This window comes from Ruegeria sp. HKCCD8929, from assembly GCF_013031405.1.
Lineage (GTDB): Bacteria > Pseudomonadota > Alphaproteobacteria > Rhodobacterales > Rhodobacteraceae > Ruegeria.
In genome coordinates, this window is the sequence record NZ_WPZY01000003.1 from 1 (window position 1) to 54,398 (window position 54,398).

58 protein-coding genes (1 of these 58 running past the window's edge) are annotated in these 54,398 nt (G+C 63.7%); 30 read left to right on the top strand and 28 right to left on the bottom strand.

The genetic code is table 11. The features are described from left to right. Window positions 1-435, top strand: a 435-nt coding sequence (locus tag GOX53_RS04960) for a hypothetical protein (protein ID WP_217351674.1), incomplete at its 5' end; no start/stop codon positions are given. A 44-nt stretch (window positions 436-479) separates the two neighbouring features. Here the strand turns inward: GOX53_RS04960 and GOX53_RS04965 are convergent. From GOX53_RS04965 to GOX53_RS04975, 3 genes are all read right to left on the bottom strand, one after another. Then, window positions 480-1,466, bottom strand: coding sequence for an MBL fold metallo-hydrolase (locus GOX53_RS04965; protein WP_171174044.1), 987 nt, complete (start codon window positions 1,464-1,466; stop codon window positions 480-482). 132 nt (window positions 1,467-1,598) lie between these two features. After that, the gene (locus GOX53_RS04970) at window positions 1,599-2,561 is read right to left on the bottom strand and encodes a LuxR C-terminal-related transcriptional regulator (protein ID WP_171174046.1); all 963 of its coding nucleotides are present in this window, start codon (window positions 2,559-2,561) and stop codon (window positions 1,599-1,601) included. 95 nt (window positions 2,562-2,656) lie between these two features. Next, window positions 2,657-3,235, bottom strand: coding sequence for a lytic transglycosylase domain-containing protein (locus GOX53_RS04975; RefSeq protein ID WP_171174048.1), 579 nt, complete (start codon window positions 3,233-3,235; stop codon window positions 2,657-2,659). Between the two features lie 210 nt (window positions 3,236-3,445). Here GOX53_RS04975 and ssb point away from each other — a divergent pair, with 210 nt between their 5' ends. After that, a complete protein-coding gene (gene ssb / locus GOX53_RS04980) occupies window positions 3,446-3,949 on the top strand; it encodes a single-stranded DNA-binding protein (protein WP_171174049.1) in 504 nt (167 codons plus the stop codon). Window positions 3,950-3,967: 18 nt separating this feature from the next. Beyond that, entirely contained in the window at window positions 3,968-5,038 is a 1,071-nt protein-coding gene (locus tag GOX53_RS04985) for a site-2 protease family protein (RefSeq protein ID WP_171174051.1), read from the top strand. Between the two features lie 31 nt (window positions 5,039-5,069). Here the strand turns inward: GOX53_RS04985 and aroB are convergent, their stop codons facing one another. Together aroB and GOX53_RS04995 are read right to left on the bottom strand one after the other, a co-directional pair. Beyond that, a complete protein-coding gene (gene aroB, locus GOX53_RS04990) occupies window positions 5,070-6,182 on the bottom strand; it encodes a 3-dehydroquinate synthase (protein WP_171174054.1) in 1,113 nt (370 codons plus the stop codon). Beyond that, a complete protein-coding gene (locus tag GOX53_RS04995) occupies window positions 6,183-6,770 on the bottom strand; it encodes a shikimate kinase (RefSeq protein ID WP_171174056.1) in 588 nt (195 codons plus the stop codon). It lies immediately after the preceding gene. Window positions 6,771-6,831: 61 nt separating this feature from the next. On the opposite strand from GOX53_RS04995, the gene GOX53_RS05000 reads away from it, so the two are divergent. The 7 genes from GOX53_RS05000 to GOX53_RS05030 all read left to right on the top strand — a co-directional run bounded on the left by GOX53_RS05000 (window position 6,832) and on the right by GOX53_RS05030 (window position 15,300). Continuing rightward, complete coding sequence (locus GOX53_RS05000) at window positions 6,832-6,999, top strand: hypothetical protein (protein ID WP_171174040.1); 168 nt, start codon at window positions 6,832-6,834, stop codon at window positions 6,997-6,999. Further along, on the top strand, window positions 6,989-8,509 hold the full coding sequence (locus tag GOX53_RS05005; RefSeq protein WP_171174058.1) for a hypothetical protein: 1,521 nt from the start codon (window positions 6,989-6,991) through the stop codon (window positions 8,507-8,509). Before GOX53_RS05000 ends, GOX53_RS05005 begins: the two co-directional genes overlap by 11 nt. Before the next feature lie 3 nt (window positions 8,510-8,512). Beyond that, window positions 8,513-9,457, top strand: coding sequence for a tyrosine recombinase (locus tag GOX53_RS05010; RefSeq protein ID WP_171174060.1), 945 nt, complete (start codon window positions 8,513-8,515; stop codon window positions 9,455-9,457). Window positions 9,458-9,532: 75 nt separating this feature from the next. Beyond that, entirely contained in the window at window positions 9,533-10,840 is a 1,308-nt protein-coding gene (locus GOX53_RS05015) for an HlyC/CorC family transporter (protein ID WP_171174063.1), read from the top strand. Window positions 10,841-11,194: 354 nt separating this feature from the next. Then, a complete protein-coding gene (locus GOX53_RS05020; RefSeq protein ID WP_171174065.1) occupies window positions 11,195-12,091 on the top strand; it encodes a LysR substrate-binding domain-containing protein in 897 nt (298 codons plus the stop codon). A gap of 154 nt (window positions 12,092-12,245) precedes the next feature. Beyond that, on the top strand, window positions 12,246-14,663 hold the full coding sequence (locus tag GOX53_RS05025; protein WP_171174067.1) for an FAD-dependent oxidoreductase: 2,418 nt from the start codon (window positions 12,246-12,248) through the stop codon (window positions 14,661-14,663). Window positions 14,664-14,694: 31 nt separating this feature from the next. Next, complete coding sequence (locus tag GOX53_RS05030) at window positions 14,695-15,300, top strand: NTP transferase domain-containing protein (RefSeq protein ID WP_171174069.1); 606 nt, start codon at window positions 14,695-14,697, stop codon at window positions 15,298-15,300. A gap of 45 nt (window positions 15,301-15,345) precedes the next feature. Here the strand turns inward: GOX53_RS05030 and GOX53_RS05035 are convergent, their stop codons facing one another. After that, window positions 15,346-16,044, bottom strand: coding sequence for a Hint domain-containing protein (locus GOX53_RS05035; RefSeq protein WP_371810253.1), 699 nt, complete (start codon window positions 16,042-16,044; stop codon window positions 15,346-15,348). A 990-nt stretch (window positions 16,045-17,034) separates the two neighbouring features. On the opposite strand from GOX53_RS05035, the gene GOX53_RS05040 reads away from it, so the two are divergent. The 3 genes from GOX53_RS05040 to GOX53_RS05050 all read left to right on the top strand — a co-directional run bounded on the left by GOX53_RS05040 (window position 17,035) and on the right by GOX53_RS05050 (window position 20,671). Continuing rightward, entirely contained in the window at window positions 17,035-18,462 is a 1,428-nt protein-coding gene (locus tag GOX53_RS05040; RefSeq protein WP_171174073.1) for a DegQ family serine endoprotease, read from the top strand. 162 nt (window positions 18,463-18,624) lie between these two features. After that, window positions 18,625-19,305: a response regulator transcription factor gene (locus tag GOX53_RS05045; protein WP_171174075.1), complete on the top strand. Its 681-nt coding sequence runs from the start codon at window positions 18,625-18,627 to the stop codon at window positions 19,303-19,305. Continuing rightward, window positions 19,298-20,671, top strand: a complete 1,374-nt coding sequence (locus GOX53_RS05050; protein WP_171174077.1) for an ATP-binding protein — start codon at window positions 19,298-19,300, stop codon at window positions 20,669-20,671. Before GOX53_RS05045 ends, GOX53_RS05050 begins: the two co-directional genes overlap by 8 nt. Here GOX53_RS05050 and GOX53_RS05055 read toward each other — a convergent pair. Then, window positions 20,668-21,402 (bottom strand): creatininase family protein, encoded by a 735-nt coding sequence (locus GOX53_RS05055; RefSeq protein WP_171174079.1) that lies wholly within the window; start codon window positions 21,400-21,402, stop codon window positions 20,668-20,670. The two genes, GOX53_RS05050 and GOX53_RS05055, sit on opposite strands and share 4 nt — an antisense overlap. A gap of 53 nt (window positions 21,403-21,455) precedes the next feature. Between GOX53_RS05055 and GOX53_RS05060 the strand changes: the two genes are divergently transcribed. Beyond that, complete coding sequence (locus GOX53_RS05060; RefSeq protein WP_171174081.1) at window positions 21,456-22,070, top strand: XRE family transcriptional regulator; 615 nt, start codon at window positions 21,456-21,458, stop codon at window positions 22,068-22,070. Window positions 22,071-22,120: 50 nt separating this feature from the next. On the opposite strand, the gene GOX53_RS05065 is transcribed toward GOX53_RS05060, so the two are convergent. Further along, complete coding sequence (locus tag GOX53_RS05065; RefSeq protein WP_171174083.1) at window positions 22,121-22,891, bottom strand: transporter substrate-binding domain-containing protein; 771 nt, start codon at window positions 22,889-22,891, stop codon at window positions 22,121-22,123. A 130-nt stretch (window positions 22,892-23,021) separates the two neighbouring features. Here GOX53_RS05065 and GOX53_RS05070 point away from each other — a divergent pair, with 130 nt between their 5' ends. From GOX53_RS05070 to GOX53_RS05085, 4 genes are read left to right on the top strand one after another with little or no spacing between them, the layout of a single operon-like run. After that, on the top strand, window positions 23,022-23,762 hold the full coding sequence (locus tag GOX53_RS05070; protein WP_171174085.1) for an amino acid ABC transporter ATP-binding protein: 741 nt from the start codon (window positions 23,022-23,024) through the stop codon (window positions 23,760-23,762). 14 nt (window positions 23,763-23,776) lie between these two features. Continuing rightward, window positions 23,777-24,538: an amino acid ABC transporter permease gene (locus GOX53_RS05075; protein ID WP_171174087.1), complete on the top strand. Its 762-nt coding sequence runs from the start codon at window positions 23,777-23,779 to the stop codon at window positions 24,536-24,538. A gap of 11 nt (window positions 24,539-24,549) precedes the next feature. Continuing rightward, window positions 24,550-24,891, top strand: coding sequence for a carboxymuconolactone decarboxylase family protein (locus GOX53_RS05080; protein WP_171174089.1), 342 nt, complete (start codon window positions 24,550-24,552; stop codon window positions 24,889-24,891). Next, entirely contained in the window at window positions 24,888-25,937 is a 1,050-nt protein-coding gene (locus GOX53_RS05085) for an aromatic ring-hydroxylating dioxygenase subunit alpha (RefSeq protein WP_254446477.1), read from the top strand. Before GOX53_RS05080 ends, GOX53_RS05085 begins: the two co-directional genes overlap by 4 nt. Window positions 25,938-25,941: 4 nt before the next feature. On the opposite strand, the gene GOX53_RS05090 is transcribed toward GOX53_RS05085, so the two are convergent. From GOX53_RS05090 to GOX53_RS05100, 3 genes are all read right to left on the bottom strand, one after another. Further along, complete coding sequence (locus GOX53_RS05090) at window positions 25,942-26,409, bottom strand: CYTH domain-containing protein (protein WP_171174091.1); 468 nt, start codon at window positions 26,407-26,409, stop codon at window positions 25,942-25,944. Between the two features lie 58 nt (window positions 26,410-26,467). Continuing rightward, window positions 26,468-27,973: a CHAD domain-containing protein gene (locus GOX53_RS05095; RefSeq protein ID WP_171174093.1), complete on the bottom strand. Its 1,506-nt coding sequence runs from the start codon at window positions 27,971-27,973 to the stop codon at window positions 26,468-26,470. A gap of 72 nt (window positions 27,974-28,045) precedes the next feature. Then, entirely contained in the window at window positions 28,046-29,272 is a 1,227-nt protein-coding gene (locus GOX53_RS05100; RefSeq protein ID WP_171174095.1) for a cytochrome P450, read from the bottom strand. A gap of 111 nt (window positions 29,273-29,383) precedes the next feature. On the opposite strand from GOX53_RS05100, the gene GOX53_RS05105 reads away from it, so the two are divergent. After that, window positions 29,384-29,734, top strand: coding sequence for a TfoX/Sxy family DNA transformation protein (locus GOX53_RS05105; RefSeq protein ID WP_171174096.1), 351 nt, complete (start codon window positions 29,384-29,386; stop codon window positions 29,732-29,734). A gap of 173 nt (window positions 29,735-29,907) precedes the next feature. On the opposite strand, the gene ndk is transcribed toward GOX53_RS05105, so the two are convergent. Next, the gene (ndk, locus tag GOX53_RS05110) at window positions 29,908-30,330 is read right to left on the bottom strand and encodes a nucleoside-diphosphate kinase (protein WP_171174098.1); all 423 of its coding nucleotides are present in this window, start codon (window positions 30,328-30,330) and stop codon (window positions 29,908-29,910) included. Between the two features lie 184 nt (window positions 30,331-30,514). Between ndk and GOX53_RS05115 the strand changes: the two genes are divergently transcribed. From GOX53_RS05115 to GOX53_RS05130, 4 genes are read left to right on the top strand one after another with little or no spacing between them, the layout of a single operon-like run. Then, entirely contained in the window at window positions 30,515-31,600 is a 1,086-nt protein-coding gene (locus GOX53_RS05115) for a glycoside hydrolase domain-containing protein (RefSeq protein WP_171174100.1), read from the top strand. A gap of 40 nt (window positions 31,601-31,640) precedes the next feature. Further along, a complete protein-coding gene (locus tag GOX53_RS05120) occupies window positions 31,641-33,500 on the top strand; it encodes an ABC-F family ATP-binding cassette domain-containing protein (RefSeq protein ID WP_171174102.1) in 1,860 nt (619 codons plus the stop codon). Next, window positions 33,497-34,117 carry a MarC family protein gene (locus GOX53_RS05125; RefSeq protein WP_171174104.1) on the top strand — a complete coding sequence of 207 codons (621 nt, stop codon included), beginning with the start codon at window positions 33,497-33,499 and terminating at the stop codon, window positions 34,115-34,117. The genes GOX53_RS05120 and GOX53_RS05125 overlap by 4 nt, the downstream gene beginning before the upstream one ends. Before the next feature lie 40 nt (window positions 34,118-34,157). Beyond that, entirely contained in the window at window positions 34,158-34,739 is a 582-nt protein-coding gene (locus GOX53_RS05130) for a TIGR02281 family clan AA aspartic protease (protein ID WP_171174819.1), read from the top strand. Window positions 34,740-34,921: 182 nt separating this feature from the next. On the opposite strand, the gene GOX53_RS05135 is transcribed toward GOX53_RS05130, so the two are convergent. The 3 genes from GOX53_RS05135 to prfA form a co-directional block, all read right to left on the bottom strand. After that, window positions 34,922-35,530 (bottom strand): DUF4167 domain-containing protein, encoded by a 609-nt coding sequence (locus GOX53_RS05135; protein WP_171174106.1) that lies wholly within the window; start codon window positions 35,528-35,530, stop codon window positions 34,922-34,924. 240 nt (window positions 35,531-35,770) lie between these two features. Beyond that, window positions 35,771-36,616 carry a peptide chain release factor N(5)-glutamine methyltransferase gene (gene prmC, locus GOX53_RS05140; RefSeq protein ID WP_171174108.1) on the bottom strand — a complete coding sequence of 282 codons (846 nt, stop codon included), beginning with the start codon at window positions 36,614-36,616 and terminating at the stop codon, window positions 35,771-35,773. Further along, window positions 36,613-37,668, bottom strand: coding sequence for a peptide chain release factor 1 (prfA, locus tag GOX53_RS05145; protein WP_171174821.1), 1,056 nt, complete (start codon window positions 37,666-37,668; stop codon window positions 36,613-36,615). The genes prmC and prfA overlap by 4 nt, the downstream gene beginning before the upstream one ends. 62 nt (window positions 37,669-37,730) lie before the next feature. Here prfA and GOX53_RS05150 point away from each other — a divergent pair, with 62 nt between their 5' ends. Then, window positions 37,731-38,021 (top strand): hypothetical protein, encoded by a 291-nt coding sequence (locus tag GOX53_RS05150; protein ID WP_171174110.1) that lies wholly within the window; start codon window positions 37,731-37,733, stop codon window positions 38,019-38,021. A 400-nt stretch (window positions 38,022-38,421) separates the two neighbouring features. Here GOX53_RS05150 and GOX53_RS05155 read toward each other — a convergent pair whose 3' ends face one another. From GOX53_RS05155 to GOX53_RS05170, 4 genes are all read right to left on the bottom strand, one after another. Next, window positions 38,422-38,817: a DUF1499 domain-containing protein gene (locus GOX53_RS05155; RefSeq protein ID WP_371810254.1), complete on the bottom strand. Its 396-nt coding sequence runs from the start codon at window positions 38,815-38,817 to the stop codon at window positions 38,422-38,424. Window positions 38,818-38,879: 62 nt separating this feature from the next. Beyond that, a complete protein-coding gene (gene speB / locus GOX53_RS05160; RefSeq protein ID WP_171174114.1) occupies window positions 38,880-39,827 on the bottom strand; it encodes an agmatinase in 948 nt (315 codons plus the stop codon). Beyond that, window positions 39,824-40,786, bottom strand: coding sequence for an agmatinase (gene speB, locus GOX53_RS05165; RefSeq protein ID WP_171174116.1), 963 nt, complete (start codon window positions 40,784-40,786; stop codon window positions 39,824-39,826). Before speB (GOX53_RS05165) ends, speB (GOX53_RS05160) begins: the two co-directional genes overlap by 4 nt. Before the next feature lie 52 nt (window positions 40,787-40,838). After that, window positions 40,839-42,002, bottom strand: a complete 1,164-nt coding sequence (locus GOX53_RS05170) for a M20 aminoacylase family protein (RefSeq protein WP_171174117.1) — start codon at window positions 42,000-42,002, stop codon at window positions 40,839-40,841. Window positions 42,003-42,068: 66 nt separating this feature from the next. Between GOX53_RS05170 and mazG the strand changes: the two genes are divergently transcribed. From mazG to GOX53_RS05185, 3 genes are all read left to right on the top strand, one after another. Further along, the gene (gene mazG, locus GOX53_RS05175) at window positions 42,069-42,902 is read left to right on the top strand and encodes a nucleoside triphosphate pyrophosphohydrolase (protein ID WP_171174824.1); all 834 of its coding nucleotides are present in this window, start codon (window positions 42,069-42,071) and stop codon (window positions 42,900-42,902) included. 109 nt (window positions 42,903-43,011) lie between these two features. Further along, window positions 43,012-43,953 carry a nucleoside hydrolase gene (locus tag GOX53_RS05180; RefSeq protein ID WP_171174119.1) on the top strand — a complete coding sequence of 314 codons (942 nt, stop codon included), beginning with the start codon at window positions 43,012-43,014 and terminating at the stop codon, window positions 43,951-43,953. Continuing rightward, complete coding sequence (locus GOX53_RS05185; RefSeq protein WP_171174121.1) at window positions 43,950-44,399, top strand: GNAT family N-acetyltransferase; 450 nt, start codon at window positions 43,950-43,952, stop codon at window positions 44,397-44,399. The genes GOX53_RS05180 and GOX53_RS05185 overlap by 4 nt, the downstream gene beginning before the upstream one ends. Before the next feature lie 3 nt (window positions 44,400-44,402). Here GOX53_RS05185 and GOX53_RS05190 read toward each other — a convergent pair whose 3' ends face one another. Beyond that, window positions 44,403-44,915 (bottom strand): GNAT family N-acetyltransferase, encoded by a 513-nt coding sequence (locus GOX53_RS05190; protein WP_171174123.1) that lies wholly within the window; start codon window positions 44,913-44,915, stop codon window positions 44,403-44,405. A gap of 208 nt (window positions 44,916-45,123) precedes the next feature. Between GOX53_RS05190 and GOX53_RS05195 the strand changes: the two genes are divergently transcribed. Further along, window positions 45,124-45,384 carry a glucose-6-phosphate isomerase gene (locus GOX53_RS05195; RefSeq protein WP_254446478.1) on the top strand — a complete coding sequence of 87 codons (261 nt, stop codon included), beginning with the start codon at window positions 45,124-45,126 and terminating at the stop codon, window positions 45,382-45,384. A 73-nt stretch (window positions 45,385-45,457) separates the two neighbouring features. Here GOX53_RS05195 and GOX53_RS05200 read toward each other — a convergent pair whose 3' ends face one another. From GOX53_RS05200 to GOX53_RS05225, 6 genes are all read right to left on the bottom strand, one after another. Next, a complete protein-coding gene (locus tag GOX53_RS05200) occupies window positions 45,458-45,625 on the bottom strand; it encodes a hypothetical protein (protein ID WP_171174127.1) in 168 nt (55 codons plus the stop codon). A 153-nt stretch (window positions 45,626-45,778) separates the two neighbouring features. Beyond that, window positions 45,779-47,053, bottom strand: coding sequence for a phosphopyruvate hydratase (gene eno, locus GOX53_RS05205; RefSeq protein ID WP_171174129.1), 1,275 nt, complete (start codon window positions 47,051-47,053; stop codon window positions 45,779-45,781). Window positions 47,054-47,226: 173 nt separating this feature from the next. Next, entirely contained in the window at window positions 47,227-48,111 is an 885-nt protein-coding gene (locus tag GOX53_RS05210; protein ID WP_171174131.1) for a DMT family transporter, read from the bottom strand. Between the two features lie 136 nt (window positions 48,112-48,247). Next, window positions 48,248-48,661: a Fur family transcriptional regulator gene (locus GOX53_RS05215; protein WP_171174133.1), complete on the bottom strand. Its 414-nt coding sequence runs from the start codon at window positions 48,659-48,661 to the stop codon at window positions 48,248-48,250. 113 nt (window positions 48,662-48,774) lie between these two features. Continuing rightward, window positions 48,775-49,494 (bottom strand): endonuclease/exonuclease/phosphatase family protein, encoded by a 720-nt coding sequence (locus GOX53_RS05220; protein ID WP_171174135.1) that lies wholly within the window; start codon window positions 49,492-49,494, stop codon window positions 48,775-48,777. A 166-nt stretch (window positions 49,495-49,660) separates the two neighbouring features. Further along, window positions 49,661-51,079, bottom strand: coding sequence for a YdiU family protein (locus GOX53_RS05225; RefSeq protein WP_171174137.1), 1,419 nt, complete (start codon window positions 51,077-51,079; stop codon window positions 49,661-49,663). 88 nt (window positions 51,080-51,167) lie between these two features. On the opposite strand from GOX53_RS05225, the gene GOX53_RS05230 reads away from it, so the two are divergent. After that, on the top strand, window positions 51,168-51,587 hold the full coding sequence (locus GOX53_RS05230) for a cupin domain-containing protein (protein ID WP_171174140.1): 420 nt from the start codon (window positions 51,168-51,170) through the stop codon (window positions 51,585-51,587). A gap of 10 nt (window positions 51,588-51,597) precedes the next feature. Here the strand turns inward: GOX53_RS05230 and GOX53_RS05235 are convergent, their stop codons facing one another. Next, a complete protein-coding gene (locus GOX53_RS05235) occupies window positions 51,598-52,491 on the bottom strand; it encodes a hypothetical protein (protein ID WP_171174142.1) in 894 nt (297 codons plus the stop codon). Between the two features lie 118 nt (window positions 52,492-52,609). Here GOX53_RS05235 and GOX53_RS05240 point away from each other — a divergent pair, with 118 nt between their 5' ends. Further along, on the top strand, window positions 52,610-53,500 hold the full coding sequence (locus GOX53_RS05240) for a fatty acid desaturase (RefSeq protein WP_171174144.1): 891 nt from the start codon (window positions 52,610-52,612) through the stop codon (window positions 53,498-53,500). On the opposite strand, the gene GOX53_RS05245 is transcribed toward GOX53_RS05240, so the two are convergent. Next, a protein-coding gene (locus GOX53_RS05245; RefSeq protein ID WP_171174146.1) for an anhydro-N-acetylmuramic acid kinase crosses the window boundary here: on the bottom strand, window positions 53,466-54,398 show its 3' portion. 192 nt of this gene lie beyond the right edge of the window; 933 of the gene's 1,125 nt are visible here — the last part of the coding sequence; the start codon falls outside the window, past its right edge — the gene reads right to left on this strand; its stop codon occupies window positions 53,466-53,468. The genes GOX53_RS05240 and GOX53_RS05245 overlap by 35 nt on opposite strands.

The following is a 54,398-nucleotide window of genomic DNA, read 5'->3' on the forward strand; positions in this document are numbered from 1 at the left end:
GTTTTCCGAGCCGTGAATCACGCAGAGCAGCGAAAATCAATGCATCCTGACCCTAGAATCGTGGCGCTGACCGTCGCGCTTGGAATGGCACCCGCTCTCCATGCGGAAGAAACCCCGCTGACCACTCAGCAGATCCAAGAGCTGTTGGTCGGACAGACGGTCGAAGGCATTCATTTCGGCACCCATACGCGCCAGTATTTCGCCGAGTCTGGTTTGACCTTGTGGATCAAGAAAGGCGACGCCGTCCCGTCCGAAGCGCGCTACAAGATTGAGGATGACCAATATTGCTCCAGCTGGGTCGGGCTGTGGGCAACGCCGGAATGGGGATGTTTTTCGATCGCTCACGACGTCGAACAGGGGCTCTACTACTACATCGCCGACGGCTTTCGCGCGCCGTTTGTGATCGCGGACGGGTTCTCGCTTTCGTTCGACTGAAAGAGGCCAGCCCGGGATACAGGCTGGCTGTTTGCAATGGCGCTTCAGCCCTGCAGTGCATGATTGCCGAAATACAAGAACTCGCCGTTCATCCCCTGTACTTCGCCCGCCTCCAGGCTCAGCGAAGCGCTATCCAGCATCTGATAGCTTTGCTGGCTTTTCACCCATTCATCCGCCGCCTGCAGCGTGGTCAGCGTATAGGATGTGGTCTCGTTCAGGTAATGGGTCGGGATGATCACCTTGGGCTGCAGCTTTGCCACGATGTCGTTGCCCATCTCATAGCTCAGAATGTGCTGCGAGCCGTCGACCGGCAGGGTCAGCACGTCTACCTGACCGATGGCATCCCAGAACTCCTGCGGCGGATTGTGCCGGTTGTCGCCCCAGATCAAGGTGCGGATGCCGCCCGTCTCGACCAGATAGACCACCATGTCCATGTGGCCCACATTGTCCGGCGGACAGGCATTGACGCCGAACTCGGCCAGCGCGTCGGTCCAACTGTACCAACCCGGTGCCACGCAGGCGTGCTTGTCGGCGAACCCGGTGATCTTGAGATCGGCGAACTCGAAATTCCCAACCATCCGGTCCAGCACCATGGTCGAGCTTGGCCGCTCGATGGCGTCATGATCGAAATGGGCATGGGTCGACATGGTGATATCCACCGGGATCTGCGGGAACTCGTTCTTGAACCACAGCCCCCACGCGCCCGAAGGATCGTCGCGCCACGGGTCGAACAGCACGGTGGCACCACCGGGCGAGGTGATCTTGATTGCGCAATGGCCGTAAAAGTCGATGCCGACGACCCCGGTGCTGGCCTGCCCGGTCGAGCCCTGCAGATCGATCACATGGTTGTTGTTGCCCGGCTGTTTCCAGGCCTGCGACTGCGCCTGCGCCGGTTGGGCCCCAACCAGCGCCGACCCTGCCCCGACCCCGGCGGCGCCCGCCGCCATGAAGAAGGACCGGCGCGACAGCCCCGGTGCCAGATCATCCTGTCCGCCCTTGAGCAGCGTGGGTTTGAGATCCTTTCGATCCATTGTTCTTGCCTCCCTGTTCGTGTGAGTGAGCAGCCCCAAAGGGCCGTCGCAAACAGGCTAGCAAGGGCGAAACCCCTTGCTCAGACCGAAAAAATCGGGGGGAAATAGGGGGGTGATCCCCATATTCAACGTTCACGAAATCGCGAGCAGATGGCTGCGCAGGTTCTGCCCGCGCCCGCCCAGACCCAGCTTGCGCCGGATATTGTTGCGATGGAAGTCAATGGTCGAGGTCTCGCGCGACAGTGCCCGCGCAATGTCCTTGGTGGTCTTGCCGGACATCACCATCTGGGCAATCTCGATCTCGGTCGGCGTCATCACCGAGAACGCATCCGACAGCTTGTCGGACATGGTGGACGTGATCTCGCGCAGGTTCCGCTGCGCCAGATCCAGATAGGTGCGCTGCGGCTCGGCCTGCCCCAGGTGATCGCCCAGCTTGTCGAGATAGGGCAGCACCATGCCCCGCACCTGCGCCAGAACCTCGGCATCGCGATGCTTGCGGTCATCCTCGACACTGCTCAACAGCACCCGCAGGGCGGTGTTGGCCTCGCGCAATTCCCGCGTGCGCCCGTCCACGCGGGCCTCCAGATGCGCCAGCGTCTCGTTCAGCTTCCGCTCTAACTCACGACGCAGGTAAACCTCTTGCAGCAAAGCCAAATCCGCCTCGACCAGCCGCGCGAACTGGGCCAGCCCCTCGCGGAACAAAAGCGCCCGCCGGTTGCGCTGGCGGTCCAGCACGCAGATGGTGCCAAAGATCGAACCATCGGGCCATTTGAGCGGCAGACCGATGTAAAAGGACATGCCGTGCTCCATGTCCTCATTGTCGCGCCAGTCCGGATCGCAGGAGGCATCCTCGACCACCAGTTCCCCATCGCGCTGAAACACTCCCTGACAATAGAGCTTGGGGTGCAGGCGGAACGCCATCCCCTGCGGATAGGGATTGTCGGGGTGGTCCGAGGTCACGAGCACCGCATGATCCGGTGCCTCGGTCTTCATGATCAGGCTGGCCGGGACATCCGCAAGCTGGGCAACCAGATCCACCAGCCGCTGCCAGTTGGCGAGCGTTTCGCTTGGAATGTCGGGCCTGTCGGAAGTCATCACGGGCACTCACCTGCGGCTTTGGGGCAGGTAAAAGTGTAGGAGGCCACCGAACCACCGATCAAGCACGGCCCACGCTGCCGCGCAGCGTCGTATCAGCTGCCCCAGATCTTCTTGACGTAATTCTTGGTCTCGGCATAGGGCGGCACGCCGCCGTATTTCTGCACCGCCTCGGGGCCCGCATTATAGGCCGCCAGCGCCAGACGCCAGGATTTGAACTTGCGGTACTGGCGCGCCAGATAGCGCGCGCCGCCATCGAGGTTCTGATACGGGTCCTTCGGGTTCACCCCCAATGCTCGCGCCGTTCCCGGCATCAGCTGCGCCAGCCCCAGTGCCCCCTTGTGCGACTTGGCGTGCGGGTTCCAGCCCGATTCCTGCTGCACCAGGCGCAGAAACAGCTCTTCGGGCACATTGTGGCGCCGTGCGGCATCCCGCGCCATCTGCAGGTACTGGCCGCGATACTTGCCCGCATAGCGCTTGTCGAACGTGCCATTGGCCGAGGGCGGCCTGAGCCGTTTGGAATCCCGATACTGGCTGGCGCCACGGGTATCGAGGAACTTGGCCTGATTGCGGAAGATGTCGCGACGGTTCTTGGTTCCGAACATGTCGGCATATGCCGGCGCTGCCGTCAGGATCAAAGAAACAACTGTAAACCCGCTAAAAAACCTGCGCATTCTTATAACCTGGTCGTTGAACCTCCGGCGGGAGTATAGGGTTTTTCGCCCAGATGGGAAGCATCGCGGGTCCGGGCAGGTCAAATCTGTGACAGTCTGTGTCGTCGTGAACGATGTTTTAACCATGGCGCAGCCTAAATCAGGCCGGTACTGTCACGTGGACGGATCGTTCAGATTCGGGACATCGAGACAATAATTACGGGGAACTTCATGGCTGGCTCAGTCAACAAAGTCATTCTGGTCGGAAATCTGGGCCGCGATCCCGAGGTGCGGTCGTTCCAGAACGGCGGCAAGGTGTGCAACCTGCGCATCGCCACATCCGAGACCTGGAAAGACCGCAATACCGGCGAACGCCGCGAACGGACCGAGTGGCACTCGGTCGCGATCTTCTCGGAACCGCTGGCGCGGATCGCCGAGCAATACCTGCGCAAGGGGTCGAAGGTCTATCTCGAAGGCCAGCTGGAAACCCGCAAATGGCAGGATCAGTCCGGCCAGGACCGCTATTCGACCGAGGTGGTGCTGCGCCCCTATCGCGGAGAGCTGACGCTGCTCGACAGCCGTGGCGAAGGCGGCGGCGGCGGATATGGCGGTGGCCAGGGTGGCAGCTACGGTGGCGGCTATGACAGCGGCCCGCAGGGCGATCCCTATGGCGCGCCGTCCGGTTCTCCGGCTCCGGCCTCGGGCGGGATCGACGACGACGAGATCCCGTTCTGATCTGACCGGAGGGATATCATGACATGGTCCTTCTCACTCGGCCGCCTGTTAGGGTCGGAACTGAGGGTCCATGTCACCTTTTTCCTGCTGCTCGCCTGGGTCGGTTTTGCGGCCTATTCCGACGGCGGAATGCCTGCGGCCATCGAGAACGTCGTCTTTGTTCTGGCGCTCTTTGCCTGCGTGGTCGCGCATGAGTTCGGCCATGCCCTGATGGCGCGGCGCTATGGCATCCTGACCCCCGACATCACCCTATTGCCCATCGGCGGGCTGGCCCGGCTGGAGCGGATGCCGGAAAAACCGCTGCAAGAGGTGATGGTGGCGTTGGCGGGTCCGGCGGTGAACGTGGTGATCTGGGCCGCATTGATGATCATCGGCGCCGGAATGCCGCTCGAGGCGCTGGCGCGGATCGACTCCACCGATCTCGACTTTCTCAGCCGTCTGGCGCTGGTCAATCTGTTCCTGGCGGTGTTCAACATGATCCCGGCCTTTCCGATGGATGGCGGGCGCGTGTTCCGCGCCCTGCTCTGCCTGACCATGGATCGGGTGACCGCCACCCGCACCGCCGCCTTTGCCGGGCAGTTCGTGGCGTTTCTGCTAGGCTTTGCAGGCCTGAGCTCGGGCAATCCGGTGCTGGTGCTGATCGCGCTCTTCGTGTTCATCGCCGCCAATGCGGAAAGTCAGGATGTCGCCATGCGCGCCGTCGCCCGCCGCCTGCTGGCCCGCGACGCGATGATCACCAGTTTCGAGGCGCTGTCGCCGCAGGACAGCCTGAACACGGCAGCGCAGGCGGTCATCCACACCACACAGCACGAATTTCCGGTCCTTGACGGCACAGGCGCGCTGCTGGGTTTTGTCACCCGCGCGCGGCTGTTTGCAGCGCTGGCGGGGGATCATCCGCTCTCGGACCCGGCCACCTCGGTCATGGATAAGGACATCCCGCAGGTGCGGCTGACCACCGGTCTGGAAACCGTGTTGGACGCGCTGCACAAAGGCGCCCCCGCGGTGGCCGTCTGTGCCGAAAGCGGGCAGATGCTGGGCTATATCACCCGCGAAAATGTCGGCGAGCTGATGGTGATCCGGGGCCGCTGAGTTCGACGTGCCGAAGCAGGCATCAACAAAGTCAACAAGTTGCCAGCGCATCCTCAAGCACGGACAGCACCGCCTCGCGCGGCACGTCCGAGGTCACGAAAGCCTGCCCGATCCCGCGCGCGAGGATGAACCGGAGCTGGCCATCAACCACCTTCTTGTCCTGCGCCATCAGATCGACCAGCGCTTCGGCGCCCGGCAGATCGCCCGGAATATCGGCCAGATCGGTCTTCATCCCCATCGCCTGCAGGTGCGCGCGCACGCGGCTCGGGTCCTCCTGCGAACACAGGCCCAGACGCGCCGACAGCTCAAAGGCCAGCGCGCAGCCTATGGCCACGCCCTCGCCATGCAGCAGCCGGTCGGAATAGCCCGTTGCGGCCTCCAGCGCATGGCAGAACGTGTGCCCCAGGTTCAAAAGCGCCCGGTCCCCCTGCTCGGTCTCGTCCCGTGCCACGATATCGGCCTTCATCTGCACCGAGCGCGTCACCGCTTGCACCCGGGCCTCCATGTCTCCGGCAGCCAGCACCGGACCTTGTCTTTCGAGCCAGTCAAAGAGCCGGGCATCGCCCAGCAGCCCGTATTTCACCACCTCACCGTAACCGGCCAAGAAGTCGCGCGCGGTCAGTGTGCCCAGAACAGCAGTATCGGCCAGCACCAGCGAGGGTTGATGAAACGCACCGATCAGGTTCTTGCCCTGCGGCGCATTGATGCCGGTCTTGCCGCCCACGGAACTGTCCACCTGCGCCAGCAGCGAGGTCGGGATCTGCACAAACCGCACTCCGCGCCGCAACACAGCGGCCGCAAAACCGGCCAGATCGCCAATCACGCCGCCGCCAAAGGCCACCACCACATCGCGCCGCTCGACCTTTTCGGCGAGCAGCCACTCGACCGCACGCTCGAGTTGCGGCCAGCCCTTGGTGGCCTCACCCGCAGGCAGTGCCAGCGACACCATCTCGATGCCCGCGCGGCCCAGCCCGTCGCGCAAACCATCCAGATGCAAGCCCGCCACCGTCTCGTCTGTCAGCACCGCTACCCGGGGCCGCTTGAGCAACGGCGCAATCCGTGTGCCCGCCTCGGCCAGCAAATCCGGGCCGATCTCGACATCGTAAGAGCGCGCGCCCAGTTCGACATGTACGGTCTGATGCATCTATTTCCGTTCCAACACGTCCGGACGGGTCAGCAGCGCGGCCACCACCCGGTCCACCATCGTTTCGATCGAGGTTTCGCCATCGGACTCGGCGATCAGATCGGCCTCGGCATAGACCGGCACCCGCGCCTCATACAGCGCGCGCAACGTCGCATGCGGGTTCGCGGTGCGCAGCAGCGGCCGCGTGTCCTTGTGCCGGACCCGGTTCCACAGCACCTCGAGATCGGCGCGCAGCCACAGCGAGGCGCCCTGTTTCGAGATCATCCGACGGTTCTCGGGCGACAGGAACGCGCCACCACCGGTCGACAGAATGCCGCGCTTCTCGCTCAGCAGCCGCCCGATCACCTGGCTTTCCTTCTGTCGAAAAAACGGCTCGCCATCGCGCTCAAAGATCTCGGGGATGGTCATGTTGGCCGCCGATTCGATCTCGGCATCGCTATCGAGAAACGGCACCCCCAGCCGCGCGGCCAGCGCCCGACCCACGGCGGTCTTGCCCGCGCCCATCATGCCCACCATGACCACCGTTTTATGCAGCACATAGTCCTGCGCTGTGGCGGCGACGGGTGCGTTATGCTTAATTTCGCTCATTTCACCGTGAATGACGTGATCTTGGGAAAATTGCCAGTTATAACTTGGCCAAAAGAGTAAAATGGGGCAGCGTAAAATGATGGGCCGTCTGATCAAATTCCTGATTTACGTCTTATGTCTGTGTTTCATAGGGCTGGTTGGCTACGCCTATGTCGGGCCGTTTTTCGGGGCGGATTTTTCGGCGCCCAAGAATGAAGTCCGTCAACCGGTGACGTTGGATGTGGACTAGAACGGCGCTGATCGCGCTGTGTTTGACCACTCCGGCCTTGGCGCAAGACCCCCTCTCTGCCATCGACTGGCTGACCGAGCCTCCCGAGAACCTGCCGGGCACGGTACTGCTCGAGCCGCCGGTGACCGAGACCGGTCTGCGCCCCGAGATTGAGGTGACACCGCTTGAGGAACTCAAGCCTCCCCTGGGGCTCGTTTCCACCAGCGTGACCGGCCTGCCGGTGGATCTGTGGCGCGGCAGCGATCCGGCGCGGATTTCCGAGTTGATCGCGGATGTGCCGGTGCGCGAAAACCCGGCGATGCAGCGGCTGCTCTTCACCCTGCTTCTCTCCGAATCCCGCCCCCCAACCGGCCCCCGCGCGGATGAGGCACTGCTGCTGGCCCGGCTCGACCGGTTGATGCAGTTGGGCGCCACCGACCCGGCGCAGGCGCTGGTGCAACTGGCGGGGCCGACCGACAGCACAGACCGCTTCCGCCGCTGGTTCGACGCCACCCTGTTGACCGGGGACGAGGACCGGAGCTGCTCGGCGCTCACCGCCCAGCCATACCTGTCGCGCAACTATTCAGCGCAGATCTTCTGCAAGGCCCGGCGCGGCGACTGGGAATCGGCGGCCCTGACGCTCGAGGCCGCGCATGCGCTGGAACTGCTGCCGCGCGACCAACTGGCGCTGCTCGATCGCTTCCTCAGCCCCGGTCTGTTCGAGGACGCACCGCCGCTACCGCTGCCGGCCCATCCCGACCCGCTGACCTTCCGCCTGTTCGAGACGATTGGCGAGCGCCTGCCCACCGCCTCACTGCCGCGCGCCTTTGCCACTGCCGATCTGCGCGATGTGGCCGGGTGGAAGGCGCAGCTCGAGGCCGCCGAGCGTCTGACCCGCATCGGGGCACTGACGCCGAACCATTTGCTGGGGCTTTACACCGAACGGCAACCTGCCGCATCGGGAGGCATCTGGGACCGTGTCGCCGCCATGCAGCGCTTCGAAACGGCACTGTCCACCGGCAATCCGGCGGCCATTTCGAAGGCACTGCCCGCGGTCTGGGCCGCGATGCAAAATGCAGGCCTCGAAGTCCCATTTGCCGAATTGTTCGCCGACAAGCTCGCCGGACAGGACCTGCCCGACCCGGCGGCAGCGGACCTGCTGTGGCGCATCCGCCTGCTCTCAAGCTACTACGAGGATGCCGCGCAGACACCGCCGAACGGCTCCGGCGAGGCCGGATATCTGGCGGCACTGGCGCAGGGCGAGCCCGCCCGCACCCCTGCCCCGTCGCATATGGCCGAGGCGATCTCGGACGGCTTCGCCGAGACCCCGCCGATGCCCGAGGACGTGCGGACCTTGCTGGCCGACGGGCGTCTGGGTGAGGCTATTCTGGAATCCATGCAACTTTTCGCCAGCGGCGCGCGCGGCAATCACGGAGATCTGACCGGCGCGTTGGCAGTGTTCCGACAGATCGGACTTGAAGACACCGCCCGACGCGCCGCGCTGCAGTTGATGATCCTGGACAAGGCCTGAACGATGGGTGGCCCCGGCACACAGGAACAATGGATTTCGACCTTTCTCGAGGCGCAGGCGGCTGAGCTGGGCGCAGCCAACAACACGCTGCTGGCCTATGGCCGCGACCTCAAGGATTTCGCGAACTGGCTGACGCGCAAAGGCTCGGGCTTTGGCGAGGCCGACCGCGATCTGGTCGAGGCCTATCTGATCGACTGCGATGCGCAGGGGCTGGCCCGCTCGACACGCGCCCGCAGGCTATCGGCGATCAAGCAGATCTACCGTTTCGCCTTCGAGGAAGGCTGGCGCGAGTCCAATCCGGCGATCCAGATCAAGGGGCCGGGGCGCGACAAGCGCCTGCCCAAGACGCTGGATGTCATCGAAGTGGACCGCCTGCTGGAGGCAGCCCGCGTCACCGGGCGGTCGCAGGCAGATCGGCTGCGCAACACCTGCCTGATGGAACTGCTTTATGCCACCGGCATGCGGGTGAGCGAACTGGTCTCGCTGCCGGTGTCTGCCGCACGAGGCGATCCGCGGATGCTGCTGATCCTCGGCAAAGGCGACAAGGAGCGCATGGTGCCGCTGTCGCCGCCTGCCCGTGAAGCTCTGGCGGTCTGGCTGACCACCCGCGACGAGGCCGAAGACCAGGCCACGGCCAAAGGCGCGCAACCCTCGAAATTCCTGTTCCCCTCGCGCGGCAAATCCGGGCACCTGACCCGTCACCGGTTTTATCTGCTGATCAAGGAACTGGCGGTTCAGGGTGGCGTATCGCCCAACAAGGTGACGCCTCACACGCTGCGCCACGCTTTTGCCACCCACTTGCTGGCCAATGGTGCCGATCTGCGCTCGATCCAGACGCTCTTGGGCCATGCGGATGTGGCCACGACCGAGATCTACACCCATGTGCTGGACGAACGGCTGGCCGAACTGGTGCTGGCACACCATCCGCTGGCCAAGGACAAGGACTGAATCCGGGGCTAACCCCTTGATCGGGCACAGCCGCGCCCCCATAACGGAGGCAACACCAAGGATAACCAAGGACCGATGGACCCGACCTCTACCGCAATCGACAGCGCCTTCTGGATCACAGCGGGCGCAATTCTGTTTCTGCTTGTTCTTTCGGGATTTTTCTCGGGCTCGGAAACCGCGCTGACCGCCTCGTCCCGGGGAAAGCTCAGGGCGCAGGCCGACAAGGGGTCGCGCGGGGCGCAAAAGGCGCTGGACATCACCGACGACAATGAACGGCTGATCGGCTCGGTCCTGCTGGGCAACAACCTGGTCAACATCCTCGCCGCGTCGCTGGCCACGGCGCTGTTCACCCGGCTTTTCGGCGAAAGCGGCGTGGCGCTGGCGACGCTGGTGATGACCCTGCTGGTGCTGATCTTTGCCGAGGTCCTGCCCAAGACCTACGCCATCACCAATGCCGAAAAGGCCGCCGCCGCCGTGGCCCCGGTCATCGGCCTGATCGTCACCCTGTTCTCTCCGATCGTCGCCGCCGTCCGCCTGCTGGTACGCGGCGTGCTGAGCCTATTCGGCGTGCGCATCGACCCGGACAGCCACATTCTGGCCGTGCGCGAAGAGATTGCGGGCGCCATCCAGCTTGGCCATTCCGAAGGCGTGGTCGAGAAAGAAGACCGTGACCGCATCCTCGGCGCACTTGATCTGGGCGACCGGACGGTGGATGAGATCATGCTGCACCGCTCGAAGATCGAGATGATCGACGCCAATGAGGACCCCGAGGCGATCCTGCAGCAATGCCTGCAAAGCTCGCACACCCGCCTGCCGGTCTTTCGCGACGAACAGGAAAACATCATCGGTGTGGTCCACGCCAAGGATCTGTTCCGCTCCATGTATGCCGAGGTCGGCGGCGCCGAGGGCGATGCCGACCGGCTGAAACAGTTCGACGTGGCCAAGGTCGCGAACCCTCCATACTTCGTGCCCGACACCACCACGCTGGACGACCAGATGCGGGAGTTCCTGCGCATGCGCGGCCATTTCGCGCTGGTGGTGGACGAATACGGCTCGCTGCAGGGGCTAATCACGCTCGAGGACATTCTGGAAGAGATCGTGGGCGAGATCGCCGACGAGTTCGACCTGCCCGATGAGGTGCCGGTGACCCGCACCGAGGACGGCCAGTTCCTGGTCGAGGGCGCAATGACGATCCGCGACCTCAACCGCACCATGGATTGGACCCTGCCGGATGAAGAGGCCAACACGGTGGCCGGATTGGTGATCCACGAGGCGCAGATGATCCCGACCGTCGGTCAGGTCTTTGCCTTCCACGGTTTCCGGTTTGAGGTCACCGCGCGCGAAGGCAACCGGGTCACTGCACTGAAGATCCGACCGCTGTAACTCCGGGATCTGCCGGGCCTGACAGGGCATAGCCTGCAAAGACCCGGGTTCCCGCAGCCATCGTCAAAACCTCGTCATGACAGAAAACCGCACGCGTTCTGGCGGATCCGGCTCATCAATGATTCCTATGTCTTTTTTCATATGAGTAGACCAATGCTGTAACCGGAGACGCCCGTGGGCTCGCTTGTCGACCTTGCCACATCTTCGGCGGATTCGATTGAAGATCAACGCAATTTTCTGTAAAACCTTGACCATCCTGACGATGCTCCTTGACTGGATCTGCAATCAAGTCTGGCGTTCCGGGGTCATGAATTCCAATTGAACTCCAGGCACAGGCATAAAGAGAGCTTATCAATGTCGCGATCCCCTCTTCCTCCTCTGGCCTCTGTGAGAGTCTTCGAAGAGGCGGCGCGCTGCAAAAACTTCACCCTGGCCGCGTCGAAACTGGGGATGACACAGGCCGCCGTCAGCTATCAGATCAAAGTGCTGGAAGAACGGGTCGGCGCACCGCTCTTCCTGAGGCAGGCACGCGGGGTCGAACTGTCGCCCGTCGGATCGAAATTCGCGGCCCGCGTGTCAGAGGCGCTTGATGTCTTGAGCGATGCGTTTTCAGAAGCAAAGGGGCTTTCGCAGGAGACACTCGCGGTCAGCGTGATCCCGACCTTCGGCACCAATTTCCTGGCCCAGCGGCTTGGTACGTTTCAGTTGCAGAACCCCAAGATCGCCGTTCGTGTCGAACTCAGCGAACACTTGTCCGACCTCGCCTCGGACGGGTTTGACGTCGCCGTTCGCGGCGGCCACGGACCTTGGCCGGGACTGATCAGCCACCTTTTGATGCCGGTTCGGTTCACGCCCATGCTCAGCCCCGAACTTTTGGACAGTATCGGCAGTATCCGGGAGCCTGCGGACCTTCTGAAACTACCTATCCTGTCGGATGCGGACCCTTGGTGGAAACTCTGGTTTACAGCGGCCGGGCTGGATGACGGCGACTTTCCCGACCGGCCCCGGCAACAGGTCGGCCCACAGGTTCTTGAAGCCAACGCCGCAATCGCCGGACAGGGCGTTGCGATGCTGACGCCCGCTTTCTTCCAAAACGAACTCAGCCGTGGCCAGCTCGTTCAGCCCTTCGACCTCGTCTGCGATGATGGCAGCGGTTACTGGCTTGTCTTTCCTGAAACCCACCGAAACTCATTGAAAACAAAACGGTTCAGGACTTGGATCGAAGGCGAAGTGGCCGCGCTCGATACATGAGTGAACCATCTGTCTTGGACCGACGGCAGAGGACGCAACCAATGCGGCAACTCACTCCCCAAGCGGCACAAAACGACACATTCTGTCGTAAACCATCTTGCAGACACCCATGCGCCGCGCAAACTTCCCCGCATGGCATACAAGGAGTGATCTGTTGAAAACCACCACGCGTGTGGCCGTCATTGGCGGCGGTGTTGTCGGCTGTTCCGTGCTTTACCATCTGACCAAGCTCGGTTGGTCCGATGTGATGCTGCTGGAACGCTCCGAACTGACGTCCGGATCCACCTGGCACGCCGCCGGCGGGTTTCACACGCTCAACGGCGACACCAACATGGCGGCGCTTCAGGGGTATACGATCCGGCTCTACAAGGAATTGGAAGAGCTGACCGGCATGTCCTGTGGTCTGCACCATGTGGGCGGGGTGACGCTGGCCGACAATCAGGACCGGTTCGACATGCTGCTGGCCGAACGCGCCAAGCACCGGTTCATGGGGCTGGAAACCGAAATCGTCGGCCCCGATGAGATCAGGAAGATCGCCCCGATCACCAACACCGACGGCATCCTCGGCGCGCTCTACGATCCGCTCGACGGTCATCTCGACCCATCCGGCACCACCCACGCCTATGCCAAGGCCGCGCGCATGGGCGGCGCCAGCATCGAGACCCACTGCATGGTGCGTGAGACCAACCAGCGTGCGGACGGCACCTGGGACGTGGTCACAGACAAGGGCACCATCCATGCCGAGCATGTGGTCAACGCGGGCGGTCTCTGGGCGCGCGAGGTTGGCGCGATGGCAGGCATCTACTTCCCCCTGCACCCGATGGAGCATCAGTATCTGGTCACCGACAACATCCCCCAGATCGAGGCGATCATCGACGCGGGCGGCGAACATCCGCATGTGATGGACCCGGCGGGCGAAAGCTATCTGCGGCAAGAGGGGCGCGGGCTGTGCATCGGCTTTTACGAACAGCCCTGCAAGCCCTGGGCGGTGGATGGCACGCCCTGGGGGTTCGGGCACGAACTGCTGCCCGATGACTATGACAAGATCACCGACTCGATCGAGTTCGCCTATCGCCGCTTTCCGGTGCTGGCCGAAGCGGGTGTGAAATCGGTGATCCACGGCCCCTTCACCTTTGCGCCGGACGGCAACCCTCTGGTCGGCCCGGTCCCCGGCGTGCGCAACTACTGGTCGGCCTGCGGCGTCATGGCCGGGTTCTCACAGGGCGGAGGTGTCGGCCTGACACTGGCGCAGTGGATGATCGAGGGCGAGCCCGAGCGCGACGTGATGGCCATGGATGTTGCCCGCTTCGGCGACTGGATCAGCCCCGGCTACACGCGGCCCAAGGTGATCGAGAACTACCAGAAACGCTTCTCGGTCGCTTACCCGAACGAGGAACTGCCCGCCGCGCGACCCAACCGCACCACGCCCATGTATGACGTCTTCTCCGACATGGGCGCAGTCTGGGGCCAGCAATACGGGCTGGAGGTGGTGAATTACTTCGCACAAGAGGGCGAGCCGGGATTTGAGACCCCGTCCTTCCGCCGCTCGGACGCGTTCGAGGCCACGGGCCGCGAAGTGCACCGAGTGCGCGAGGGCGTGGGCATCAACGAGGTCCACAATTTCGGCAAATACCTGATCAAAGGTGCAGGCGCGCGGGCGTGGCTGGACCGGATCATGGCGGGCCGCATTCCACAGCCGGGGCGCCTTAGCCTCACTCCGATGCTGTCGCCCAAGGGCAAGCTGATCGGCGATTTCACCGTCTCCTGCCTGAGCGAGGACGAGTTCCAGCTCACCGCCTCCTACGGCAGTCAGGCCTTCCACATGCGTTGGTTCCTGCAACATGCAGAGAGCGGCGTAAGTATCGAAAATATCAGCGACAAGCGGAACGGGTTCCAGATCGCGGGCCCCAAGGCGCGCGAAGTGCTTGCCGCCTGTACCCGAACTGACATCAGCGACATACGTTTCATGGATGTACGCGGGATGACCATCGGCATGACCGACTGCATCGTGCAGCGCGTCAGCTACACCGGCGATCTGGGGTACGAGATCTATTGTGATCCAATGGCCCAGCGACAGCTCTGGTGGACGCTGTGGCAGGCGGGCCAGCCCCACGGCATGGTCCCCTTCGGCATGCGCGCGATGATGAGCCTGCGACTGGACAAGTTCTTTGGCTCGTGGATGGCCGAGTTCTCGCCGGATTACACCGCCGCCGAGACCGGGCTGGACCGGTTCATTTCCTTCAAGAAGAACGCCGATTTCATCGGCCGCGCCGCAGCGGAAGCCGAGCGCGAAGCAGGCACCGCCCGCAAGTTGGTGGCTTTCGAGGTCGATGCCGACGACGCGGATGTGAACGCCTATGAACCGATCTGGCTGGACGGCGAAGTGGTCGGTTTCTGCACTTCGGGCGGCTATTCGCATCACGCGCAAAAGTCGATTGCGCAGGGGTTCCTTCCGACGGACCGCGTGGCGGATGGGCTGGAGGTGGAAATCGAAATCCTCGGCCGGATGCGCAAGGCCCGGGTGATCTCGACCCCGCTTTTCGACGCGGATGGGGCGCGGATGCGCGGGTGACAAGCTCGGCCTGCCGGGCCAAGGTGGCGGGATGAGCGAGATACCCATCATCCTGCTGGCCGCCGGCCAGTCCAGCCGTATGGGCGGCACCGACAAGCTGATGCAGGAGGTGGACGGCATGCCCCTCCTGTGCCGCGCCGCCGGGATTGCACGTCAGGTCGGGCCGGTCTTCGTCGCACTGCCCCCACAGCCGCATCCCCGCTACGGTGCGTTGTCCGGTTTGGATGTGGAGATCATAGAAGTCCCGGATGCCGCCGAAGGCATGAATGCCAGCCTGCGCCGCGCCATTGCGGCGCTTCCTGAACAGACGCCCGCCGCGATGATCCTGCTGGCCGACCTGCCCGATCTAACGGAAGAGGACCTGCGGACCACGCTTCAGGCGGTCAGCAAGTTCCCGGCTTGCAAAATCTGGCGCGGCGCCACCGAGGATGGCAAGCCGGGCCACCCGGTGATCTTCCATCGCTCTCTGTTTCCCGAACTGAAAACGTTGACCGGCGACACCGGCGCGCATTCTGTCACCAGACGACATCCTGAAAACGTGCATCTGGTGCCGCTACCGGGCCAGCGCGCCCGGCTGGATTTGGACACACCGGCAGACTGGCAAGACTGGCGCAACAGGAAAAAGGCCCACGAATAGAACCGGCTGCACCGGATGACGATACCGGAATGGCGCTGACTCTGCCTACGAAACCAGCCGCGCTAGCCGCTTGCCAGCAGTCGGGCGTGCCAGCGGATGGGGCTTTTGTCTGGCACCGGTTTTCAGATCTGGAAACAGTTCAAAGATCTCGCCTCGCTGCGCATTGTCCATCCCGGCGAGCGCTTCGACACTGGGGTGAAAACTCTCAGCCCAGATGCCGTTCGACAGCACGACCTCGTGCCGGTCACACATGAAATGGATGTAACGCAGGTTCGAAGCCTCGACCACGTCCACCCCCCTCACCCCGATCAGATGCTTTGCCGCAGCCAAAACCTCGGGCTCATCTGTATCGAACATGGTCTGGTCGCCGGACACGAGCACGCGGTGATTGGGGCTGACCAGCGTATCACGTTCGGGCAGCCCATTCCCCAGCGCCCCTTGCCGGATCAGCACCGGCCGCAGATAACTGGCATAGCGCAACCGGGTCTGGCCGATGACGGTGTTGCCGATCCATCTGATGGTCTGGATTCCGTTGTCGCGGGTAATCACGCGGTCGCCGGGCTTCAGATCCTCGACCCGGCGCTCCCCTTTGGGTGTCGCGATCATGGTGCCGGGTGTAAAGCAGGGCGAAATGCGCTCAGCTCCGGACCCCGTGTCGACCTGACCTTTTTCGGGTTCGTCGGCAGCAGACGCTTCCGAACGCCCATCCCCCAGAGAACCGTCCGGCTGTCTCAATTTTTCCAACAATGATCTTTCAAATTGCCCCACGAGGCCAACTCCCACCAAAGCGGCGCCCATGAATTGCGCCTGACCGGTCAGCCCGGGCGAACAAATGGTTTTCGCCGCTCACTGACCTTTTCACCAAAAACCGGGGACGGGTCGGTCCGGCCTCAACGTCAAGGCCAGACCGATCACCCAACACACCAATTGCCACGGATGCTTTGAACCCCAGGCATGTTCCGAAATCCGAACTGCCCGGTTACGCCGCCGCCAAACCTACAAATGACCCCCTCATTACCCTGGCGGCGGGCGTTCCCAGCATCTGATAAAAAACTTCCGATCGCCCCCGTACCGGCAGTTCCCCCTCAGTTGGGCAAGTCAATGCTTGACCAAGAATTCGATACAAACAACGAAAAATTTTGAGAAGTTTCTGTGTCAGGGAAAGGGCGAGAATGTGGCGCCCCACCCCCACTCAACCCTAGATCAACCTATGGGATATCGATCCGAAAAGATGACTTCGAACAACACCTCTGGAAAGCCGCTATTTCCTTAACCTCACTGCAGCCGTGTCAGGATTTTCAAAGCTGCAAGCCTGTGATGGCCAGATAAACATAAGCGCACCTCGCACAACCCATAAGCGATCAATCGCGTGATATCAGGGGCTTATGATCGGCATTTTTGCTACAGGAACCAATGTACTTTCCCTGCCGCTATTCTCTCCATTTCAAGAACAATAGGGGCGATCAGGTGATTCGATACCCCGCGACGCCGGATCGATTCGAACGACGGCCATGCAGGAAGCGGGCAAAATTCCGCTTAGGCTTTTCTGCCGCAGGCGCTTCTAACCTGCGTATCGACACCGAACAATCCCATCGCCGCCCGACCACCTGTGTCGTGCCCGCATGAAGGCAGATGAAGAATTCTTAATCTTCCATCCAGACAGCCCTCAGATTCAATCGCCATGTCTCCGATCAAGCCCCGGGCGTGAACCGGTGCGAGATACAGGAGATTCATATGAGCTTTCGCAAATCCAACCGCCTGATGCCGCCACTGACCAGATGGACCGGCGCTCCGGCTCTGGGCGCGGCGCTGCTTACGGCGACGGCCCTGCCCGGCCACGCGGACGAAGCGCTGGCCGATCTGGTCGAGGAGGTCGCCCCCTCGGTCGTGACCATCATCGCCAAACAGGACAAGGCACCGGCCACGCCCCGGGGTTTCGACCCCGAGCGTCATCCCTTTGGCGAGTTCTTCCGGCGGTTCGGCGCACCGGAGGGGTTCGACCTGCCCCAGCAGGGCCCGCGGCAAGGGCTGGGCTCCGGCTTCATCCTGGACGAGGCCGGCTATATCGTGACCAACCATCATGTGGTTGACGGTGCGAATACAGTCACGGTTCGGCTGAACGACGACCGGTCGTTCGAGGCCGAGGTGATCGGCACCGACCCGCTGACCGATATCGCCCTGCTCAGGATCGACGCCGGAAACACCCTGCCCGCAGTCGAGTTCGGCGACAGCGACGCGATCCGCGTGGGTGAGGATGTGGTGGCCGTGGGCAACCCGTTCGGGCTCAGCTCGACCGTCACCACCGGCATCGTCTCGGCCAAGGGCCGGAATATCTCCGAAGGGCCCTATGCCGAATTCCTGCAGACCGACGCCGCGATCAACAAGGGCAATTCCGGCGGGCCGCTCTTCAACATGGAGGGCGAAGTGGTCGGCGTGAACTCCGCCATCTACTCGCCCACCGGCGGCTCGGTGGGCCTGGGTTTTGCCGTGACCTCGAACATTGTGGAAACCATCGTGGCCGATCTGCGCGATGACGGTCAGGTGGATCGCGGCTGGCTGGGCGTGTCGATCCAGAACCTCAACCCCGACATCGCCGCGGCAATGGGCCTGGACATGGCCAACGGCGCACTGGTTTCGGACGTGGTCGCGGACAGCCCTGCCGATGGCGCGCTGAAATCCGGTGACGTGATCGTTGCCTTCGACGGCAAGGAAGTGACCTCCAGCGCCGACCTGCCCCGACTGGTCGGCACCACGAAGATCGGAACCGAGAGCACGCTCAAGGTCCTGCGCAACGGTCAGGAGCAGGAGGTGACCGTGACCATCGGCGCGCATCAGTTGGCCTCGGCTGACCTTGACCAACCCGCAGACGCAGCGCCTGCCACCGCTCTGGGTGTCACCGTGGCCCCGCTGACCGAGACCGCGCGGGCGGAAATCGGGGTCGGCGATGAGGTCACCGGCGTGGTGGTCATGTCGCTTGAGCCCGACAGCCCGGCAGCGAAGGCGGGGCTGAAGCGCGGCGACGTGATCGTCAAGCTGGGCGCCCAGGAAACCGACAGCCCCAAGGCACTCAAGGCCGCGCTGGAAAGCGAAAAGACCGATCCGGCCCTCATGCTGATCAATCGGGGCGGCAGCCAGATCTTCGTCGCGGTCGAGATCGCCTGACGTGAACCCGCGCGCGCCATAGATGGGGAGTCCAGCGCGCGCATGTTCGGCGGCTCCGGCCTACCCTCCACCCGCCGAACCGGCCGGGCGCGGCCCCCCGCGCCCGGCACGTGCATTCCCGAAAGGCAATGTATATACCTCGAGAAAAAGGGATCTTTGAGCATGAGCCGACGCCTTCTGATCGTCGAGGATGACAGCGAAACCCGCGAGTTCATCGCCAAGGGGTTTGCCGAAGAAGGCTTTGCCGTCGAGACCGCCCCGGACGGGCGCGAAGGCCTCTACCACGCGACTGACGGCAGTTTTGACGTGATCATTCTGGACCGGATGCTGCCGGGGCTCGACGGGCTTGCGCTGATCAAATCGATCCGCGCGGCGGGGCTGAAGACGCCGGTGTTGATGCTGACCGCAATGAGCGCGGTTGACGAGCGGGTCAAGGGCCTGCGCGCGGGCGCCGACGACTATCTGGTCAAGCCGTTCTCGTTTCAGGAACTGCACGCCCGGATCGAGGCACTGCTGCGCCGCCCGCAGGATACCGAAGAGGCAGCGATCCTCACCTGCCGCGATCTGCAGATGGACCTGCTGGCCCGCCGGGTGACGCGCGGCGGACAGGACATCGCACTGACCCCGCGCGAGTTCCAGATTCTCGAGTTCTTCCTGCGCCGCAAGAACCGGGTGATTTCGCGCACCATGCTGCTCGAAGGGGTCTGGGATTATCATTTCGACCCCAACACCAATGTCGTGGACGTGCATATCTCGAAACTCCGCCGCCAGATCGACGAACATGGAAACGGCGCGCTGATCGAGACCGTGCGCGGCGCGGGTTACATGATGTCCGATGGCTAAACCGCTGGTCTTCATCAGAAACTCGCGCACTCGTCTGGTTCTGGCCAGCATGGTGCTCAGCGCGCTTCTGACGGCGGCTGTCCTGGGGCTGGTCTATGTCACCGCCAACCGCACCATCGCGGGCGAAACCCGCTCGGTGGTGACCGCCGAACTGACCGGGCTGGCCGACGAATACGAGCGGCTGGGCATGATCGGCCTGATCACTGCCATCGAACGCCGGACCGAGAATGCCGCCGAACGCGACGCGCTCTATCTGCTGACCGATCCGCTGGGCACGGTGCTGGCGGGCAATCTGACCAGCTGGCCGCCCGAGGTCGAACCCGGCAGCGGCTGGGTCGAGCTGGATCTGATCCGCACCGCGTCGAACGAGCCGGTGCCGATCTCGGCCGCTTCGATCCGCCTGCGCGGGGGTGAGCGGCTGCTGGTCGGGCGCGACGCCTCGGCCCGGCGGCAGTTCGACCGGGTGCTGTTCCGCTCGGTGGCGCTGGCGCTGATGGCGGCGCTGGCACTCAGCCTGCTGACCGGCTGGCTGCTGACCCGGCTGGTATTCTCGCGGCTCAAGGATATCGCCCAGACCGCCGACGACATCGTTTCGGGCGATCTGACCCGCCGCATTCCACTGCGCGGTTCGGGCGATGAGTTCGACCAGATGGGCGCGACGCTGAACGAGATGCTGGACCGGATCGAGGAACTGGTAAGCAACCTGCGCACCGCCTCGAACTCCGTCGCGCACGACCTGCGCTCGCCCCTGTCGCGCCTGCGCCAGCGGGTCGAGGCGTTGTCCGATCCAGCGCGCACCGGCCCCGAGCGCGAGGCCGACGCCGCCCGCGCCTTGTCCGAGGTGGATCACCTGCTCCGGGTCTTTGCCCAACTCACCGAAATCTCGCGCGCCGAGGCGGGCCTTGGGCGCGAAGAGTTCGAGCCGGTGGATCTCGGCCAACTGGTGCAGGATGTGGTCGAGCTTTATGACCCGGTGGCCGCCGATCAGGGCGTGCGCCTGCAGGTCGAGGGCGAAGCCGAGCCGGTCCGGGGCCACCGCCCGCTGCTCTCGCAGGCCCTGTCGAACCTGCTGGAAAACGCCCTGCGCTATGCGCCGCCGGGCAGTGAGATCACTGTCGGCCTCTCGGATGTGCGCGGATATCCCAGGCTCAGCGTTCGCGACGAAGGCCCCGGCGTGCCCGAGACCGAACTGCCCCGGCTGGCACAGCCCTTCGTCACTCTCGATCCGGCGCGCAGCGGCCGGAATTCCGGGCTGGGGCTGGCGCTGGTTGCTGCCATCGCCCGGATGCATGGCGGCGCGTTCGCGGCGGAAAACCGTGATCCGGGGCTTGAGGTCACGCTGTCGCTGGCCAAACAGGCCGCCTAACGGGCACTAAACGCCTGAAACGCCTGCGCCACGCCCTTGGCGGCCAGCTCCAGCAGCCGCTCGCCATGCTCGGGCCGCGCCAGCGCCGAGTGCGCCCCGACACGGCCATCGGGAAACATCGCCCGGTGCTCCTCGGGCGGGCCATGCCGGTCGCCTGCATGGGCGGCGATGAACTCCGGGCTCAACCGTTCGGGCGGCGCGGCGGCATCCCCTTCCGGCAGCACCCCCAGCAATGCCTGCGTGATCGCCACCTCGGAGGGCGTGGCATGCATCCCCTCCCAATCTCCATAGAGCGACTTGCGCAGCGCATCGGCCTCGGGCGCCTCCCACCAGCTCATGATCTCCAACGCACCCTCTGCCAGCCGTTCACCGATCCTTCGCAGCGGCGCCAGATTGGCGCCGTGGCCGTTGACCACGAACACGCCTCTGAACCCCTGTGCCAACAGGCCATCGATGACCTCGGCTGCCATCGCTTCGAATAAGGGCTCGGACAGCGACACCGTGCCGGGAAAAGCGGTGTTGAACGGCGCGGGCGTATAGGCCAGCGCGGGCGCCACGATGGCATCGTTCAGGTCTGCTGCGCGCAATGCCACCGCCTCGGCACAAATCGTGTCGGTGCCGATCCGCCCCATCGGTCCGTGCTGCTCGGTCGAGCCCACCGGCAGCATCGCGCAGGCCCCCTGCCCGATCCGCGCCTCGACCGCCTGCCATGTCATATGCGCCAACTGCATTCCACACCCTCTCGGCTCTTTCGGTTTCACGCCGCCCACACTAGTCTTGGCCCATGGAAGATTCAGCCCCTCACGAGGCGCCCGGCCCGACCCTGGACCAGAAAGTCGGCGCCGCTGTGAAACACCACCGCGCGCTGGCCGGTCTGACGCTGGCTGAGCTGTCGGCGCGCGCGCAGGTCTCGACCGCGATGATTTCCAAGATCGAGCGCGGCCAGGTCTCGGCCTCGCTCACCACGCTACAGGCGCTGTCAGGCGGCATCGGGGTTCCGCTGATCAATTTCTTCGCGGGCACCGTCGAGCGCTCGGACGTCTCCTTCGTCCGTGCTGGCGAAGGCATCACCGTGCAGCGGCTCGGCAGCGATTTCGGCCATAGCTACAAGATGATCGGCCGGGCCGAGGCCAGTCACGTGGGGTTCGAATGTTTCGACGTCACGCTGGAACAACCCTTGGCGGCACGTCCCGTCTATCTGCATCGCGGTATCGAGTTCATCCACCTGACCGAGGGCGAGATGGTCTATCATTGCGGCGACGCCTCGTACCACATGCGCCCCGGTGACAGCCTGTCCTTTGACAGCAACAGCGCCCATGGCCCGCAAGAGCTGCTGACCGACCGGGTGCGATTCATCACCGTGGTGGCCAAAGCCGAACCCAAGGACCCCGGACTGTAAACGGGGCCGCGCATTCGCACAGCCCCGCCCATTCGCGCCTTGCGACCCTATCAGAGGCCCCACTTGGCCTTGGTCGTTTCAAAGAACCCCTGCGCCTGTTTCACCTTCACCCAGTTGTTCACGTAGTTGATCCAGACCTGATCGTTCTGCGGCAACAGCATCGCAATCGGCGAGGGCGAGCGCGGCTCGGCCCCCGTCACGCGCACAACCGGGAACTTGGCCTCAAGTGTCGAGCCTTCGATGTTCGAGGTGATGAACACGTCCGCACGGCCCGCCAGCACTTCCTGAAACCCGCGCGCCGGGGCCTCGACCACCTTGATATCCGCATCCGGGAACCACTCGCGCACCCGCTTCTCGAAGGTGGTGCCCAGCGTGGTGGCCACCTTCACGTCCGGCTTGTTGATCGAGTCGTAGCCGTCGAATCGGTCCGCCTTGTCCTTGAGAGTATAGGGATAAAGCTCCACTGAGATATAGCTCTCCGAAAACCCCGCGACTTTCATCCGCGGCGGCGAGATCGAGGCCGAGCCGGTCATGTGGTATTTGCCCGCCACCACACCGTTGACCAGCGTCTTCCAGTCGGTCGGCACGAACTCCAGCTCAACCCCCAGATCGGTGGCCAGCTCGGTCATCACGTCGATGTCGAACCCCTTGTAGCTGTTGGTCGCCGGATCGCGCTGGGTCATCGGATTCCAGTCACCAGTTGTACCGACCTTCAGCACCCCGCCATCGAGGATTTCGTTCAGCGCCGACTGCGCCTGCGCCGCGCCGGACAGCGCGATCCCGATGGCGGCAACGGCGGCTGCCTTGAGAAGGTGTTTCATGAGTTTCTCCCGTTGGTGGCTTTTTGTTCTGGGCATCATAGCCGGATTGCTGCTTGATTTAAGGCAAAGATAACTCTTAGTCTCAAGAAAAAATTTTCCCCCCAGGAAAACAAGCCCCAGGGAGTGTGCCATGCCGGAAACCGCAATCGAGCTTGTTGGCGTCAACAAGTGGTATGGCACGTTCCACGTGCTCAAAGACATCGACCTGATCGTGGGGGCGGGTCAAAAGGTCGTGATCTGCGGCCCGTCGGGGTCGGGCAAAAGCACGGTGGTGCGCTGCATCAACCGGCTGGAAGAGCATCAGAAAGGTACCATCCGCGTCGACGGGATCGAGCTGACCAACGACCCGAAATCCGTGGCCGCGATCCGGTCCGAGGTCGGCATGGTGTTTCAGCAGTTCAACCTGTTTCCACATCTGACGGTGCTGGAAAACCTGACCCTCGGACCGATGAAGGCGCGCGGCTATTCCAAGACCGAGGCCGAGGATCGCGCCCGCCACTATCTGGAACGGGTGCATATCCCCGATCAGGCGCTGAAACGTCCCGGCCAGTTGTCGGGCGGACAGCAGCAGCGGGTGGCGATTGCCCGGTCGCTCTGCATGGAGCCCAAGGTGCTGCTGTTCGACGAACCCACCTCGGCGCTCGACCCCGAGATGATTTCCGAGGTGCTCGACGTGATGGTTGAACTGGCCGATGAGGGCATGACCATGGTGGTGGTCACCCACGAGATGGGGTTTGCCCGCAAGGTGGCCGACAACATGGTGTTCATGGATGCGGGCGAGATCGTGGAACACGGCCCGCCTGAGGAATTCTTCGGCGCCCCGCGATCCGAGCGCTGCCAGAAATTCCTCAGCCAGATCCTCCAACATTAAGAACGGGGCACAAGATGAAGAAACTTATCGTATTCTCCCTGCCCTTCCTGTTGCTCTCAGGCTGCTCCAGTTCCTCCACCTGGGGCTGGTACGTGATCGACCCGCGCACCGCCTCGGGCTGGACCAACGTGAAATTCCTGATCTCGGGCATGGGCGACACGATCCTGATTTCGGTGATTGCCGCCGTGATCTCGATCATTCTTGGGCTGCTTGTCGCCCTGCCCGGCCTGTCGAACCGCTGGCCCATCCGCCTGATCAACCGGGTCTATGTGGAGTTCATCCGCTCGATCCCGTTGCTTCCGATGCTGTTCTGGGTGTTCTACGGCCTGCCAATCGTGTTCCAGTCCATGGGGATGAATATTCCCATCGACCCGTTCTGGGGCGCGATCATCACGCTTGCAATCTCGGACAGCGCCTTTACGGCGGAAATCTATCGCGCGGGCATTCAGTCCATCCCCAAGGGCCAAAGCGAGGCGGCTCAGACCATCGGCCTGAATTACGCCCAGACCATGCGATACGTGATCCTGCCGCAGGCCATTCGCCGCATCCTGCCCCCCTTGGCCAACCAGTTCATCTACATCGTGAAGATGAGCGCCTTTGCCTCGGTCATCGGCATGCAGGAACTGACCCGCCGCGCGAACGAACTGGTGGTGACCGAATACCGCCCGCTGGAAATCTACACTCTGCTCATCCTCGAATATCTGGTGCTGGTCCTGATCATCAGCGCCGGTGTGCGCTGGCTGGAACGGCGCATGGGATCGGATGAGCGCAGTTAACGGAGAGAGACATGGACTGGACCGCATTCATGGCCGAGATCGAAGGCGATATCGGCACCTATGCCAAGGAAGTGCCCGAGACGATGAAGGGTTTCGGCACCATGGGCGCCGCCGCCAAGAAAAGCGGCGCTCTGGACGAAAAGACCAAGGAAATCATGGCGCTCGGCATCGCCATTGCCACCCGCTGCGACAGTTGCATCGGCTTTCACACCCGCTCGCTCGTCCGTCTTGGCCTGACCCGGAACGAGATGTGCGAGGCGCTGGCGATGGCGACCTATATGGGCGGCGGCCCGTCGCTGGCCTATTCCGCGAAAGCGCTCAAGGCCTTTGACACGTTTTCGGAGCAGGGATGATGCAGGCGGACCTGATCGGCGCAGACGGCTATGTCCGCAATTGCTGGTACGTCGCCGCGCGCAGCGAGGACATCACCAACACCCCGACCGCCTCCACGCTGCTGGAGGATGAAATCGTCCTGTTCCGCGGCGCCAAGGACGAGCCCATCGCGCTCGAGGATGCCTGCCCCCATCGCAAACTGCCGCTGTCGCGTGGCACGGTCGAGGGCTCGGTCATTGTCTGCGGCTATCACGGGCTGACCTTCGACTGCACCGGCTCCTGCGTGCACGCGCCCACGCAAGAAGACGCCCGCCCCCGCCGCGCGCTGATCCGCTCCTACCCGGTGGTGGACCGCTACGGATTCCTGTGGATCTGGATGGGCGATGCGCAGTCCGCCAACCCGGACGACATCATCGACATCCCCAATTTCGACAACCCGGACTGGGGCAAGACCCCCAAGGGCGCACTGTCGATGGCCTGCAACTACCTCTACATCACCGACAACCTGCTCGACCCCAGCCATGTGGCGTGGGTGCATCTGACCTCCTTCGCGGGCGCCGGAACCGACAACCGACCGCTGGACATCGAAGAGACCAAGGATGGCGTGATCGTCTATCGCTGGATTCACGCGGAACCGGCGCCGCCCTATTACGCGCAGATGCTGCCTTTTGCCGACAGTTGCGACCGCAAGCAGCACTACGAATGCCGCCTGCCCGCAACCGCGATCAACATGTCGATCTACACGCCCGCCGGTCAGGGTGGCGCGGACAAGCCGCTATCGGGCGAGGCGTTCGTCAACATCTCGTACAACTTCATCACGCCGGTGGACGCGGAAACCTCGCTCTATTTCTGGTTCCAGCACCGCAACATGCACGCGGACAACGCCGAGATGTCGCAGCGCATGTTCGAAGGCGCCACCATGGCCTTTCACGAGGACAAGGAGGTGCTGGAATATGTCCAGACCGGCATGGCCAAGCGCAAGACGCCCTATCTGAACCTCGGGCTGGATGCCGGAGCGATGCGGTTCCGCAAGATGGTGCAGCGCGCCTTGGAGGCCGAAGCCTGACGTTTCAGACGGGGAGGCCTTCGACGGCCAGTATCCGGTTTCTATACCGCCGGTCGTTAGTCACCTCGGCGCCAAACCAATCAGGAGGCGTGAAGGACAATGCCTCCTCCTCCGAGGGAAACTCCACCTCGACCATCCGCAACGGCGCCAAAGCCCCCGAAAACACGTCCAGCTCAAAGATCAGGCCGCCCGCCAGTGCACCGGTAAACCGTGCCTTCACGATCCGCCGCCCGTCGGTCTCGGGCCAGAACGTGTCGAACTGCAGGCGCGTGATCTCAACTTCGCGTTCGCCCCTGACCAGACCTTCGCCATCTTTCAGCGTCAGGAGATAGCGTTCGTCCATCTGGCGCAGGCGCAGTTCGGTGGAATCGTCGGGCCGCGTCAGATAGCCTTGCCGCACCTGCGCCCGCCTGGCCGCGCTCAGATCCGGCAAGACGGCAACCAGAAACCTGCGTTCGATTTCCTGGTTCATGGCCCTCGCTTCCTCTGGTTTCTGAGCGGTCAAGCCGCCCGCCGCTGATGTCACCCCATCACTCGCGCTCAAGCGGCCGATGAAACAGGGTCCGAAACACCCGCCGTGTCCTGTCACTGTCGAACTTTGCGATGCTCCTTTCAACCCGCCCCCGTTCGACGCGCTGGCGCCGGGACAGGACTGTGATCAAACCACCAACGGCAAGCGCGATCTCGGCATCCGGTTCACCCCGCCGCTTGCCCGCGCCCAGAAACGCCAGCAACGCCTCTTGCTGCACCGAATAGTCATTGAATAGGCCCAGGTTTTGCTGCAGCTTCTGCAACGGCTTGAGCCCCTTACGAAACGCGCGGGTGTCAAAGAGCGGGTCAAAGAACTCCATGAGATAGCGCAGCTTCTTGCACTGAAGGCGCAGCGCATGCACCTCCTCATCCGGAGTGCGCGCGTCGATCGCCCGCGCGATCCCACAGACCTTGCGGTAGCGCTTCCAGATCAGGCGGCAGGCATAGTCACTGGCCGCGAGTTGCGCCCTCGGCCCGGGGTTCAGCCTATCGGGGCTATCAATAAGTGCTTCCAGGTCCGAGACCGAGGCCGCATACCCCGCGCTGCGCAACCGTTTAGCCAGCTTGCGGTGCTCTGCCGCGCGGTCGCGTTCGAACTGCGCAAACATCGCCTCCAGCCCGCCATGCAGGCTGCCCGGCAGCAGGTCGAAATACCGGGGCCGCTCCAACAGATAGACATCCAGATCGCGCAGCCGCCCGGTCGCGGTCATCAGATCGGCAAACTCCTGTTTCAACGCAACAGTTTGCTCGCCCGAGTACACACCCTTGAACAGGCTCAGCATCGAACGCACCTTGCGCAATGCCACGCGGTAGTCGTGCAGAAACTCGGTATCGTGATCGGCGATGATCCCCGCTTCGTTCTGACGCGCGACGCGCAGATGGGCGCGGATGAGATCATTGGCGACCTCGATAGCGGGCTCGGCGGGGCGTATCCTGATCTTCGGTTTGGCGCGATAAATGGTCAGATCCGGTGCGAGGACCGCGAACAAGACCGAGACATCCGTTTCGGCACCGGCCATCAGCGCTTTCAACAAGTCATGAGCCTTGTCCCGTCCGGGATCGGGAATGACCAGCGTAACCTCGCCCGCACCGGTCTTCAGTGTCAGGAACCGGGCCCGGCCCACCTCGCGCTGCTTCTCTGTCACCACGGCGCGGCGCATCTCTGCGCGGCCCCGGCACATCTCAAGCAACGCCCGCAAGGGCGGGAACCTGGCCAAAGCCACCCGCACCGGACCGGCGGGCAGATCGGTCACGAACCTGCCCGACCGCAACCCGGACTGATCGCTGACAGTGCCGTCAGCGCCCAGCAGATACAGCCTGTCCCCGGTACTAAGCAGCGCCCGCCCGGACCGGCGCAGCGACTGATCAAAACAGTCGTGCAGTGCGAAATCATGGATCTCACTCGATGAGGTAAACTTCAGGCGGATCTTGCCGGTCTTCCGCGCCAGCCGGGTAACATCCACGGCACCGGGAACGACAAAGAACCTGCCCGATGATGTGTCCATATCCGCCCTTGCCGCCAGTCGCTATCCGTGTTCACAACCCCCGGATCATGAAACCACCGGCACCTGCGGGCCTCAAGCCAATTCGGCAGGCAGCGCAGCGTATCCGTGGAACCGGATGCGGCCGCCGGGAACCCGTCCGGGCAACAACCGGTAGTTTGGGAACCGGTCCAGCAGGCGCCCGATTGCAATGCGGCCCTCCATCCGAGCCAGCGTCAGCCCGACGCAGACATGCGGCCCACCCGCAAAGGCCAGGTGCCGGTTCGGCTTGCGCGTAATGTCGAACCGATGCGGATCAGTGAACACTGACGGGTCGCGGTTGGCTGCACCGATGCACAGATGCAGGTTGGTGCCCACCGGCAGAGTCAGCCCGTCCAGCTCAACCGCGGCAGTGGTCTCACGATTGCCGAACTGGTTGGGCGAGCGGAAGCGCAGGACCTCCTCGATGGCCGGGGCGATCAGGTCCGGGTCGTCCAGCAGCTTCCGCCGCTGGTCGGGGTGATCGTTGAGCAGCGCCAGACCGTTGCCGATCAGGTTGGTCGTGGTCTCGTGCCCGGCATTCAAGATGAAGATGCAGTTCTGCAAAAGCTCGATCTCGCTGAGTTGCGCATCGGCGCCTTCGCCGCGAATCAACCGGGTCAGCACGTCCGTCTCGGGATCGCCCGGTTGCGCCCGGCGGCGGGCCACCAGATCCTGCAGATATGTCTTGAACTCATCAACGGCGTCGTGTCCGCGCGCCAGTTGTTCCTCGGTCAATGCAGGCTCCAGCGCCCCCAGAATGGCCAGCGACCAGTCGCGCAGCGGGCCGCGTTCGTCCATCGGCACGTCCAGCAGGTTGCCGATGATCTGGATCGGGATGGTCGAGGCGAAATCCTCGATCAGGTCCACCTGCCCCCTGCCCTCCATCGCGTCCAGCAGATGGTCCACGGTGTCGATCAGCCCCGGCTCCATCCGCGCAATCGCGCGCGGGGTCAGCGCCGAGGTCATGATTTTGCGCACCCGCGTATGCAGCGGCGGGTCGGAAAACACCAGCGAGGTGGTATGGTGTTCGAAGAGCGGAGAGCCCACGCCGAATTTGGGACCAAAGGCGGCTTTCTTGTCCGAGGAATAGAGCCCCGTGTCGCGATAGATCCGGTCCAGATCGGAATGGCGACTGAGCAGCACCGATCCATCCGGCTGCGGCAGCACAGGTGCATGGGCCAGAAGCGCGTCGTAGAAGGGAAACGGGTCCTCGACGAACCCCGGTGGCGGGTCGGTCAGGTCCAGTGCCTTCGCCGCCGCTGCAATGTCCTGCACATCCATCCCGCTCTCCCCTAACGGCCTGTCCTCTCTCCAGGATTTGGGTAACGCAGCGCGGTGTGCGGAACAAGGCGGCAGGATGACATCCCCGCACGGGCGGGCTAGAACGGGGCCATGTCCGATCCCGTTTCCTCGATCCGCAATCTCGGCCCCGCGTTCGAGCAAAGCTGCACCCGCGCCGGTATCCATTCGGCGCAGGAGCTGCGCGCGCTGGGGGCGGATGAGGCCTACGCCCGCATTCTGCAAACCAGCGTGCGCCCGCATTTCATCGGCTACTATGTCCTCGTCATGGGGCTGCAGGGGCGGCCCTGGAACGACTGCAAGGGCTCCGAGAAAAAGGCGCTGCGCGAGCGGTTCGACAAGATCAAGGCGAACGCGACCGTGGCACCGGATTCGCAGCTGGCGGCGGAACTGGACGCGATCGGTGTACGGGTCAGCGCCGCCGATCTGAAACCGCAGAGCTGAGGCCAAACGCCCTCTAATCCAGCACCTTGCTCTGATCGACGGGCCAAGGCGTTTGCAAACGCCTTGAAGCGGTTTTCAAACCGCTTAAGCCGCTTTCAAGCGGCTTCCCCCGCAAACAAAAAAGGCCGCTCCGAAACCTCGAAGCGGCCCTGGAAATTCAACCGATCAAGGGCTTAGCCGACCAGTTCGATGCCCGAGAAGAAATAGGCGATCTCGACCGCGGCGGTTTCCGGCGCGTCCGAACCGTGGACCGAGTTCTCGCCGACCGATTCCGCAAACTCGGCGCGGATGGTGCCGGGTGCGGCATCCGCCGGGTTGGTAGCGCCCATGACTTCGCGATTCTTGGCGATGGCGTTTTCGCCTTCCAGAACCTGCACCACGACCGGGGCCGAGGACATGAACTCGCACAGTTCGTCATAGAACGGACGCTCGGCATGCACTTCGTAGAACTTGCCCGCCTGCGCCTTGGTCATGTGGATACGCTTCTGCGCGACGACGCGCAGGCCCGCCTCTTCGAACTTGGCGTTGATCTTGCCGGTCAGGTTGCGGCGGGTTGCATCGGGTTTGATGATCGAGAACGTGCGTTCCAGTGCCATTCGGGCTTCTCCTGTTGACGGCGGGCAGGATGCCCATCCGGTACTGATGTCAAATCGGCGCCCGGTTAGCATGGGCTCTGCGTTTTGGAAAGGGTGCATCTCAACCTCGTCCAAAGGATTGTGCTGCGCCCTCGCAGCCAGTTTCGTGTATGCTGGGCAGACACATTGAACACGGTGGTTAACCATGGTCCGGCTGACCCGACGCTCGCTGCTGGCACAAGGCGCGGCACTGGCCGCCCTGCCCCGCCCGGCATTCTCGATGCTGGGCCAGACGAATGCGCATATCATCGACATGGGCAACGCGGCCTATTTCGACCGGGACCGGGCGCGGCCCGACCTGGATGCCACCGACGGCTGCACCCGAGACAACCACGATTTCTACGAAACGCTGGCGCGCTCGGGCGTGGATACGGTGATCCGCTACTACTCGGATCAGAACAACGCCAATCTCAACTGCAAGAACGTGACCCGCCGCGAACGCGACATGCTGCACGATCACGGGTTGTCGCTGGCCATCGTCTACCAGTTCGAGGGGCGCAAGAAGAACCGGTTCACCGGCGACCGCGGATCGCGCGACGCGCAATTCTGTCTGGAGCGGGCGCGGGTCATCGGCCAGCCCGAGGGCAGCACCCTCTATTTCGGCGTCGACTCGGATGCGCAGCTCAACACCGATCAGGGCGTGCTGGATTACTTCCGCGCGGTGAACCGGGTGCTGGGCAACAGGTTCGATATCGGCATCTACGCCGCCGGAGCGCGCTGCCGCCTGATCCAGAACGCCGGGCTGGCGAGCCGGTTCTGGGTACCCGAGGCCCCGGCCTGGGCCGGAACGCACGCCTATCTGAACTCGGGCGACTGGCACCTGTTTCAGAACAAGACCAACATCAACCTCAACAGCGTGACCGACGGGCATGGCCAGCCGATCCATATCGACACCAATATCGTGAACCCGGACCAGACCACCACAATCGGCGCCTTCAACCGGGACGGCAGCATCCGGACCTACGACCGCCAGCGCCTGACCGCGATTGCCGACGCGCGCTACTGGGTCAACGGGGACAAGGCCACGGTTCACCGCAGCCCCGGCGACCCCGAGGTGGCCCATATCTGCGTCGCCCGCACCGTTCATGTCACCGGCATCTACGGCGAATGGGCCGAGGTGGATATCGACGAGGACGGGCTGCCCGAGGGCTACACCCGCCTCGACGGGCTGACACCGCTGCGGCAGATGCCGAAATGGCGGCGATCCTCGTGCAAGCTGATGGATATCTGACCCTCTGGCGCAGCCGCATCACCTCTGCTACGCCCCTGTCATGCTTCGGATCAACAACATCACATACGCGGTCGAGGGCCGCCCACTGTTCGACGGCGCCAGCGCCACAATCCCCACCGGTCACAAGGTGGGTCTGGTGGGGCGCAACGGCACCGGCAAGACCACGCTGTTCCGCCTGATCCGGGGCGAACTGGCACTGGAATCGGGTGACATCGCCCTGCCCCGCCACGCCCGGGTCGGCGGCGTGGCGCAGGAGGCTCCGGCCTCGGAGGTCTCGCTGATCAATACCGTGCTGGCCGCCGATACCGAACGTGCAGCGCTTTTGGCCGAGGCCGAAACCGCTCAGGACCCCTCTCGCATCGCCGAAATCCAGACCCGGCTTACGGATATCGACGCGTGGTCTGCCGAGGCCCGCGCGGCCTCGATCCTCAAAGGTCTGGGCTTTGACGACAATGAACAACTCAAACCCTGCTCGGATTTCTCCGGCGGCTGGCGCATGCGCGTCGCCCTGGCGGCGGTGCTGTTCTCGCAGCCCGACCTGTTGCTGCTGGACGAACCGACCAACTATCTCGACCTCGAAGGCGCGCTGTGGTTGGAGAGTTATCTGGCGCGATACCCGCACACGGTGATCATCATCAGCCACGACCGGGGCCTCTTGAACCGCGCCGTGGGGGCGATCCTACATCTCGAAGACCGTAAGCTGACGCTCTATCAGGGCCCTTATGACCAATTCGCCCGCCAGCGCGCCGAGAAACTGGCGCTGGCAGAGGCCATGGCCAAGAAGCAGGAGGCGCGGCGGGCGCATCTCCAATCCTACGTGGACCGGTTCCGATACAAGGCCGACAAGGCCAAACAGGCGCAGTCCCGCCTCAAGGCGCTGGCCCGGATGCAGCCCATCACCAGCCCTCAGGAGGCCGCCCTGCGCGCCTTCAGCTTCCCCGAACCCGAGGAAATGTCGCCCCCGATCATCCATCTGGAGGGCGGCATCACCGGCTATGGCGAGACGCAGGTGCTGAAACGGTTGAACCTGCGCATCGATCAGGACGACCGCATCGCGCTCTTGGGCAAGAACGGTCAGGGCAAATCGACGTTGTCCAAACTGCTCTCGGACCGGCTGCCGCTGATGGCGGGCAAGATGACCCGCAGCACCAAACTGCGCATCGGCTATTTCGCGCAGCATCAGGTGGATGAGCTTTACGTGGATGAAACCCCGCTCGACCACCTGCGCCGCCTGCGCCCCGAGGAACTGCCCGCAAAACACCGCGCCCGGCTGGCGGGCTTCGGCCTTGGCGCGGAACAGGCGGAGACGAAAGTAGGACGGCTCTCGGGCGGGCAGAAGGCGCGGCTCAGCCTACTGATCGCCACCATCGACGCGCCGCATATGCTGATCCTCGACGAGCCCACCAACCATCTCGACATCGAAAGCCGCGAGGCGCTGGTCGAGGCGCTGACCGCCTATTCCGGTGCGGTGATTCTGGTCAGCCACGACATGCACCTGCTCGGCCTCGTGGCCGATCGGCTGTGGCTGGTCTCGGACGGCTCCGTCAAACCTTTCGAGGGCGATCTTGAGGCCTATCGCGACCTGCTCCTGACCCGCGAGAAACCGACCGGTAAAACCGGTACAAAACCGCAATCCGCCAAACCCAAACGCGCCCCTCGCGAGGTGCTGCTGGCGCTGCGAGCGGATGTGCGCAAATGCGAAGAGCGGGTCGAGAAGCTCACCGAGATGCATGACAAGCTGTCGGCCAAGCTGGCCGATCCGACGCTCTATGACGATGGCAAGGTCGGCGACCTCGAGGTTTGGAACCGCAAATACGCCGAAGTGGCCGAGGCGATGGAACGGGCCGAAACCCTGTGGCTGGCCGCGCAGGAAAAGCTGGAGGCGGCCGAGGCCCAATGATCGACACCGCCTTTCTGATCACCGCCTTCACCACGCTGGTCGTGGTGATCGACCCGCCGGCACAAACGCCGATCTTCGTGGCTTTGACGCAGGGAATGGACAAGCAGACCCGGCGCGGTGTCGCCATACGGGCCTGCCTGACGGCGGCTGGAATTCTCGCCCTCTTCGCCGCCTTCGGCGAGGCGGTTCTGGGCTTTGTCGGTATCTCGATGCCCGCATTCCGGGTTGCTGGCGGCGTGCTGCTGTTTCTGACCGCGCTCGACATGCTCTTCGAACGCCGCACCAAGCGGCGCGAAAACAGCGCCGAGGAAGAAGAGCATCCCGACCCTTCGGTCTTTCCGCTTGGCATCCCCCTGATCGCGGGCCCCGGCGCCATTGCCACGATGATCCTTCTGGCCGGGCAGAAGCCGGGGATCGAGGGTCTGGCCGTGGTGATCGGCGTCATGCTGACCGTGATTGCCATGGTTTTTCTGGTCTATCTCGCCTCGGGCGCGGTCGCCCGGATCCTGGGAAAAACCGGTCTGAACGTGCTGACCCGGCTTCTGGGAATGCTGCTTGCCGCCCTGTCGGTCCAGTTCATCCTGGACGGGCTCAAGGCCTTTGGTTTCGCTGCCTGAGGCCCATATATCCAACAAGTGACCTTACATGAGTGATGCCATGGACGCCGACAACATTGCCCGCCTGACCTACCTCGTCCTTCTGGGGAGCGCGGTGCTGATGTGGTTCATCACCCAGAACCGCACGTCGCTGGGCAAGACGATGCAGCAGGCGCTGATCTGGGTCTTCATATTCATGGGCGTGATTGCGGTGGTCGGTCTTTGGGAAGATATCCAAAACACGGTCCAGCCCGGGCCGCGCATGGTGGTGACCGAGGATTCGATCCAGGTGCCGCGCGGGGCGGACGGGCACTACTATCTGCAACTGCTGGTGAACGGAGAACTGGTCGATTTCCTGGTCGATACCGGCGCCAGCCAGGTGGTGCTCAGCCAGCAGGACGCCGAGCGGCTGGGCATCGACACTGCGGATCTGAACTATTTCGGGCGCGCCCTGACCGCCAATGGTGAGGTACGCACCGCCCCGGTCAAGCTCGAACGAATCGAACTGGGCGCGTTCACCGAGCGCAACATGACGGCCTGGGTCAACGAGGGTCAAATGGACGAGTCGCTGCTGGGCATGGACTACCTGCAGCGCTTCTCCAGCATCGCGATCTCGGGCGGTCAATTGGTGCTGACGCGCTGAGGGTTGACGGGACCCCGGTTTTACACCGGCAGAAACAGGCACGAAGGGCCGCGCCCGACCCCGGGTGGTCGCCCGCGCCAGGATTGAACTGGGACCTGCACCGCCCCCAAAATAGACACCCAAACCACAAACGAAAACCCCGGCCTCGGCGCCGGGGTTTCCTCATAAACGGGCATCGGTGCTTATTCAGCAGCCTCAGGCGCGTCACCATCGCTGGGCGGCTTGGACTCCGCAGCGGGCTTGGCCACTTCCGCAGGGGCCGCTTTCGGCTTGCGGGTCCGCGGACGGCGGGCGGGTTTTTCCGCAGCCGGCTTGGCCTCAGCCGCCTCAGCTTTGCTCGTATGGCTTTCGGGCGTGTCCACCAGACCACTACCCTGTTCACCGGCATCAGCCGTAAAATCCAGCACATCCGGTTGCGGCGCTTCGGCCGGATCGGCGGCGCGGGCAGCGGCCTCGCGTTCCTGCCGTTCGGCGCGCTCGCGGTCGCGCTCGGCCTGACGCTCGCGGTTCTGGCGCTCCTGCTCTTCGCGACGCGCCTCGATCTCGCGCTGCGCCTCGCTCAGCAGCCGCAGATAATGCTCGGCATGCTGCTGGAAATTCTCGGTTGCAACACGATCATTGGACAGCTGCGCATCGCGGGCCAGCTGGTTGTATTTGTCAATGATCTGCTGCGGCGTACCACGCACCTTGCCCTCGGGGCCCGAACTGTCGAACACCCGATTAACGACATTGCCACCAGAAGGACGGTTGCGGTTATTCTTCGCCCGCGAGCGGGATTTGGAAGATCTCATCTTGTTTAACGTCAGCCTTGTACTTCGTCGCCGATGGACCCAATTCGATGCCAATTACTGCGGCCGAGCTTACGGGTCGTCGACTTATTTTGGGCTTGGCGTCGAGGGCGCGCTGAGAGAGCGTCAACCTCATCGACCTCTTTGAGTAAGCATGTCCGGCGCGCGCAGGCAAGGGGGTCGTAGGAAAATTCGCAGCTTTTTTACATCAACTGGCATATTTCAGCCTCACTTGCCCCGGTTTCAGCCCGGTGCGCGGGCACTGACGACCCGGTCGCGCCCGTCCAGATCCGGAATCACGCGGATATCCGCCAGCCCGGTTGCGTCGAACAGCGCGGCTACCATACGGGCCTGGGTCGGGCCGATCTCAACCACCAGCCGCCCGCCCGGCATCAGATGGTCCGGCGCCCCAGCGGCGATGCGGCGATAGGCGCCCAGCCCGTCGCCCTCATCGGTTAGCGCCATGCGCGGCTCATGCTCGCGCACCTCGGCCGCCAGATCCTCCATCTCGTCGAGCGCGATATAGGGCGGGTTCGAAACAATCAGGTCGAACGCGCCTTCAATGTCGCTGAACCAGTCGGACTTCGCGATCTCGACCCGCGCATCGACCCGGTGCAGCACCGCATTGGCCCCTGCCTGCAGGCAGGCCCCCTCGCTCAGATCGATGCCCAGCCCGGTGGCGCTGGGTCGTTCGGCCAGCAGCGTGACCAGGATACAGCCCGAGCCCACGCCCAGATCCAGCACCCGGTCGAACGGCTCCGACAGCGCCGCCTCGATCAGCGTCTCGGTCTCGGGGCGCGGATCCAGCACGTCGCGGCTGACCTTGAAGCGGCGGCCATAGAAATCGCGCTCGCCCAGCAGGTGCGACACCGGCACCCGGATCGACCGCAGCGAAATAAGCTGTTCATATCGCTCGGCAATCTCCGGAGACAGCTCATCCGGAGCGATCAGGGTAACCCGACTGGCCTCGATCCGGGCGGCATGGGCCAGCAGCAGTCGCGCATCGCGCGCCGGATCGGCAACACCCGCCGCCCGCAGGCGCGCGGTCGCGGCCACCATGGCCTGTGCCGCTGTCGATGCGCCGCTCATTGCGCCATCTCGGCCAACAGCCGCGCCTGACCGTCGGCGGTCAGCGCGTCGATGACCTCGTCCAGATCGCCCTGCATCACCTGATCCAGCTTGTAGAGCGTCAGGTTGATCCGGTGATCGGTCATGCGGCCTTGAGGGAAATTATAGGTGCGGATGCGTTCCGACCGATCGCCCGAGCCCACCTGGCTGGCCCGATCCGCCGAGCGCTCGCTGTCGATGCGCTGGCGCTCCAGATCGTAAAGCCGGGTTTTGAGCACTTGCATCGCGATCTCGCGGTTGCGGTGCTGTGATTTCTCGGAACTGGTCACCACGATGCCGCTGGGAATGTGGGTGATCCGCACCGCCGAGTCGGTGGTGTTCACGTGCTGCCCGCCCGCGCCCGAGCTGCGCATGGTGTCGATGCGGATGTCATTCGCATCGATCTGGATGTCCACATCCTCGGCCTCGGGCAGAACCGCCACCGTCGCCGCCGAAGTGTGGATGCGCCCGCCGCTTTCGGTCTCGGGCACGCGCTGCACCCGGTGCACGCCGGATTCGTATTTCAGCCGGGCAAAGACGTTGGCACCCCTGATATGGGCCACCACTTCCTTGATGCCGCCCAGTTCGGTCTGCTGTTCCTCGATGATCTCGAACTGCCAGCCGCGCGCCTCGGCATAGCGCTGATACATCCGCAGCAGGTCGCCTGCAAACAACGCCGCCTCGTCCCCGCCGGTTCCGGGCCGGATTTCCAGCATCGCGGGCCGCGCATCGGCCTTGTCCTTGGGCAAGAGCGCCAGTTGCAGTGCATGCTCGGCCTCGGGGATGCGGGCCTGCAGGTCCGGGATCTCCTCTTCGGCCAATTCCTTCATATCCGGATCGGACAGCATCGCCTCGGCCTCGGCCAGATCGGCCACCAGTTGCCGCCACAGCGCGATCTGTTCGACCACCGGCTTGAGGTCGGAATACTCCTTGGCCAGCGCGGCGATATCCCCGCCCGACGCACCATCGGCCATGGCGGCTTCGAGATACTGAAACCGCTGGGTGATCTGTTCGAGGCGTTCTTCTGGGATCATCTGGGCGGTGTCCGACATCCCGGGGCTTTGGTCAAGGGGCCAGACTGTGCTAGGCTGGTGACATGAAACGATTTGTCGTCATCCTGTGCCTGCTGGCAAACCCGGTTCTGGCGGATGTGGTCGGCCCCGGCGGCAAGGTGCAGGACTGCTATTGCACCGACCGCTCCGGCGCCCGCGTTGAACTGGGCGAAATGATCTGCCTGCAGGTGGATGGCCGCATGTTCATGGCCCAGTGTCAGATGTCACTGAACGTGCCGATGTGGCGCGAGGTGCAGGAAGGGTGCTTGTCTTCGGAACTGCAGTCGGACTGGCCTGATCTCGGAATACCCTCTGCTTTCAACAACACCCTGTGATCTGTCAAAGATCGTCCCACCTGCTCAGCTTGTATTTCTTTCGCTGTTACCATCGGAGCAAAATGGACAGCGCAACAAGGGGAACTGCGGCCAAGACTGCAGGTCCGACAATGTCGGGGATACAAATTTTACTGTCTAACAAAAACCTAAGAGCCGCATTAACGGCTCCTATTGAAACGGCCAAGAAGAGAAACAGATACACATTCGACAGAGCCGACTCCCAATAAAGAAATGGCCTGGGTTCAAAGCCAATCACTGCCAGCCGTCGAAGGTCCGAGTCGATATTGATGTGCTTGGTTAGCCCGACACCTTCCATCTCAACCTGCGCGCGTTGGAACTTTCGCTCGTAGGAGCTGATGCCAGTTTCAGAGGGTGTATCCGTCACTCTGCTACACGCCCTTCACATCTGCCCCAGCCACCCGTCGACGCGTGCCTTGTTCACTCCAAAATCCTTGCGCCCGAACCTTAGACGCCCGTGAATGCGCAATCTGTCACCGTCTTGTTGCGCCGTGGTGTAGTCGGGAAACCCGATCACCTTGGTGCGCGAGATATAAGTGATCATACCCTCCTCCACCGACCCGGCCAGAACCTTGGTGCGCGGCGCTGCGCGGGCGATTGCGTCGAACCGCGCCAGCCCGTCCGGCCCGGTCTGCACCACCCGCAGGACACCGCCTTTGAAATCCCTGTCGGCCTCACCCTGCGGCGCCACGTGCCACTCCGCTGGATCCGACGGTGCCAGCCGTATGTAACCTGCCCCAAGGATCACCCCTATCAGCAGAAGCCAGAGAATGGTCATAACGCGTCCCATGAAACCCCTCGGAACAGACTAGTTGTTGAACGCGCCGCCACAGGCCACCCCTATCGCGACGTAACACCGGGAAGGACACATAGCAGTTCGTACAGCAGATTGGCGCCGGTCAGCGCCGTGTTGCCCGACGGATCGTAAGGCGGCGAGACCTCGACCAGATCGCATCCCACGATGTTGAGCCCCTTAAGCGCGCGGATCAGTTCCAGCGCCTGTGGTGTCGTCAGCCCACTGATCTCGGGCGTGCCGGTGCCGGGCGCATAGGCCGGATCGAGGCTGTCGATGTCATAGGTCACATAAACCGGACGATCCCCGATATCGCGGCGGATCTCGGTCGCCATCGGGGCCAGGCTGCGATGCCACAGATCCTCGGCCGGGAAATGCTGGAACCCCCAACCCTGCGCCTCGGTGAAATCCGTCGCCGCATAGCCCGAGCCGCGGATGCCGATCTGATAGGTCTTGTCGGGCCGGATCAGCCCCTCTTCATAAGCGCGGCGAAACACGGTGCCATGGGTCTCGCGCTCGCCGAACATCTCGTCATTCACATCCGCATGGGCGTCCACATGCACCAGTGCCACCGGCCCATGCCTGGCCGCCACCGCGCGCAGGATTGGCAGGGTGATCGAGTGATCACCCCCCATCGCCACAGGGATCACGCCACTGGCGAGAATGCCGTCATAGCTGGATTTGATGATCTTCAGGCTTTCGGCCAGCGAGAACGTGTTGATCGCCAGATCGCCGATATCGGCGATCTGCAGGCTGTCAAAGGGCGCCGCCCCCGTGGCCATGTTGTAGGGCCGGATCATCGCGCTTTCGGCGCGGATCTGTTTCGGCCCGAACCTTGTGCCCGACCGCCACGAGGTGCCGATATCCATCGGAATACCCAGCACCGCCACGCCCAACCCGTCCAGCGCACTGGCCTGCGGCAGACGCATGAAGGTATTCGGCCCGGAAAACCGCGCCAGATCGTTGCCGCTGATCGGTTGATTGAAGCTGCTCATGTGATCTTGTTCCATCCCAGCAAACAGATGATCTGCGTGGCGATATGGGCGCCTGCGATGGCGGTGGCGCCGGATGTGTCATAAGGCGGAGACACCTCGACCACATCGCCGCCCTTGATATTGATCCCGGCAATGTCGCGCAGGATGATCGAGGCCTGGATCGAGGTGATCCCGCCCCAGACCGGCGTGCCGGTGCCCGGGGCAAAGGCCGGGTCCAGCCCGTCGATGTCAAAGCTCAGATAAACCGGATTGTCGCCCACGATCCCCTTGATCTTCTGCGCCACGGCGGCGGGGCCGGATTCGTAGACCTCACGCGCGTCGATAATGTTGACGCCCAGCGTATCCTCGTTAGTGGTCCGTATCCCCACCTGAACCGAGCGTTTCGGGTCCACCAGACCCGATTTCACCGCCTTGTAGAACATGGTGCCGTGATCCACGCGGCTCATGTCATCGTCGGCCCAGGTGTCGGTATGGGCATCGAATTGCAGCAGCGACATCGGCCCGAATTTCTCGGCATAGGCCTTGAGGATCGGAAAGCTGATATAGTGGTCGCCCCCCAGCGTGACCGAGGCGACATCGGCGGCCAGAATGGTGCGGATATGCTCGGTCAGCGTGTCGGGAAAGGCCGGTATGTTGGCATAGTCATAGGCCATGTCGCCGTAATCGACGATGGCCAGCTCGCTCAGCGCATCAAACGGCCAGCCATAGGGCGCATCGGGCGATTGCAGCGCGCTGGCCTCGCGGATCGCGCGCGGTCCCAGCCGGGTGCCCGGGCGGTTCGTCACCGCCTGATCGAAAGGCACCCCGGTCACGGCAATATCGACGCCTTTCAGGTCCTTCGTATAGAGCCGCCGCAGAAAGGACGTCGCCCCGCCAAAGGTGTTTTCATAGGACAACCCCTTGAGTTCGGAATTGGTGAACGCCTCGTCCACCTGGGTCTTTGCATCTTCCAGAGCCATGCTGATTTGGTCCTTGCCTTGGTTCCCGGCAGAACGGCGACGCGCGAAAACGTCAAGCCACGGGCTGCGCCCTCTCCACGATCCGCGCGAAGAAGGACGCGCCCACCGGCGCGATATCGTCGTTGAAGTTGTATTTCGGATGGTGCAGGCCAGCCCCCTCGCCCTGCCCCAGGAACAGATAGGCGCCGGGCCGGACCTGCAGCATGTACGAGAAATCCTCGGCTCCCATCTCGCGCCCGGAATTGCCGCTGACACGCCCCTCGCCCGCAACCTCGCGCGCCACCTCAGCGGCAAACCCGGCCTTCTCGGGGTCGTTGATGGTGGCGGGATACCCCACGGTATATTCCAGTTCCGCCTCCACCCCGTATGACGCCGCCTGCCCCGCCACGATCTGCGCCATCCGCTCCCTCACCATCTTCTGCACCTGGCGGTCGAAAGTGCGCACGGTGCCGTTGATATAGGCGGTATCGGGGATCACATTGTCCACGGTGCCGGTGTGGATCTGGGTGACCGAGACAACCAGATCGTCCAGCGCATAATGGTTGCGGCTGACGATGGTCTGGATCGCCTGCGCGATGCCACAGGCCGCCATCACCGGATCGCGGGTTTCGTGCGGCATGGCCCCATGCCCGCCGGTGCCCTGGATGTGGATATCGAACGTGTCCACCGCCGCCATGATCGGCCCCGGCGTGGTATAGAACGCCCCCTCCTCGACGCCGGGCGCGTTGTGCAGCGCATAGACCTCGGCGATGTCGAAACGGTCCATGACGCCTTCATCCACCATGACACCCGCCCCGCCGCCGGTCTCTTCGGCGGGCTGAAAGATCAGCGCCACGCGGCCCGCAAAATTCCGCGTCTCGGCCAGATAGCGCGCCGCACCCAAAAGCATCGTGGTGTGCCCGTCATGCCCGCAGGCATGCATCTTGCCGGGATTTTGCGAGGCATAATCCATCCCCGTCTCCTCGGAAATCGGCAGCGCGTCCATATCGGCGCGCAACCCGATGGTCGGCCCCGCGCCCCGGCCTTCGATGATCGCAACGATCCCGGTCTCCGCAATCCCCTCATGGATCTCATCCACCCCGAACGCGCGCAGCCGCGCCGCAACGAAACCCGCCGTTTCAGCACAATCAAAGGCCAATTCCGGGATGGTATGCAGATGCCTGCGCCACGCCGTCATGTCGGCGGCAAACTCTGCAATACGGTTCACGATGGGCATTGAGGCTAGACTCCTTGGCCGGACTGCGGGATGGATGCATCTGACACCGGAACGAGGGCCTTCGCAATGCCAGAAAACCCGCTGATCCACGACTCCGAAGCCGGGATCGAACGCCTGCTGGAAATCATGCGCCGCCTGCGCGATCCGCAATCGGGCTGCCCGTGGGATATCGAGCAGGATTTCGCCACCATCGCGCCGTATACCATCGAAGAGGCCTACGAGGTCGCCGACGCCATCGAACGGCAGGCCTGGGACGAGTTGAAGGGCGAGTTGGGGGACCTCTTGTTCCAATCCGTCTTCCACGCCCAGATGGCCGAAGAAGCCGGGCATTTTGGCTTTCAGGACGTGGTGCGCACCATGTCCGACAAGATGGTCGACCGCCATCCGCATGTCTTCGGCGACGAGAATCGCGACAAATCCGCCGAACAGCAGACCCGCGACTGGGAGGCGATCAAGGCCGCCGAGCGCGAAGGCAAGAAACAGAAAGGCGCGCTGGACGGCGTCGCCGCCAACCTGCCCGCCCTGCTGCGCGCCTACAAGCTGCAGAAACGCGCCGCCCGCGTCGGGTTCGATTGGCCCGATGCCAGCTTCGTGCTGGCCAAGATCACCGAGGAGGCCGCCGAACTGCAAGAGGCGCGCGACACCATGGACGCCGACGCGCTCGAAGACGAATTCGGCGACCTGCTCTTCGTGATCGTCAATCTCGGCCGCCATCTGGGCATCGAACCCGAGGCCGCCCTGCGCCGCACCAACGCCAAGTTCACCCGCCGCTTCGCGCAGGTCGAGGCGCGCCTGGCCGCGCGCGGACGCACCCCGCAGCAAAGCACGCTGGACGAGATGGACGCGCTCTGGGACGAGGTCAAACACGAAGAGAAACGGGCCGGCAAGATCACCGCCTGATGCTTCTTCTTGCTCCAAATACGCAAAGCCCGGCCTATGCGCCCGCGCGCCCTCTGGACAAGGGCGGGCCGGAATGCAACTGTCCCGCTTCGCAAGCGAGGAGCCGCAGATGAGCGCGCGCAAGATCATCATCGACACCGACCCCGGACAGGACGACGCGGTTGCCATCCTGCTGGCCCTGGCCAGCCCCGACGAGATCGAGCTTCTGGGCATCACCGCCGTTGCCGGCAACGTGCCCCTGGCCCTGACCGCCAAGAACGCGCGCATCGTCTGCGAACTGGCCGGAAAGACGGATGTGCCGGTCCATGCGGGCTGCGAGGCACCGCTCACACGCAAGCTGGTCACCGCCGAACATGTGCATGGCAAGACCGGGCTCGACGGCCCCGTCCTACCCGATCCCGAGATGCCGCTGGCCGAGGGCCACGGCGTCGATTTCATCATCGACACCCTGCGCGCGCAGGACCCCGGCACCGTGACGCTCTGTCCGCTGGGTCCGCTCACCAATATTGCCACCGCCTTTCAGAAGGCCCCCGACATCGTCACCCGCGTGCAGGAGATCGTGCTGATGGGTGGCGCCTATTTCGAGGTGGGCAACATCACGCCCACAGCCGAATTCAACATCTATGTCGACCCGGAAGCCGCTGATATCGTGTTCAAATCCGGCGCTCCCATCGTGGTGATGCCGCTCGATGTCACCCACAAGGCTCTGGTCACCAAACCCCGCAACGACGCCTTTCGCGCGTTGGACAGCGGCGTCGGCACCGCCGTGGCCGAAATGACCGATTTCTTCGAACGTTTCGACAAGGAAAAATACGGCTCCGAAGGCGCCCCGCTGCACGATCCCTGCGTCACCGCCTATCTGATCCGGCCTGAGCTGTTCAAGGGCCGCCACATCAATGTCGAGATCGAGACCCAATCCGATCTGACCCTCGGCATGACCGTCGCCGACTGGTGGGGTGTGACCGACCGCGCGCCCAACGCGCTGTTCATGGGCGATCTGGACGCGAACGGGTTTTTTGCCCTGCTCACCGAACGGCTGGCCCGGCTATGAGTGCCGCGCTGCGCCTAGCCCGCCCCGATGACCTCGACCGGCTGATGTCCCTCGTCGGGGCCTTTCATGCCGAAGAGGGCCTGCAGGACACCGATGAGACACGCCGCGAGGCGCTGCTGCCGCTGCTCGAAGGCATTCCGCATGGCTGCGTCTACCTGATCGGCCCTGCCCGCGCGCCGTTGGGTTATATCGTCATCACCTTCGGCTGGTCGGTCGAGTTTGGCGGCATGGACGGCTTCGTGGACGAGATTTATATCCGCCCCGCCGTGCGCGGGCGCGGCATCGCCTCCGAAATCCTGCTGGACCTGCCCAAGGCTCTGGCGGCGGCGGGCGTCAAGGCGCTGCATCTGGAAGTGGACCGCGAGAACGAAAAGACCCAGCGCCTCTACCTGCGCACCGGCTTCAAGGCGCGCGAGCGTTACATGCTGATGACAAAACCGCTCTGACCCTCACAGGTCCTTGCCGAAAAACAGCAGGTTCTCGGCGAAATCGGCGGGCGGATCGTAAAACGGCGCAATCGGATCGAAGCCGAGGCTTTCATACAACCGGATCGCCTCATGCAACCGCGTGGTCGTGTCCAGCACCATCCGGCGATACCCGTCGCGCCGGGCCTGCGCCATCGCCTCCACACAGATCGCCCGTGCCGCGCCATGGCCACGCGCGGCCTCGCTGACATAGACCCGCTTGATCTCGCATACACCGTCCGCAACCCGGTGGGTCATGCCGCAACCGACGACCTGCCCCTCCAGATCCGCCACGAATATCGCGCCCTCGGGCGGCTTGTGCAGGTTCGGCAGGCGGGCCAGCAGATCCTCGAATGTGTCACTGTTGTAGTAGCGATGCAGAAACTGCGGATGATCTGGCCAGCGTTCGGCCAGCACGGCGCGATAGGCACGGCAGAGCGCCCGCACTGCGGCGTGATCACGATCGCTTTGCGGCTGTCTGACGGTAAGCTGCGCCATTGTCTCTCTCAGGTACCGGTCAAGTTTAAACTCAGGCTTCCGTGGTGCAATCCCGGCAAGGCCCCGCCCGCCCGGAACCGTTCCGGCAAGAATTGGCTCCCGCTCAAAACATGGCCCCGCATCAACACTAAGTTCTGTCCGTTCGGGCCTGCTCAACCTCGCGGCCCGGAGCAAAAACAGACAACGGAGATGATCCATGAAGTTCTGGATGATAGGTACATTGAGCCTTGCGAGCGTCACCTTATCGGCCTGCGACACGCTCACGCCCGAGCAGCGCACCGTCGCCGGCGTTGCGGGCGGCGCGGCCGCTGGCCTGATCGCGGCGGACGTGCTCGAAGCCGATGATGACTGGCGCCTGATCGCCGCCCTTGCCGGGGCCGCCACCGGTACCGTGGTGGCGCAGAACAACCGGACCCAGCAATGCGCCTATGCGCGGGGCGACGGCACCTACTACACCGCCGCCTGCTGACAAGAACTGAAAACCCCGCCGGAGACTGGTCCGGCGGGGTCTATAACGCAAATCGCGCTGTCAGCCGGCCCGATCAGGTCGCCGGGGGCAACACCACGCAATCGCTGGCATCCAGTTCCTGAACCGGGTCGGTCGGGCCGCATTCCTCGCCGCTGACCGGATAGGTCTCAGGCTCGGTGCAGGCCGCAAGCAAAGTCAGAAACGCAGTGAGCGCCAGCATGGACAATCTTGTCGGGGTCATATCGGTCTCCTTTCACTCCGGGACGTCGCGAAAAGGATGAACATATGCCCCGCCGCCAGGCGTTGACGTCGATCAAACCGGCCATATGACGTTGCGGAAATGCAAAACCCCCGCCGGTTCGACGGGGGTTTTTCAGGCCGGATTCGGCCCCAGTTATTTCAGGATCGAACGGCCTGCATATTCGGCCACCTCACCCAAGCTTTCCTCGATCCGGATCAGTTGGTTGTACTTGGCCAGCCGGTCCGAACGCGCCAGTGAGCCGGTCTTGATCTGACCACAATTCGTGGCCACGGCCAGATCGGCGATGGTGGCATCCTCGGTCTCGCCCGAGCGGTGCGACATCACGTTGGTGTAACGCGCCCGGTGCGCCATATCGACAGCGCGCAGGGTTTCGGTCAACGAGCCGATCTGGTTCACCTTGACCAGCATCGAGTTGGCGCAGCCCCGCCCGATGCCGTCAGCCAGACGCGCCGGATTGGTCACGAACAGGTCGTCCCCCACCAGTTGCACCTTGTCGCCGATGGCGTCGGTCAGCGCCTTCCAGCCGTCCCAGTCATCCTCGGACATACCGTCCTCGATCGAGATGATCGGATAGTCGTCCACCAGCGCCGCCAGATAGGCCACATTCTCGTCGCTGCTCAGGGTCTTGCCCTCGCCCGACAGCACGTATTTGCCATCCTTGAAGTATTCGGTCGCGGCGCAATCGAGCGCGAGGTAGATTTCCTCGCCCGGCTTGTAGCCCGCCTTCTCGACCGATTTCAGAATGAAATCCAGCGCTTCACGGGTCGAGGCGATGTTGGGGGCAAAACCGCCCTCGTCGCCGATACCGGTGCTCAGCCCCGCCGCCGACAGCTCTTGCTTGAGCGTGTGAAACACTTCGGACCCCATGCGCACCGCGTCGCGGATATTGTCCGCAGCCACCGGCATGATCATGAACTCCTGAATGTCGATGGGGTTGTCGGCATGTTCGCCGCCATTGATGATGTTCATCATCGGCACCGGCAGCACCCGGGCCGAGGTGCCGCCCACATAGCGATAAAGCGGCTGGGTGGTGAAATCCGCCGCCGCCTTGGCCACCGCCAGCGACACGCCCAGAATGGCATTGGCGCCCAGACGGCCCTTGTTCTCGGTCCCGTCCAGTTCGATCATCGTGGTGTCGATGGCCACCTGCTCGGTCGCATCGAAACCCACCAGTTCCTCGGCAATCTCACCGTTGACGGCTGCAACCGCCTCCAGAACGCCCTTGCCCAGATACCGGCCCTTATCGCCATCGCGCTTTTCCACCGCCTCATAGGCCCCGGTCGAAGCACCCGAGGGCACGGCGGCGCGGCCCATGGTGCCGTCCTCCAGGATCACGTCCACCTCAACCGTGGGATTGCCCCGGCTGTCCAGGATTTCGCGCGCGTGGATGTCGATAATGGTGCTCATGAAGCCGATCCCTGACTATGCGTTGAGTTGCCAGCGTCATAGCAGCACCGGGTGAAAAGTAAACCGGGATTGTTATCGCTAACACGCGCCAAAGCGGCGGTTTAGGGCGAATGCCCTGGTGTTTGCGCCAACAACCGGCGGCAAATCTCCGATCTGAGGCAGCAGGCCGCAGGTCAGGCCGCGGCCAGCGCCATCTCGCGGGCCAGACGGCGTTCACGCACAAAGGTGTAAAGCCCCGACCCGATGATCAGAGACGCGCCCATCAGGGTCAGCGTGTCGGGCCTCTCTCCAAAGACCAGCATGCCCGCAAGGATTGAGAACAACAGCCGCGTGTAGCGGAACGGGGTAATCGCCGAGGCCTCACCCACCCGCATCGCGGTGACGATGCCATAATATCCCAGCACGCCGAAAGCCAAGGCCCCGGCATAGGGCCAGATCTGCCCAGGCTGCAGCGGCACGACCGGTTCCGAGGTGAACAGCATCAGCGCCGCGCCGGACAGGATCAGCGCCAGATAGGCCTGCGAGGCGACCACCGCCGACGGCACCCTGTGGTTGATCAGCCGGGTGATCAGATCGCGCGCCGCGATGGCGATGACGGTGGCCACCACAAAGAGCGACTCGGGCTGAAACCCGTCGGTGCCGGGGCGGATGATCAGCAAGACGCCCGCAAAGCCCACAAAGATCGCGCTCCACCGGCGCCAGCCCACCTGTTCACCCATGAACAGCGCCGCGCCCATGGTTATGGTCAACGGCAAGGCCTGAAACACGGCGGCCACGGTCGAGAGATCGACCAGAGACAAGGCGGTCACGAAGGTCAGCGCGCCCACGGTCTCAGTCGCGGCGCGCAGCAACGGAATCGGCTGCCAGGCCTGCCGCAGAAAGATGCGTTTGCGGGTGACAACCGCCATGCCCAGAAACACAATCGAGCTGACCACCCCCAGAACCACCAGGATCTGCCCGGTCGAAACGGTATCCGAGAGCTGCTTGACGAACATGTCCTCAAGCGTGAAGGCCGCCATCGAGGCGATCACCAGCAGGATGCCGTTTACGTTGTTCATGCGCGTTTCCATCGGTTCCGGGGCCGGACATCCAGACCACCAAAACCGCATGGCTCCAATCACGGCAAGCGCTATTGCGCCAAGTCTGATGAAATGACGTTGGGCGCCCCATCGCGTTTCGTGATGGGTCCTGACCCTAGCTCTTTTTGATCGGAACGCCGTAAAGCTCCAGCTTGTGCCCCTTGAGCCGGTAGCCCAGCTTGGCCGCGATCTTTTCCTGCAGCACCTCGATCTCGGGATCGACGAATTCGATCACCTCGCCCGAGTTCAGGTCGATCAGGTGGTCGTGATGGTCGCGCTCGGCATCCTCATACCGCGCCCGCCCGTCGCCGAATTCGAGGCGTTCGAGGATGCCCGCTTCTTCGAACAATTTGACGGTCCGGTAGACGGTTGCGATCGAAATCCCGTCATCCAGCGCCGAGGCGCGGGCATAGAGCTCTTCGACATCGGGGTGATCATCGCTCTCTTGCAGCACCCGGGCGATGATCCGGCGCTGTCCGGTCATCCGCAGGCCCTTGGCCTCGCAGCGGGCGATGATCGTGTCCGGCATGATGCCTCCCCTCGGTTTCTGGTCCACTGGTTTAATACGTCCGGGCGCGGACGGCTACAGGGTTTTGTGATCTGCGCCAAGCGGTTTGTGCAGGTGCCGGGTCGTCGGGCTGCTCACCCCGCAAGGCGCAGATCGGCCCAGACCGGCAGGTGGTCGGATGCGATATGCGCCGGGCGGTCGGCATGTACGCCATGGGCCCGCACCGAAAGCCCGGAACTGAGCGCGATGCGGTCGAGCGACCCCAGCGGCTGCGCCGCCGGAAAGCTGGGTAGCGGCGGCAGAAAGCGCATGTCGGGCACCAGATGATCCAGAACCGGCTGGCGCGACCAGTCGTTGAAATCCCCGGCCCAGACGGTGGGCATGTCGGACAGGGCGCGGCTGTCCTGCCGCATGTGGATCACCTGTTCGCGGCGGGACCGCGCCAGCAGGCCCAGATGCAGGCCGACGACCCGCAACGGGCCGAGAACGGTGTCGAACTCCACCCGGACCGCACCGCGCGGCTCGAACCCCGGCAGGTCGTGATGGCCGGTCTTGCGCACTGTGATATCGGGCCCCCGCCAGATCACCGCATTGCCATGCCATCCAAGGCTGCCCGCCCCACCCAGATCGGCGATCTGCCAGCCTGCCTCGTCCAGCATGAAATGCGGCAGCGCGGCGGGGCGTGGGGGCAGGCGCTTGTCAGCCTCCTGCAGCACCACGATCTGCGCGCCCAAACGCTCAAGCACCTGCATAATGCGCTGCGGCTGGCGGCGCAGGTCGAGGCCGACGCATTTCTGGATGTTGTAACTGGCCAGACGCAAGGTATCGGGGCGCGGAGAATCGGGTCTGGTCATTGCAATCCGGTTTTTCTGGTATGTTCCTAGTTTGCCATTGCCATCGGGCAGTGCAAGGCCCTGACCGATTCTGTGGTGGAAAGCGTGAAAGAAGGGGGCTGTCTGCCCCCTCGCCCGGATTGCATCCGGGCTTCACCCCCGAGGATATTTTTAAACAGAAGAAGGATCAGGTGCCGCAGAAGGTGGCGCGGACGATCTCCGAGTCCGCCGGTGGGCGGGTGAGGTCGGTGTAGTCGGGCTGATCGTCATAAGGTGCCGTCAGGACGGCGCTGAGACGCTGGAACGGTGTGTAGTCGCCCTGAACGGCAGCCTGGATCATCTGTTCGACGCGGTGATTGCGCGGGATGAAGGCCGGGTTGGCCGTATGCATCGTCGCGTGGGGGTCGGTCTCGCGCGCGGTGCGAGCCTGCCAGGTCTCGGCCCAGACGTCATAGGCGGCGGGGTCGGTGAACTGGTCGCGGGCGGTCTCGCTGCCGAGCGCGCGGAAGGTGTTGGTGAAATCGGCCTGATTCTGCGCCATGCGGGTGAGCAGGTCGGAGATGAGTTGCAGGTCACCTTCCTCCGCCGTGGCAAGGCCGATCTTGGCGCGAAAACGGGTCAGCCAGTGCTCTTGCAGCAGATCGGGCATGGCGTGCACGATTTCGGTGGCCTCTTCGACGGCGGCTTGTTTGTCCTCCATCTGCTGGATCAGCGCGGTCGCCAGTTGGGCCACATTCCACACCGCAATATCGGGCTGGTTGGCATAGGCATAGCGTCCCATCCGGTCGATGGAACTGTAGACCGTATTCGGGTGGTAGCTGTCCATGAAGGCGCAGGGGCCGTAGTCGATGGTCTCGCCCGCGATCGAGCAATTGTCGGTGTTCATCACCCCATGGATGAAGCCTACGCTCATCCATTGCGCGATCAGGCTGGCCTGTGCGTCGCGGACGCATTTGAGCAGCCCCATCGAGCCTTGCGCGTCCGGGTAGTGGCGGGAGATGGCGTAGTCGGTCAGCGCCTTCAGGCTGGCCAGATCGCCGCGCGCCGCGAAGACCTGAAAGGTGCCGACGCGCAGATGGCTTTGCGCCACCCGGGTCAGCACGGCGCCGGGCATCGGCGCCTCACGCAGCACGACCTCACCGGTTTCCACGGCAGCCAGCGCCCGGGTGGTCGGGATGCCGAGCGCATGCATCGCCTCCGAGATCACGTATTCGCGCAGCACTGGCCCCAGCCAGGCACGGCCATCGCCCTGCCGCGAAAACGGCGTGCGGCCCGAACCCTTGAGTTGAATGTCGCGGCGGATACCGTCCGTCCCCACCGTCTCGCCCAGCAGCACCGCGCGCCCGTCGCCCAGTTGCGGGTTGTAATGGCCGAACTGATGGCCGGAATAGAGCTGCGACAGCGGCTGGGCGCCGTCTGGAATGGCGTTGCCCGCAAAGGTCTGCGCCATCTCCTCGACCTCACCGGGGGCGATCCCCATCAGCCGGGCCAGATCGTCATTGAACGCGACCAGCTTTGGCGCGCCCACCGGTTCCGGCTTTTGCCGCGCGTAGAAAGCGCCCGGCAGGCGGGCATAAGAATTGTCGAACGGGATCGTCAGGGTCATGCGCCGAACATATGCCGCAGATGCAGGATTGCCATAGCGGATCCTGCGCGCGCCTTGCATAATCGCCCCGAAAACCCACGAGGCGCCCATGACCCCGCAAGAGATCATCGACCATCTGCAATTGCAGGCCCACCCCGAGGGCGGCTGGTACCGTCAGACATGGGTTGCCGGGAATGAAGGCCGCGCCACCGGCACCTGCATCTATTTCCTGCTGCAGGCGGGCGAGGTCAGCCACTGGCACAAGGTGGATGCCACCGAGATCTGGCTCTATCATTCGGGCGCCCCGCTGGTGCTGTCGATGAGCGCCACCCGGGACGGCCCGGCGCAGGACCACGTGCTGACCCCAGACCTGAGCCAAGGCGCGCCGCAACTGATCGTGCCGGAAAACCACTGGCAAGCCGCCCGCAGCACCGGAGATTACACGCTGGTCAGTTGCACCGTCTCACCGGGCTTCCGGTTCGAGGGGTTCGAACTGGCCGAACCCGGCTTCGACATCCCGCGCGGCTGACCTCAGCGCCTCAATCCGCCATCCGGCCAAAGGGCCAGAGCCGTCCTTTCATGCTCCAACTGAGGCCAAACGCCACCAGCGCGAGCGCCTCGAACCAGAAGGTCAGATCGTTGCGGTTCCACCAGTCCAGCCCGCTCGTGCCCGGCCGGAACACCAGCGCCTTTATGACCAGCGCCGCGATCGCCAGCAGGATCAGCAGGCCAAAGATCAGATACCAACGGTTGCGGCGCCCCTTGTTCGCCCCCAGCCGAATCTCTTTGTTCTCGGCGCGCAGCGCACAGGTTTTGGACTGCGGGCGCCGAAAGACGACGATCGAGAAATAGGCCAGGATCAGGAACATGCCCCCAGCGGAAATGAAATGCAGGTTGGTCAGGATCACGTTCGTAACCCCCGTGCCCGCCCAGAAATCGAACCCCGGCACACCGGTCACCGTTGGCGGATCAAACGCGTCTCCGCCCTTGGCATCGTTCAGAAACACCCGCGCCGTGCTGCCGTCGAACGACTCGCAGCCCGCTCCATCCGTCGGGAAAAACGCCACACCCCAGGCACAGAGCCCGGCCAGACGCGCCAGCCAGATATCCAGCGGCTTGTGCCCCAGATACCCGTCCACCCGGCCCGTCGTACCGGTCTGCCCATCCGGCAACTTGTAGAAGAACAACAGCAACACGCCGATGAAGCTGAGCGCGCCCACCAGAATATCGCCCCCGATCCGCGTGAAGTAATAATGGCTGATCGAATCGATGGTCGGGCAGGCCCCGCCAAGCCCACCGGCCACCAGCAAGGCAAACGGCAATCCGAAAGCGGCAAGTCCGACGCTCTTGTTGATCGCCCTGAGGCTGACCTGAAACGGCAGGCCGCTGTCGGCATCCTGTTCAAGTACATGAAATTCCTGTTCTGAAATCATCTACAACCCTCCACCGGAGTCTACCAATGGGGGCATCATCACCCGCAACAGGCGATCTGACAAGAATCCCCTGTGACCGGGCTTGTGAGTGAGGCTTTGACGCGGCAGGCTGGGCACCATGGATCACACGGCCCTGATCAAATCCCTGCCTGCCGAGACCCGCGCCGAGTTGATGCAGCGGTCGGACGGGCTCGGGCTGCGCCATCTGGCGCTCTATCTCGGCGCGCTCCTGCTGTGTACGGCGGGGATTACCGCGCGCATACCTCTCTGGCCTGTTCTCCTGCTGCCGCAGGGCATTCTGCTGACGTTCCTGTTCACACTGTCACACGAATGCACCCACAAGACACCGTTCCGGTCCGGCTGGCTGAACGAGGCGGTGGGGCATCTGGTGGCGCTGCTCATCGCCCTGCCCTTCGTCTGGTTCCGCTATTTCCACCTGGCCCATCACAAATGGACCAACGACCCCGAGCGCGACCCCGAACTGGCGGGCAAGCCGCGCCCCGACAGTTGGGCCAGCCTGCTCATCTATCTCAGCGGCTGGTTCTATTGGAAAGGCATGGCCGGCACCCTGATCCGAAACGCCCTTGGCCGCATCGACGCACCCTACCTGCCCGCGCGCCAGCACGGTGCGATGCGGCTTGAGGCGCGGGTTTTGCTGGCGCTCTATGCACTGGCGGCGCTCAGCCTGCTGGCCTCACCGCTGCTGTTTTGGGTCTGGCTGCTGCCCCTGCTGTTGGGCCAGCCCGTCCTGCGCCTCTATCTGCTGGCCGAACACGGACTATGCCCCCCGGTGGCCAACATGCTGGAAAACTCCCGCACCACCTTCACCAACCGGATCGTTCGGTTTCTGGCGTGGAACATGCCCTACCATGCCGAGCATCACGCGCTTCCGAACGTCCCCTTCCACAAGCTGCCCGCGTTCCACGACTGGACCCGGGCGCATCTGAAATCGACCTCGGACGGCTATATCGAATTCACGTCAGACTACGCACGCTCGCTGGCACGCTGACGATCCCGCCCCCGACCAGCGCCTTCACGCCGGTTGTGCCGGGGCACGAGGTCGGCATACGCCGGGCCACACGCACGGCAAGATAGGCAAACGCCTGCGCCTCGAGCATGTCGCCGTTCAGCCCGACGCTCTCGACCGGTTCGACCGGACAGTCGAGCGACACCCGCAGCATCTCCATCAGCACCGGGTTATGACGCCCGCCGCCGGTGACCAGCAGGCGCGTGGGCGATTTGGGACAATGCTCCATCCCTTGCGCCACTCCGGCGGCACACATGGCGGTCAGAGTGGCCACCGCGTCGGCATCGCTCAGCTCTTTCACCAACCCGATCATCTCGGCAAAATCGTTCCGGTCCAGGGATTTGGGCGGCATTCGCGAGAAATAGGGCTCGGCCAGAAACAGCTCCAACGCGCCGGTTTCCACCGTGCCCTTCATCGCCACCGCCCCGTCGCGATCCATCGGCAACCCCAGCCGCGCACGCATCAGATCATCAATCGGCGCATTGGCCGGACCGGTGTCAAAGGCCAGCAGCGCGCCCGGCTCTTCCGGCCGGTCAAAACACGGATCCACATAGGTCAGGTTGCCGACACCCCCAAGGTTGAGGAAACACAGTGGCTCGGTCGCGCCCATCCATTGGGCGCAGGCAAAGTGAAAGAACGGCGCCAGCGGCGCGCCCTCGCCGCCCATGGCCACATCGTCAGAGCGGAAATCCCACACCACCGGCACCTTCAGCGCATCGGCCAGCGCCGTGCCATCCCCCACCTGCAAGGTGCCCTTCCCGCGCGGATCATGTGCCAGCGTCTGACCGTGAAAGCCCACCATTTCGACATCCTCGAACCCGGCCAGCGCCTCGGCATGGATACGGGTGGTCAGGGCGGCGGCGGCCTCGACCTCCTCCCC

What these genes read in the sequence shown, in the direction of transcription:
- GOX53_RS04965 (WP_171174044.1), bottom strand. Translation starts at nt 1,466, where the DNA reads ATGGATCGAAAGGATCTCAAACCCACGCTGCTCAAGGGCGGACAGGAT.
- GOX53_RS04970 (WP_171174046.1), bottom strand. Translation starts at nt 2,561, where the DNA reads ATGACTTCCGACAGGCCCGACATTCCAAGCGAAACGCTCGCCAACTGG.
- GOX53_RS04975 (WP_171174048.1), bottom strand. Translation starts at nt 3,235, where the DNA reads ATGCGCAGGTTTTTTAGCGGGTTTACAGTTGTTTCTTTGATCCTGACG.
- ssb (WP_171174049.1), top strand. Translation starts at nt 3,446, where the DNA reads ATGGCTGGCTCAGTCAACAAAGTCATTCTGGTCGGAAATCTGGGCCGC.
- GOX53_RS04985 (WP_171174051.1), top strand. Translation starts at nt 3,968, where the DNA reads ATGACATGGTCCTTCTCACTCGGCCGCCTGTTAGGGTCGGAACTGAGG.
- aroB (WP_171174054.1), bottom strand. Translation starts at nt 6,182, where the DNA reads ATGCATCAGACCGTACATGTCGAACTGGGCGCGCGCTCTTACGATGTC.
- GOX53_RS04995 (WP_171174056.1), bottom strand. Translation starts at nt 6,770, where the DNA reads ATGAGCGAAATTAAGCATAACGCACCCGTCGCCGCCACAGCGCAGGAC.
- GOX53_RS05000 (WP_171174040.1), top strand. Translation starts at nt 6,832, where the DNA reads ATGGGGCAGCGTAAAATGATGGGCCGTCTGATCAAATTCCTGATTTAC.
- GOX53_RS05005 (WP_171174058.1), top strand. Translation starts at nt 6,989, where the DNA reads ATGTGGACTAGAACGGCGCTGATCGCGCTGTGTTTGACCACTCCGGCC.
- GOX53_RS05010 (WP_171174060.1), top strand. Translation starts at nt 8,513, where the DNA reads ATGGGTGGCCCCGGCACACAGGAACAATGGATTTCGACCTTTCTCGAG.
- GOX53_RS05015 (WP_171174063.1), top strand. Translation starts at nt 9,533, where the DNA reads ATGGACCCGACCTCTACCGCAATCGACAGCGCCTTCTGGATCACAGCG.
- GOX53_RS05020 (WP_171174065.1), top strand. Translation starts at nt 11,195, where the DNA reads ATGTCGCGATCCCCTCTTCCTCCTCTGGCCTCTGTGAGAGTCTTCGAA.
- GOX53_RS05030 (WP_171174069.1), top strand. Translation starts at nt 14,695, where the DNA reads ATGAGCGAGATACCCATCATCCTGCTGGCCGCCGGCCAGTCCAGCCGT.
- GOX53_RS05040 (WP_171174073.1), top strand. Translation starts at nt 17,035, where the DNA reads ATGAGCTTTCGCAAATCCAACCGCCTGATGCCGCCACTGACCAGATGG.
- GOX53_RS05045 (WP_171174075.1), top strand. Translation starts at nt 18,625, where the DNA reads ATGAGCCGACGCCTTCTGATCGTCGAGGATGACAGCGAAACCCGCGAG.
- GOX53_RS05050 (WP_171174077.1), top strand. Translation starts at nt 19,298, where the DNA reads ATGGCTAAACCGCTGGTCTTCATCAGAAACTCGCGCACTCGTCTGGTT.
- GOX53_RS05055 (WP_171174079.1), bottom strand. Translation starts at nt 21,402, where the DNA reads ATGCAGTTGGCGCATATGACATGGCAGGCGGTCGAGGCGCGGATCGGG.
- GOX53_RS05060 (WP_171174081.1), top strand. Translation starts at nt 21,456, where the DNA reads ATGGAAGATTCAGCCCCTCACGAGGCGCCCGGCCCGACCCTGGACCAG.
- GOX53_RS05065 (WP_171174083.1), bottom strand. Translation starts at nt 22,891, where the DNA reads ATGAAACACCTTCTCAAGGCAGCCGCCGTTGCCGCCATCGGGATCGCG.
- GOX53_RS05070 (WP_171174085.1), top strand. Translation starts at nt 23,022, where the DNA reads ATGCCGGAAACCGCAATCGAGCTTGTTGGCGTCAACAAGTGGTATGGC.
- GOX53_RS05075 (WP_171174087.1), top strand. Translation starts at nt 23,777, where the DNA reads ATGAAGAAACTTATCGTATTCTCCCTGCCCTTCCTGTTGCTCTCAGGC.
- GOX53_RS05080 (WP_171174089.1), top strand. Translation starts at nt 24,550, where the DNA reads ATGGACTGGACCGCATTCATGGCCGAGATCGAAGGCGATATCGGCACC.
- GOX53_RS05085 (WP_254446477.1), top strand. Translation starts at nt 24,888, where the DNA reads ATGATGCAGGCGGACCTGATCGGCGCAGACGGCTATGTCCGCAATTGC.
- GOX53_RS05090 (WP_171174091.1), bottom strand. Translation starts at nt 26,409, where the DNA reads ATGAACCAGGAAATCGAACGCAGGTTTCTGGTTGCCGTCTTGCCGGAT.
- GOX53_RS05095 (WP_171174093.1), bottom strand. Translation starts at nt 27,973, where the DNA reads ATGGACACATCATCGGGCAGGTTCTTTGTCGTTCCCGGTGCCGTGGAT.
- GOX53_RS05100 (WP_171174095.1), bottom strand. Translation starts at nt 29,272, where the DNA reads ATGGATGTGCAGGACATTGCAGCGGCGGCGAAGGCACTGGACCTGACC.
- GOX53_RS05105 (WP_171174096.1), top strand. Translation starts at nt 29,384, where the DNA reads ATGTCCGATCCCGTTTCCTCGATCCGCAATCTCGGCCCCGCGTTCGAG.
- ndk (WP_171174098.1), bottom strand. Translation starts at nt 30,330, where the DNA reads ATGGCACTGGAACGCACGTTCTCGATCATCAAACCCGATGCAACCCGC.
- GOX53_RS05115 (WP_171174100.1), top strand. Translation starts at nt 30,515, where the DNA reads ATGGTCCGGCTGACCCGACGCTCGCTGCTGGCACAAGGCGCGGCACTG.
- GOX53_RS05120 (WP_171174102.1), top strand. Translation starts at nt 31,641, where the DNA reads ATGCTTCGGATCAACAACATCACATACGCGGTCGAGGGCCGCCCACTG.
- GOX53_RS05125 (WP_171174104.1), top strand. Translation starts at nt 33,497, where the DNA reads ATGATCGACACCGCCTTTCTGATCACCGCCTTCACCACGCTGGTCGTG.
- GOX53_RS05130 (WP_171174819.1), top strand. Translation starts at nt 34,158, where the DNA reads ATGGACGCCGACAACATTGCCCGCCTGACCTACCTCGTCCTTCTGGGG.
- GOX53_RS05135 (WP_171174106.1), bottom strand. Translation starts at nt 35,530, where the DNA reads ATGAGATCTTCCAAATCCCGCTCGCGGGCGAAGAATAACCGCAACCGT.
- prmC (WP_171174108.1), bottom strand. Translation starts at nt 36,616, where the DNA reads ATGAGCGGCGCATCGACAGCGGCACAGGCCATGGTGGCCGCGACCGCG.
- prfA (WP_171174821.1), bottom strand. Translation starts at nt 37,668, where the DNA reads ATGATCCCAGAAGAACGCCTCGAACAGATCACCCAGCGGTTTCAGTAT.
- GOX53_RS05150 (WP_171174110.1), top strand. Translation starts at nt 37,731, where the DNA reads ATGAAACGATTTGTCGTCATCCTGTGCCTGCTGGCAAACCCGGTTCTG.
- GOX53_RS05155 (WP_371810254.1), bottom strand. Translation starts at nt 38,817, where the DNA reads ATGACCATTCTCTGGCTTCTGCTGATAGGGGTGATCCTTGGGGCAGGT.
- speB (WP_171174114.1), bottom strand. Translation starts at nt 39,827, where the DNA reads ATGAGCAGCTTCAATCAACCGATCAGCGGCAACGATCTGGCGCGGTTT.
- speB (WP_171174116.1), bottom strand. Translation starts at nt 40,786, where the DNA reads ATGGCTCTGGAAGATGCAAAGACCCAGGTGGACGAGGCGTTCACCAAT.
- GOX53_RS05170 (WP_171174117.1), bottom strand. Translation starts at nt 42,002, where the DNA reads ATGCCCATCGTGAACCGTATTGCAGAGTTTGCCGCCGACATGACGGCG.
- mazG (WP_171174824.1), top strand. Translation starts at nt 42,069, where the DNA reads ATGCCAGAAAACCCGCTGATCCACGACTCCGAAGCCGGGATCGAACGC.
- GOX53_RS05180 (WP_171174119.1), top strand. Translation starts at nt 43,012, where the DNA reads ATGAGCGCGCGCAAGATCATCATCGACACCGACCCCGGACAGGACGAC.
- GOX53_RS05185 (WP_171174121.1), top strand. Translation starts at nt 43,950, where the DNA reads ATGAGTGCCGCGCTGCGCCTAGCCCGCCCCGATGACCTCGACCGGCTG.
- GOX53_RS05190 (WP_171174123.1), bottom strand. Translation starts at nt 44,915, where the DNA reads ATGGCGCAGCTTACCGTCAGACAGCCGCAAAGCGATCGTGATCACGCC.
- GOX53_RS05195 (WP_254446478.1), top strand. Translation starts at nt 45,124, where the DNA reads ATGATAGGTACATTGAGCCTTGCGAGCGTCACCTTATCGGCCTGCGAC.
- GOX53_RS05200 (WP_171174127.1), bottom strand. Translation starts at nt 45,625, where the DNA reads ATGACCCCGACAAGATTGTCCATGCTGGCGCTCACTGCGTTTCTGACT.
- eno (WP_171174129.1), bottom strand. Translation starts at nt 47,053, where the DNA reads ATGAGCACCATTATCGACATCCACGCGCGCGAAATCCTGGACAGCCGG.
- GOX53_RS05210 (WP_171174131.1), bottom strand. Translation starts at nt 48,111, where the DNA reads ATGAACAACGTAAACGGCATCCTGCTGGTGATCGCCTCGATGGCGGCC.
- GOX53_RS05215 (WP_171174133.1), bottom strand. Translation starts at nt 48,661, where the DNA reads ATGCCGGACACGATCATCGCCCGCTGCGAGGCCAAGGGCCTGCGGATG.
- GOX53_RS05220 (WP_171174135.1), bottom strand. Translation starts at nt 49,494, where the DNA reads ATGACCAGACCCGATTCTCCGCGCCCCGATACCTTGCGTCTGGCCAGT.
- GOX53_RS05225 (WP_171174137.1), bottom strand. Translation starts at nt 51,079, where the DNA reads ATGACCCTGACGATCCCGTTCGACAATTCTTATGCCCGCCTGCCGGGC.
- GOX53_RS05230 (WP_171174140.1), top strand. Translation starts at nt 51,168, where the DNA reads ATGACCCCGCAAGAGATCATCGACCATCTGCAATTGCAGGCCCACCCC.
- GOX53_RS05235 (WP_171174142.1), bottom strand. Translation starts at nt 52,491, where the DNA reads ATGATTTCAGAACAGGAATTTCATGTACTTGAACAGGATGCCGACAGC.
- GOX53_RS05240 (WP_171174144.1), top strand. Translation starts at nt 52,610, where the DNA reads ATGGATCACACGGCCCTGATCAAATCCCTGCCTGCCGAGACCCGCGCC.